The following is a 51,133-nucleotide window of genomic DNA, read 5'->3' as shown; positions in this document are numbered from 1 at the left end:
CCAACAAACAATTGGCATCGATTTTTGGCACGCTGTTGAGTTCTCAAGCATCGGACACACATCATCACTTCGACCGATTCACGATCGTCGTGGAAGAAGGTGGCTGATCTGTCGTAGATCGATCCAGGAGCCCTGCCCTGTGGGGCGTTCTCTCTGCGACCGGGTGTCTACTCTACCAGAGCCTCTCGGCCCTGTGCAACTCCCCGTTCCGACGGTTCGGTGGGAAGTCGTGGCTCACCTGTGCGGCGGGACCGGCCACCGCTTCCCTCTCGGGCCTTGGTGTCCGTTCCTCCCTGCCGGGGTGAACGTTGAGAACACTAGGACGACTTCGGGGTGAACGACAAATCGGCTGGTCAGAGGGCTCTCACCCGTGCCGGGCGCCGCGAGCGCACCGGCCGGGACGCCACAGCCCCCGTCACCGTGGTGGTGACGGGGGCTGCGTGGCGGCGACGAGCGGGCCGAGAGGGTGCTCAGGCCGAGCGCTCGACCGCGGCCATGGACTTGCGCCCACGCTTGATCAGCGCCAGGTCGCCGTTGAGGAAGTCCTCGTCGGTCCACCGGGCCTCGGGGTCGTCGACCTTGCGGTTGTTGAGCGACACCCCTCCCTCGGAGACGGTGCGACGCGCGGCCTTGCGCGACTCGGCGAGCCCGGAGGCCACGATCGCGTCGATCACCTCGTCCCCCACCGCGGCCCGGGCCCGGGGCAACTCGGCGCACGCGTCGCGGAGCGTGCCGGCATCCAGGCTCGCCGGGTCCTCCTTGCCGAACAGCACCTGCGAGGCCCGCTGCACCGCGGCGGTGGCCTCGGCCCCGTGGACCAGGGTGGTGACGTCGGCCGCGAGCGCACGCTGCGCGGCGCGACGGAACGGTTCCTCCGCCACCTGCCGCTCGAGGTCGGCGATGTCCTCGGCGGTGCGGTCGGTGAACACCTTGAGGAGCATGACCACCGAGGCGTCCTCGGTGTTGAGCCAGTACTGGTAGAACGCGTAGGGACTGGTCATCGACGGGTCCAACCAGATCGCGTTGCCGGCGGACTTGCCGAACTTCTCCCCCGAGGAGTCGGTGAGCAGCGGGGTCGTGAACGCGTGGACCGACGCCCCCTCCGCCCGGCCGATGAGATCGACGCCCGAGGTGAGGTTGCCCCACTGGTCCTGACCACCGGTCTGCAGCGTGCACCCGTACTCACGGTGCAGGTGCAGGTAGTCGAGGGCCTGCAGGATCTGGTAGCTGAACTCCGTGTAGCTGATGCCCTGGTCGGAGTCGAGGCGGGCGGCCACGGCGTCCTTCTTGATCATCTGGTTGACCCGGAAGTACTTGCCGTAGTCCCGCAGGAAGTCCAGGGCGCTGATGGGCGCCGTCCAGTCGAGGTTGTTGACGAACTCCGGTGGGTTGTCGGTGTCCACGTCGAGGATGCGCCGCACCTGCGCTGCGATCCGCTCGACGTCGGCGGCGGTCTGTTCCTTGGTCTTGAGCACCCGCTCGCTCGTCGGTCGGGGGTCGCCGATGAGGCCGGTCGAGCCCCCCACCAGACCGAGAACCCGGTGGCCGGCGCGCTGCAGATGCCGCAGGACGATGAGCTGGACGAGGTTGCCGAAGTGCAGGCTGGGCGCCGTGGGGTCGAAACCGCAATACACGGTGAGCCGCCCGCCGAGCGCTTCCCGCAGCGCGGCCTCGTCGGTGGTCTGCGCCACCAACCCGCGCCAGCTCAGCTCGTCGAACACGTTGCTCACCGGGATCTTCCCTTCGTCCGGCCCGCGGCTCCGTCGCACGGGCTACGGGCCAAGCTTGCCAGTCGTGCCGCGAGGACGACGAACCGCCGCCCGGTATGGCGAGACGGTGGGGTGATCGAGGTGGAAGCGCCACGGGAACTCCGTCCCCCCGCCCTCCCCCGAGACGCCCACTCGCACCCCCGCCCGTACGTCCGAGCGGGCGATGGACGGTCCCGGTGACGTGACGACGACGCTCGCGCCGGGCACGGTGGTGTCGAGACCATCATGGCTCCGGTCCAGGCCGAGGGCCACGGTGAGCCGCGCGGGACCCCGCGCGAGGTCGCGGTCGCTCGGGACCGGACGACCGGCCCGCGTCCGGCGATCCCGCGCCACCTCGAGCCCGTCGACGACCTCACCGGCCCGCAGCAGGACCGCGCTCGCCCTCCCGTCCGGGCCGCACACGAGGTTGGCGCAGTGGTGCATGCCGTAGGAGAAGTAGACGTACAGCCGCCCCGGGGGCCCGAACATCACCGCCGTCCGCGGGGTGCGCCCCCGGTAGGCGTGCGAGCCCGGGTCGTCCTCCCCGTCGTAGGCCTCCACCTCGGTCAGGCGGAGGGCCACCTCTCCGTGCCGGACCACACAGCCGAGCAGGTCGACCGCCACCTCCTGCACGGGCCGCGCGTAGAACTCCTCGGTGAGCGTCCCGGGCGCCTGGGGCCCGTTCACGCTCAGTCGCGCACCGAGATGCGCTTGTCGGCCCAACTGCGCTGCCACGCCGCGGTCTGCCGCACCTTGCCGAGCTGCTCGGCGACCCGGGCGGGTGCGGTCCCCCCCTTGCTGTCGCGGGAGGCGAGCGACCCCGGCACCGAGAGGACATCGCGGACCCCGGGGGTGAGGTGGTCGGAGATGGCGGCGAGGTCGTCGTCGGAGAGGTCCCACAGCTCGATCCCGCGTTCCTCGCAGGCGCGGACGCACGCCCCGGCGACCTCGTGGGCGACCCGGAAGGGCACTCCCTCGCGCACGAGCCACTCGGCGACGTCGGTCGCGAGCGAGAATCCCTGCGGGGCGAGCTCCTCCAGCCGCTCCGGGTGGAAGGTCAGGGTGGCGATCATCCCCGAGAACGCCGGCAGGAGAACCTCGAGGGAGTCGATCGCGTCGAAGACGGGCTCCTTGTCCTCTTGCAGGTCGCGGTTGTACGCGAGGGGCAGGGCCTTGAGCGTCGTCATGAGCCCTGCGAGGTCGCCGACCAACCGCCCGGCCTTGCCGCGGGCGAGCTCGGCGACGTCGGGGTTCTTCTTCTGCGGCATGATGCTCGACCCCGTCGAGTACGCGTCGGCGAGCGTGACGAACCCGAACTCCTTCGTCGCCCAGAGGATGACCTCCTCGGCGAGCCGGGAGACGTCGACGGCGGCCATCGCGGCGACGAAGCAGAACTCGGCGACGAAGTCGCGGCTCGCCGTCCCGTCGATCGAGTTCTCGACCGCGCCGTCGAAGCCCAGGTCGGCGGCGACGGCCTCCGGGTCGAGGCCGAGCGAGCTGCCCGCGAGCGCCCCCGACCCGTACGGGGAGACGGCGCAGCGCTCGTCCCAGTCGCGGAACCGCTCGACGTCGCGCAGGAGCGGCCACGCGTGGGCGAGGAGGTGATGGGAGAGGAGGACGGGCTGGGCGTGCTGCAGGTGGGTGCGACCGGGCATCGCCACCCCCTCGTGGGTCTGCGCCTGCGCGACGAGTGCGTCGACGACGTCGAGCAGGAGGCCGGCGCACATCCGTGCATGGTCGCGCAGGTACATCCGGAAGAGGGTGGCGACCTGGTCGTTGCGCGACCGTCCGGCCCGCAACCGCCCACCGACGTCCGCGCCGGCCCGCTCGACGAGGCCCCGTTCGAGGGCGGTGTGGACGTCCTCGTCGCTCTCGGCGGGCACGAAGGCCCCGCTCTCGACGTCGGCCCCGAGGCTGCGCAGGCCCGCGAGCATCGCCTCGAGCGTCGCCTCGTCGAGGATGCCGGCCGCGTGGAGGACCCGTGCGTGCGCCCGCGACCCCGCGAGGTCGTAGGGCGCGAGTCGCCAGTCGAAGTGGGTGCTCTTGGACAGGGCGGCGAGGGCCTCGTCGGGGCCGCCGGAGAACCGACCGCCCCACAATGCCGCACCGGGCGACGTCTGCTGGCTCACGAACGGGTGTCCTTCCTGTTGTCGATGTCCCCGGCGGCGAGCGCGAGGAGGCGTTCCGCCACGAGTGCTCCGCCGTCGACGTCCGCCGCGATGACGAGCACCGTGTCGTCACCCGCGACGGTACCGATGATCCCGGCCCGGCGCTGGACCTCGGTCTTGTCGATGGCGCTCGCGAGGTAGTTCGCGGCACCCGGCGGGGTCCGCAGGACCGCGAGGTTTCCCGAGGACGTCGCGGAGACGAGCAGTTCCTCGCACAGTCGCTTGAGCCGGGCGTCGTACTCGGCCGGGTCGGCGGCCGGGCGAGGGGTGGGGTCGCCGCCCTCGGCGGGGACGGCGTAGACGAGGCTCCGTCCCATCCGCACCTTGACGGCCCCGACCTCGACGAGGTCACGCGAGAGGGTCGCCTGGGTGACGTCGTACCCGTCCGCGGCGAGCAGTTCCTGCAACTCGGGCTGCGACTTCACCGCGGTGTGCTCGAGGATCTCGATGATCCGCTGCTGCCGCGCGGCGCGCGACTGGGCGATGGCCACGTTCACCCCTCCCGTGACGCAGTCGTGGTGGGGGACGGCGTCGTCGACGGACGTGGCGCCACCTGGTCCAGCAGGCCGGGCAGTGCGTCGACGAACTCGCGGAGCTGGGCGGCCCCGACGACGAGCGGAGGCGCGAGGCGGATCGTGTCCGGCCGGGCCGCGTTGACGATGAAGCCCTCGTCGAGGGCGAGGGCCGCGACTCGGTCCGCGGCCACGTCCTCGGCGAGGCCGAGCGCCAGCAGCAGTCCGGAACCGCGGACCTCGGTGATCCGGTCGTCACCCAGTGCCTCGACGAGCGAACGGAATTCGCGTTCCATCGCGCGGGTGTGGTCGAGGAGCCCGTCACGCGTGATGACGTCGAGGACGGTCAGGCCGGCCCGGGCGGCCAGGGGGTTGCCACCGAACGTCGAGCCGTGCTGGCCCACACCGAGCAGACCGGTGACCTCCGGCCCGAACGTGACGAGCGCACCGATCGGCACGCCGCCCCCGAGGCCCTTGGCGAGGGTCATCGCGTCCGGGGTGATGCCCGCCCGCTGGAATGCGAACCACGCCCCCGTGCGCGCGATCCCGGTCTGGATCTCGTCCAGCACGAGCAGGGCCCCGGCCTCGGAGGTGAGGGCCCGGGCACGCTGCAGGTACTCGGTCGTCGCAGGGACGACGCCGCCCTCACCCTGGATGGGCTCGAGGAACAGCGCGGAGATCTCGCGACCCGCGTCCCCGGACAGAGCCTGTTCGAGGGCGTCGACGTCGCCGAACGGGATTCGCCGGACGCCGGGGATGAGCGGCTCGAACGGGTCCCGGAAGGCGGGCTTGGCGGTGAGGGCCACGGCGCCCGTGCTGCGTCCGTGGAACGCCCCCTCAGCGGCGAGCAGCCCCGCGCGACCGGTGCGACGTGCGAGCTTGATCGCGGCCTCGATCGACTCGGTCCCGGAGTTGGTGAAGAACACCGCCGAGCCGGCCGGGGCCCCTGCGAGCTCCAGCAGCCGTTCGGCGAGCTCGATCTGGGGCTCGGAGGTGAAGACGTTGGAGATGTGGACGAGGTCGCCGACCTGGGCGCGGACCGCCGCGACGAGATCGGGGTGCGCGTGCCCGAGGGCGTTGACGGCGATTCCGGCGAGCAGGTCCAGGTAACGCCGCCCCTCGACGTCCCAGACCTGCGCCCCCTCCCCACGGGCGAGGACCCGCTTGGGCGGGCCGAACACCGGCAGCAGCGAGGCGTCGTACCGGTGCAGCAGTTCGGCCTGCCCGCCGGCTCGCGGTGACGTGGTCGCCTCGTCGGCGGGGCGCGAGCTGGTGCCCGAGGTCGAGGTCGTCATGACAGTCCTTCCAGGTGGACGGGGGCGCCCGTGTCGTCGACGTCGTCGTCGGCCGCGGGGAGGATCATCGTGCCGATGCCCTCCTCGGTGAACACCTCGAGGAGCAGGGAGTGGGGCGTGCGCCCGTCGATGACGTGCGCCTGCGGGACTCCCCCGCGTACGGCCCGGATGCAGGCCTCGAGCTTGGGCACCATGCCCGAGTCCACGCGGGTGAGGAGTTCCTCGGCGTCCTCGACACCGAGCTCGGAGAGCAACGAGTCGGGGTCGGGCCAGTCGGCGTAGATGCCGGGGACGTCGGTGAGCACGACGAGCTTGCGAGCCCGGAGCGCGACGGCGAGCGCCGCCGCGGCGGTGTCGGCGTTGACGTTGAGCACCTGACCGGGGTTCTCCAGGTCGGGGGCGATCGTCGAGACCACCGGGATGCGACCGGCCTCGAGGATGTCGACGACCGCCGACGGCGAGACCGTGACGACGTCGCCGACGAGCCCGACGTCGACCTGCCGCCCGTCGACCGTCGCGGCCCGCCGACGGGCACCGAACAGGTGCGCGTCCTCCCCCGACAGACCGACCGCCATCGGGCCGTGCTGGTTGAGCAGACCGACGACCTCGCGACCCACCTGGCCGACGAGCACCATCCGGACGATCTCCATCACCTCCGGTGTCGTGACCCGCAGGCCGCCGGCGAACTCGCTCGCCAGGCCCACGCGGTCGAGCATCGCCGCGATCTGCGGACCGCCGCCGTGGACGACGACCGGCCGCAGGCCCGCGTACCGCAGGAACGCGACGTCCTTGGCGAACGCCTGGGTGAGGGCGGGGTCGATCATCGCGTTGCCGCCGTACTTGACGACGACGAGCGACCCCTTGAACCGCTCCAGCCAGGGCAGGGCCTCGACGAGGGTGTGGGCCTTGCTCCGTGCCCGCTCGAGGCTCGCGCGGTCGCGCAGGTGACGCAGGTGCCGCTGCGCCGCCGCCCGGTCGGTCTGCCCCGCGTCGGTCGTGGAGACGGTCACATCGGTGCCGACGCCGTCGGGGTTGCCGTCGGGGTGACGGGAGTCGTCGAGGGTGGAGGGGGTGTCGTCGCTCATGTGCTGTAGGCCGAGTTCTCGTGGACGTAGTCGTGGGTGAGGTCGTTGGTCCAGACGGTGCCGCGCTGCGCGCCCGCGTTGAGATCGACGACGACGTGGACGTGGCGGCCCGAGAGGTCGACGAGTGATCGGTCCTCGCCGACGCCGGTGGCTCGGCAGACCTGGACGCCGTTGACGGCGACGTCGAGGGCCCTGGGGTCGAACTCCGCCGACGTCGTCCCGACGGCCGAGACGATCCGACCCCAGTTGGGGTCGCCCCCGAAGACGGCGCACTTGAACAGGGCGCTGCGGGCGATCGCACGGGCGACCTCGACGGCGTCGTCCTCGCTGACGGCGCCGACGACCTCGACCTCGATGTCGTGCTGGGCGCCCTCGGCGTCGCCGATGAGCTGGCGGGCGAGATCGGCGCACACGTCGTGGACGAGGGCGGTGAGCTCCTCGCGCGGGGCCCGCACGCCCGAGGCGCCGGAGGCGAGGAGGACGACCGTGTCGTTGGTCGACATGCAGGCGTCGGAGTCGACCCGGTCGAACGTGGCGGTGCACGCGGCGCGCAGGGCCGCGTCGAGGTCGTCGGGGGTCGTCACCGCGTCGGTCGTGAGCACGACGAGCATCGTCGCGAGGGCGGGCGCGAGCATCCCCGCACCCTTGGCCATCCCGCCGACCGACCAGCCGTCGGCACTGCTGCGGGTGGCCTCCTTGGGCCGGGTGTCGGTCGTCATGATCGCCTCGGCCGCCTGCGCCCCACCGTCGGTCGCGAGCGATCCGGCCGCCGAGTCCGCCCCGGAGAGAAGCAGATCCATGGGCAGACGCTCGCCGATGATCCCCGTCGAACACACGACGACGTCGCCCGCCGAGATCCCCAGCCGCTCGGCGACATGCTCGGCCGTGCGGTGGGTGTCGCCGAACCCCTCGGGCCCGGTGCAGGCGTTCGCGCCCCCGGAGTTGAGGATCACCGCGTCGATACGGCCGTCGGTGACGACCTGCCGGCTCCAGGTCACCGGGGCCGCCTCGACACGGTTCGTCGTGAACACCGCGGCGCCGTGGTGATCGGGGCCGTCGTTGACAAGCAGGGCCACGTCGGGACGCCCGGAGGGCTTGAGGCCCGCGGTCACGCCCGTGGCGCGGAATCCCGCGGAGGCGGTGACGCTCACGCGAGTTCCTCCGCGCCGTCGACGTCCGGGGTGTTCCGCGACCCGGGCTCGTCGACCCGCACCGCGTACCCGTGATATCGCCAGACGTTGACGGCCTGCGCGGTCTGTTCGGAGGGGACGAGGATCCAGTCGGTGCGGTAGGTCGACACGGTGGTGACGGCGATCTGCCCCGCAGCGAGGGGCGAGATGATCCCGTGCAGGACGCCGGTGAGCAGGAAGTCGATCTGCCCCTCGACCTCGAAGGCCCGCCAGGGGCCGAACTTCTCGACCCCGTCGGGGACGACGTCGCACGGGGCGAGGACGGAGGTCTCCCCCTCGTGCCACGCGATCGACGACAGCGGGCGCGCGTCCTTGGCCCATGCGGGCATGTCACTGCCCGCCGGGAGTCCCGCGAAGACGAGTTCCCCCTCGTGGAGGCGGAGCGTCCACCCCTGCCGCCCGACGGCGGTCGGGATCTGGTCGTGGGTCATCGTCACGGGGCGACTCCTGTCGTGGGCAGGCCGGCCGTCTCCGGCAGGCCGAGGGCGAGGTTGGCGCACTGCACGGCACCGCCGGCGGTGCCCTTCGTGAGGTTGTCGATCGCGGCGACGACGACGACGCGGCCGACCGCCTCGTCGATCGCGACCTGGATCTGAACGAGGTTGGAGCCGAGGACGGCCCCCGTCGAGGGCCACCGTCCCTCGGGCAGGAGGTGGACGAACGCCTCGTCGCCGTAGGCCCGCTCCCAGGCCCGACGCACCCCCGTGACGTCGACCTCGGGACGCAGCCGGGCGGTGCCGGTGGCGAGGATGCCGCGGGGCATCGGGGCCAGCGTCGGAGTGAACGAGACCGTCACCGGCGAGTCGGCCGCGCAGGTGAGGTTCTGGACGATCTCGGGGACGTGTCGGTGCACCCCGCCGACGCCGTACGGGCTCATCGCCCCCATGACCTCGGCGCCGAGCAGGTGCGGTTTGAGGGACTTGCCGGCCCCCGAGGTGCCGCTCGCCGCGACGACGACGACGTCGTCGGGCTCGAGGAGGTCGTCGGCGAATCCCGGTGCGAGTGCGAGCGACACGGCGGTGGGGTAGCACCCGGGGACGGCGATGCGCCGCGCGCCGCGCAACGCGTCGCGGGACGAGGCGCCCCGCCGGGGTAGTTCGGGCAGGCCGTAGGGCCAGCTGCCCGCGTAGGGGGTGTCGTAGAAGCGCTCCCACGCGGCGGCGTCGGTGAGGCGGAAGTCGGCGCCGCAGTCGATGACGACGACGTCGTCGGGCAGGTCGGCGACGAGCGCCGCCGAGGCACCGTGGGGCAGCGCGAGGAACACGACGTCGTGCCCGGCGAACACGTCCGGATCGGTCGGCGCGAGTTCGCGGTCGGCGAGGGGCACGAGGTGGGGGTGATGATCCCGTAGGCGCGAGCCCGCGTTTCCCGCTGCGCACAGCTCACCGATCTCGAATTCCGGATGTGCGAGCAGGAGCCGGAGGATCTCTCCACCGGCATACCCGCTGGCACCCGCCACCGCCGCGCGACTCATGTGCATGACTATACATAACACCGAGGATTCATGCAGTCACGGGTGAGCCGCGGCGGCGGGGATCACGCCAGGGGGTCGTCCTCGCCCCACGGGACCAGGAGGACCTGGCGGGCGCGCTCGTCCAGCCCCCCGGCGGCGGCGCGCAGCGAGGCGGGGGTGTCCACCCCGGCCCGCACCATGCGCCCCGACCAGGCGTCGAGCTCCCCGGAGGCCAACCCGAGGGCGAGGTCGCACACCTGCCGCGGGTCGGTCCACTCGGTGCGGCCCTCGTGGGAGCCCATCGACTCGGTCATGTCGGTGCGGACGACCCCGGGCGCGAGGTCGAACGCGCGCAGCCCCTGGTCGAATCCGGCGAGGTGGAGACCGCCGGTGATGCGCCCGAGCGCGGTCTTGCCCACGAAGTAGGCCGTCGAGACGTCGTTGCTGCGGGTGCCGGACCCGGAGTTGAGGTCGATGACGCGCCCCGAGCCCGCGGCGAGCATGTGCGGGACGACCGCGTGCGCCACGAGGAACGGCCCCCGCACGTTCACCTCGACCGTGTGCCACCACTCCTGCGGGTCGGCCTCCCACAACGGCACCTCGGCGTCGATGACCCCGGCGTTGTTGACGAGGACGTCGATGCGCCCGTGCCGCTCGACGACCGCGTCGACGTAGGCGCGGACGGCGTCCTCGTCGGTGACGTCGAGCGCGACGACCTCCGGACCCTCCGAGCCGGGTCGTCCACGGCGGGAAGACCGCTCGACGACGTAACCCGCCTCGGCGAAGGCGTTCGCGAGGTACGCACCGATCCCTCGGGAGGCACCGGTGACGACCGCGACCGGAGCCCGCCTGTCGGTGATGACCTGTTCGTCGCTCATGCCGGCGATCCTCGCAGCTCCGCGCCCGTGGCGCGCTTCGCGGCGGCGACCGCGTCGTCGCGCATCGCACTGACCTGGGCGGTCTTGAGCGTGCGGTCGGTCGCGCGGAACGTCAGCCGGTAGGCGAGCGACTTGCGTCCGGCCGGCAACTGGTCGCCCTCGTAGACGTCGAAGAGCGTGAGGCTCTCGAGGGCGTCCCCGGCACCGTCGCGCAGCGCCCGGCCGACCTCGCCCGCGGGGACCGAGGCATCGACGACGAGGGCGACGTCGGTGCGGGCGACCGGGTACGTCGAGAGCGGGGTGCCCTGGACCGGTTCCGGACCGACGGCGGCGAGGACCGCGTCGAGGTCGAGCTCGAGCGCGCACGTGCGCACCGGCACCTCGACCGCGGTACACACGTTGGGGTGGAGTTCCCCGGCGTACCCGACGATCTCACCGACCGACCCGTTGCGATCGACCGGACGGATCGCGGCACACCGACCGGGGTGCCAGGGCGCGTGAGCGGCGGCCTCGGGACGCAGTTCGATGCCGAGGACGCGTCCGAGTTCGAGCGCGAGGCTCACGGCGTCGGCGGCCTCGACGGCCCGGGCCGACCCCCACGGGCCGGCGGGAACGGAGTGTCCGGTGAGGACCGCGGCGACGTGGCGGGGCTGGTCGGGGACCGCGGCGTCGATCGCGTCGAGGACCTCCGCGGACGGCCGGACCCCCACGGGCGGCACCGGCGCCTCCGGCGTTCCCGGGCGTGGGTGGAACACGAGCCCGGTCTCGTACAGCGCCACGTCGCCCGCCCCCCGACCGACGTTGGCGCGCAGGACGGGCAGGAGGGAGTCGAGAAGGCTCGTCCGCATGATCGGCGCCTCGTCCGACAACGGGTTGGCGAGTCGCACCGCGGCGCGGCGCCGATCGTCACCCTCGTAGCCGAACCGGTCGAAGACCTGCTCGCCGACGAACGGGTAGGACCACACCTCGGTGAGGCCGAGGCCGGCGAGGGCGGCGCCGACGAGACGACGCGAGCGCTGCTCACGGGTCTGCCCGCGGCCGCCGGGGGCGGTGGGCAGGATCGAGGCGATGCGGTCGTAACCGCGTAGTCGCGCGACCTCCTCGACGAGGTCGGGGCCGTCCTCGAGGTCGGGCCGCCACGACGGCGGGGTCACCGCGACCGGGGTGAAGCCGTGGGAGTCGGCCTCGCCGTCCTCGGCCACCTCGCACCCGATCGAGCGCAGGTGTGCGATGACCGCACCGTGATCGAGCCCCTCGGGCACCGGCGCCCCGGTGGTCGACCCGGGCTCGACGAGCCGCCACGCGTCGCGGGTGTGAAAGGCGATCGGTGTCCGCGCGGTGGTGCCGTCCACATCGGAGACGCCCTCGTCGATCGTGCCGCCGCCCAGCTCGACGAGGAGGTCGACGGCCAGTTGCGCGACGATCGGCGGGAGGGCGGGGTCGACGCCCCGCTCGAACCGCCGGCTCGCCTCGGTCGAGAGCTTGTGGCGCCGCGAGCTGCGCGCGACGGTGATGGGATCGAAGTGGGCAGCCTCGACGAGGACGTTCGACGTGCTCGCGGTGACCTCGGAGGTGGCCCCACCCATGACCCCGGCGATCGCGAGGGGGACCTCGCCGCCGTCGGTGATGAGGAGGTCCTCGGGATCGAGGGTGCGCTCGACGTCGTCGAGGGTGCGCAGCCTCTCCGCCGCGCGGGCGCGACGCACCTCGATGGCCCCCGACAGGGTGTCGAGGTCGAAGGCGTGCAGCGGTTGCCCGGTGAGGAGCATGAGGTAGTTCGTGACGTCGACGGTGAGGGAGATCGGGCGCATCCCCGAGCGGACGAGACGGTCGGCCATCCACCCCGGGGTGGGTGCGGTGGGGTCGAGGCCGCGCACGACGCGGGCCACGTACCGGTCGCAGCCGGGGGTGCCGTGGATGGGCGCATCGTCGGCGATGCGGACCTCGTATCCGGCGTCGTTCGCGGCGGCGACGTGCACCGCGTCGGGTCCGGCCGGGTCGCGGAAGCCGGTGAGACCCCGCGAGAGGGCGTACTCGCGGGCGATGCCGCGCATGGAGAAGCAGTACCCGCGGTCGGGGGTGACGTTGACCTCGACGGTCTCGGCGTCGAGACCGAGCAGCGGGATCGCGTCGTCGCCGGGTTGCAGCCCGGCGAGCACCTCGGGCCGGTCGGCGAACCACTCGGACAGCACGATGATGCCGTCGTGGTCCTCCCCCAGCCCGAGCTCCAGGGAGGAGCAGATCATGCCGTTGCTCATGTGCCCGTACGTCTTGCGCGCGGAGATCGCGAAGTCACCCGGCAGGACACCACCGGGCAGGATGCACACGACGAGGTCGCCCGCGGCGAAGTTGTGGGCGCCGCAGACGATCTCCTGTGTCACCGAGGGGTCACCCCCGGCGGCGGCCCGCTGGCCGTGGTCGCCGACGTCGACGTGACAGAAGTGGATCGTCTTGCCGTTCTTCTGCGGTTCGTCGGTGACGTCGAGGACGCGACCCACCACGAGCGGGCCGGTGATGTCGCCACCGTGGAGGTCCTCCTCCTCGAGCCCGACGCGCACGAGGTCGGCCGCGACGTCCTCCCCGCGGGGCGTCGCCCCGGACCCCGCCTCACCGACGAGCTCCATGAGCCATTCGACCGGTGCCAGCATCAGATCTCCATTCCGAACTGCGCGGAGAACCGCGCGTCGCCCTCGACGATGTCGTGCATGTCGTTCACCCCGTGCCGCAGCATCACCGCACGGTCGATGCCCATGCCGAACGCGAACCCGGTGATCTCGGGGTCGGTGATGCCGGCCGCCCGCAGGACGTTGCGGTTGACCATGCCGCAGCCGCCCCATTCGATCCAGCCGGCGCCGCCCTTCTTCTGGGGGAACCACAGGTCCATCTCGGCGCTGGGTTCGGTGAAGGGGAAGTACGACGGCCGCAACCGGGTCGTCGCCTCGGGGCCGAAGAGGACGCGCGCGAAGTGGTCGAGCGTGCCCTTGAGGTGGGCCATCGTGAGGCCACGGTCCACCGCGAGGCCCTCGACCTGGTGGAAGACGGGCGTGTGGGTGGCGTCGAGTTCGTCTGTCCGGTAGACCCGCCCGGGCACCGCGACGTAGAGGGGCAGGCCGCGCTGCAACCGGGTCGTGTCCCGCTGCAGCAGCGTGCGCGCCTGGACCGGCGAGGTGTGGGTGCGCAGCACGAGCCCGGAGGTCGGCGGGTCGACGAAGAACGTGTCCTGCATCTCGCGCGCGGGGTGGTCGGGCGCGAAGTTGAGGGCGTCGAAGTTGTACCACTCGCTCTCGAGTTCGGGGCCCTCGGCGATCTCCCACCCCATGCCGACGAAGATGTCGGCGACACGCTCGGACATGAGCGAGATCGGGTGCCGTGCGCCGACCCGCCGCAACGGCGTGGTCACCGTGACGTCGATCGTCTCCTCGCGGAGGATCGCCTCGTCGCGCCTCGCCTCGAGGACCGCCTGGCGCTCACTCAGGGCGGCACCGACACGGCCGCGGGCCGCGCCGACGCGCTTGCCCGCCTCGGCCTTGGCGCTCGGCGGCAACGCCCCGATCTCGCGGTTGGCGAGGGCGAGGGGGCTCTTCTCCCCCGCATGGGCGAGGCGAGCGGCCTTCAGCTCGTCGAGGTCGGTCGCCGCCGCGATCGCGTCGAGGGCGGCGACGACGTCGGCCTCGATCTGTGCGGGGTCGAGCGCGCTGACCTCGACCGGGTCGTATGAGGTGTTGGGTCCTGACACGTCCCCGATCCTAGTTGGGGGGCCCGGCACGGGGAAAAAGGGTTTCGACCCGCGGGCGGAGGCCCGGGCGGGGATCTCCGGAGGCCCGGGTACGTCAGCGAGACCGGTCGGGAGCGGCGGGCAGCGTGAACCGGAAGAGTGCGCCGCCCTCGGGTGCGCGGTCGACCGAGACCGACCCGCCGTGCGCCTCGACGAGACCGCGGACGAGGTAGAGCCCGAGGCCGGTGCTCCCGCGGCGCGATCCGTGCCAGAACTTGGAGAACACCCGGGCGTAGTGCTCGGGGCGGACCCCCTCCCCCTCGTCGGCCACGCTCACCACCCACCGGGGTGGCGCGGTGGGGGACGTCCCGTCCTCGGCGCGGTCCGCGGCGACCCGCACGTGCACGGTGCCGGCGCCGTGCCGGACGGCGTTCTCGAGGAGGTTGGTGACGACCTGGTCGAGCCGGTCGGCGTCCGCCCACGCGTCCGCCTCGCCGTCGGGGACGTCGATGCGCACGTCGAACCGGTCCTCGTCGAGCCCGGTGGCGACGAGGCGGGCCACGCACCGTCGGACGATGGCGACGAGGTCGACTCGGCGGCGTTCCAGTCGCAGGTGGCTCGTGTCGAGGCGCGAGACGTCGAGGAGTTCGTGGATGAGACGGGCGAGGCGGTCGGCGTCCGCCTCGATCGTCTCGATCATGAGGTGCTTCTGGGCATCGGTGAACCGATCCCACCGGCGCAACAGGGTCGTCGAGAACCCCTTGACCGAGGCGAGTGGTGCCCGCAACTCGTGCGCGACGAGGGAGATGAGTTCCGAGGTCTCCGCATCCGCGCGGCGGCGGGCGTCGGTGTCGCGCAGCGCGACGACCACTCGCACGACGGCTCCGCGAGGCGCCTCGCGCACGAAGCTCATCGTGACGAGGACGCGACCGCGCCCGGGGAGCAGGAGCATCCGTTCCCGGTGACCGGTGCGGATGTCGAGACCGCCCCAGGGGTCGACGACGTCCCACCACGGGTGGCCCGCCGTGTCGAGCAGGGGCAGCGCCTCGGCGACAGGGGTGCCCACGACATCCTCCGCGCGCCGTCCGAGGAGCTGCGCAGCGCGGGGGTTGACCACCTCGACGCGGCGATCGGGACCCACGACGACGACGCCGTCGGGCAGGCTGTCGAGGACGACCGCGGCGTCGCGGCTCGCCTCCCGCGCGCGATCGCTCGTGCTCATCGCGACCCCGCTCCCGCCCGGCCGACCGGGCGTGATCGCGCCGACTCGTACAGGCACACCGTCGCGGCCATCGCGAGGTTGAGCGATTCGGCACGCCCATGGATCGGCACGCGCACGGCATCGGTGCACGCCGCTCGCACCTCGGGCGCGAGTCCCCACGCCTCGTTGCCGAACACCCAGGCATGTCGCGAGCCCAGGTCGGCCTCGCCGAGCAGCACCTCGCCCGCCCCGTCGGCCGCGTGGGTGATCATGCCCGACTCGTGGGCGGCGGCGATCACCTCCTCGACGGCCACGCCCACGACGACCGGGACGTGGAACAGCGACCCCGCCGTGGACCGCACGACCTTGGGGTTGTAGACGTCGACGCTCGCCTCGGTGAGGACCACGGCGTCGGCACCGGAGGCGTCGGCGCACCGCAGCACGGTTCCCGCGTTGCCGGGATCGCGGACGTGGGAGAGCACCGCGAGCGTGCGGGGCGCGACGGCGAGGACCTCGGCGAGAGGGACGTCCAGCGTCCGGCACACGGCGACCACGCCTTGGGAGGTCGCCGCGTCACCCATCGCCGCGAGGACCTCACGGGTCGCCTCGTGCAGGTACAGCCCGGCGGCGCGGGCCTCCTGCTCGATCTCGGGGAAGCGGTCGACGGCGTCGGGGTCGAGGTACACGTCCTGAACGAGGTCAGGGCGGTGTCGCACCGCCTCCCGCACGCCCTGTGGGCCCTCGACGAGGAACCGGCCCTCCCGGACCCGGACAGCACGACGGGCCAGGGCCGCCACCTTGCGCACCCGCTCGGCGCGCGGATTGGTGAGCGGTTCCCTGGCCCGGTCGGTCGACACGGCCGTGAGTCAGGCGGCGTCAGTCTTGGCCTCGGTCGCGGGCACGTTGGCCTTCGCGACCTCGACGAGCGCGGCGAACGCGGCCTCGTCGTTGACGGCCATCTCGGCGAGCATGCGACGGTCGACCTCGATCTCGGCGGCCTTGAGCCCCTGGATGAAGCGGTTGTACGTCATGCCGTTCGCGCGGGCCGCGGCGTTGATGCGCTGGATCCACAGACGACGGAAGTCTCCCTTGCGCGCCTTGCGGTCGCGGTAGGAGTAGCCGAGGGAGTGGGTGACCTGCTCCTTGGCCTTGCGGTAGAGGCGGGACCGCTGACCGCGGTAGCCGCTCGCGCGCTCGAGGGTAACCCGGCGCTTCTTCTGGGCGTTCACTGCCCGCTTCACGCGTGCCACGTGATGTCTCCTTGTGTGCTGCTGATGTACGGGTGGGCGGCCGGCTCACGCCGGGGGCAGAACCCCGCTGGGCGCGGCGGCGCGGGACTCACTTGCCGAGGAGTCGCTTGATCTTCTTGGCGTCCTGGGGGGCGAGCTCGAGGTCGTTCGCGATCGACCGCTTGAACTTGCTGGACTTGTGCTCGAGCAGGTGACGGCCGCCGGCCTGCTCGCGCATGACCTTGCCCTTGCCCGTGATGCGGAAACGCTTCTTGGCTCCGCTGTGCGTCTTGTTCTTCGGCATGATGCCGTCTCTCCTTGGGCGTTCGTGATGGTCGCACCGCGACTCCGGCGGGGCCGGGGCACGGTGCGGCTGTCGTGGTGGGTCGGTCAGGACCCGGCGGGGGCCGCCTGCTCGGTGGGAGCCTGCTCGGTGGTCTCGCGTGCCGAGCCCGCCGCGGCCTCGTCGCGCTTGCGGCGCTGCTGAGCCTTGGCGTCGGCCTTCTTCTTGGTGGGGCCGAGCACCATGATCATGTTGCGGCCGTCCTGCTTGGGCGCGCTCTCGACGAAACCGATCTCGGCGACGTCCTCGGCGAGACGCTGCAGCAGGCGGAACCCGAGTTCGGGACGCGACTGCTCGCGTCCACGGAACATGATCGTCACCTTGACCTTGTCGCCCGCGTTGAGGAACCGCTCGACGTGGCCCTTCTTGGTGCCGTAGTCGTGCGGGTCGATCTTGGGGCGGAGCTTGATCTCCTTGATGACCGTGTTGACCTGGTTCTTGCGCGACTCACGGGCCTTGATGTCGGCCTCGTACTTGAACTTGCCGTAGTCCATGAGCTTGCAGACCGGCGGGTTCGCCATGGGCGCGACCTCGACGAGGTCGAGGTCGAGGTCACCGGCGAGGCGGAGCGCCTCCTCGATCTTGACGATCCCGACCTGTTCCCCGTTGGGTCCGACCAGACGGACCTGCGGGACGCGGATGCGGTCGTTGATGCGGGCTTCGCTGATGTCGAGCTCCTTGTCTGAATACTGTCGTTCGGGCGTGCCACCCACCTCGGGCCGATCGCGACCTCGGAGAGGACTCCGGAGACGACGACGGCCCTCCGCGGGCTCCCCGCGAAAGGCCGAATCACCACCGCCGGTCCGGAGGGCGTCGCGGATAAGCGACTCCGCACCGGCGGACCCTCCGTGGGAGGGCCCTGGCGACCCGGTGACCTGAGGCGATCACAGGGTGGAAGCGTGGTGAGCGGCTTCTCTTGGGGCAGTCGTGCCGGTCGACCTCCCCGACCACGAGGGTCCGACCCCCGCGATGAGACGCGAGGATCACCAGGGCGATGCGTCGGCACGACACGACCGATCACGGTCAAGGATATCAGCCGGGGCCGCCGGACCCAAAAGGCGTCCGAGGTTCGCAGGGGTCGCCGCGGCCAATCGCGGAGGGCCGGCCCGCCTCGTGGACGGGAAAACCCGCGCGTGCTGCTCATCACGGGACGTTCGTCATCCTCGCACGGTCGTGAGCGGCCTAGCGTGACAGGTGGGCTGCGACGACGTCCGGGTTCGTCGGTGCCCTTCGGCGCGGAGGTGCGACATGCGGGTGGCGATCAAGTACGGATTCATCGACCACGAGACGCTCGTGGACGCCGAGGGTCGCATCCTCGGCCAGGATGCCGGGTCGACGCTCGTGCGTCGGTTGCTCGCGGCGTTCCCCGGGGCGAGCGTCGTCGGCAACGCCGCCCGGCGCTGCGACGGGTTCGACATGGTGCCGCTGGAGTTCGTCGACGCCGCGAACACGCTCGTGCTCAACATGGACTGCCTGGACTCGGTGGGCGTGTGGCAGGTCCTCCACTCCCACGGCGACGAGCCCAAGCTCATGAACTTCGTGTGGCGCAACCCCTCGATGTACCACCACCCCGTCAACTTCGCCGCGCTCGGGCTGTCGTTCGCGCTCTTCCCCACCTTCTGCAACTCCGAGCGCACGGCCGGTGAGGTGCGGGAGATCGTGCAGAGCTGGACGCGTTCCCACCTCGCCGAGAAGGCCCGGATCGCGTGGTCCAACCTCGGCGTCAACATGTCGGCGACCCAACCTCGCCGTGAGCCCGACGTCCCCGTCGTGCTGTACCCCGCCATCTACCTCTCCGCGCGCAAGGATCCCAAGACCTTCCTCCAGGTGGTCGAACGCGTCCGCAAGCGGGTCCCCCTGCGCGTCGAGGCCCGCCTCCACCAGAGCGACCTCGTCTCCGAGAGGGCGATGGACCTCTCGGCCAAACCGTGGGCCTGGGTCGGCCCGCTCACCGCCACCAAGGAGGGCTACTGGCAGGCGCTGGCCTCGTCCACGGCCTTCCTCGCCACGGCGGTCGAGGAGGCCTACGGACTGGAGTACCTCGAGGCGCTCATGGCCGGGGTCGTCGGCATCCTGCCCGACCGTCCCTGGGCTCGGGCGCTCGTCCCGCCGGGCTACCCGTTCCTCTACGACTCCCCCCGGCAGGCCGCGGACATGCTCACCCGGGCGCTCACCGAGACCGACGCGTGCCGCGCCGAGGTCGATGCGAGCGCCGGCGGCGACATCGTGGCGTGGATCCGTGAGCACCACCAGCGCGACGACTTCGTCGCGGCCCTCATCGACCGCGTGCAGGAGTGGTTCCCCGAGATCGCCACGTCCTGACGGACTCCCTCCTGAGCGAGCCCGTCGGGGGGGCTCGCTCAGGAGGGCTCCACGCCGTCGGTGACGGGCTCGCCGGATTCGGCCGTGTGCAGGACCACCGCGAGGTCGTCGATGCGGATCCGCACCTCGGGGTCGGCGGCGAGACGGTGCCCGAGGAGGGTGACGATCGTCTCGACCGCCGCCTCGTCCAGGCCGGGCCGCAGCACGAGGACGAGCCGGAGCACCCCCGGACCATGGAACGCCGTCCCGTCCTCGGCGCGCGCCCGGATGAGTCCGTCCACACCCTGCGCGGCCTCGGCGACCGCCAGCCGCACGACGGGGTCCTCATGCGGCGGGAACCACGGCCGCTCCTGGGCCAGCGCCCACAGGTGTGGCAACCCGAGCACGGCCGCATGCGAGGAGCCGAGGTCGATGAGCAGGGTGTCGCATCCCTCCTCGACCGCCGTGCGGGCCACCTCGGGCATGAGTTTGGGCGTGGGCCGCGCCTGCGGGTCCCAGGCATGGACCGCCTCCACGCCCGTGAAGACGGGGAACGCCGTGCGACCGTCGGGCGCCGTGAGGGTGACCGTCGCCATCTGTGCCGAATCCTCGAGGTCCTCCCCCACGACCCCGTGCTGTGCCGCGGCGGCCGCCGACGGCGTCGCGACGATCGGGACGAGGACCCGGGCGCGGGCCAGCCGGTCCATCACGACGCGGACGTGCTCGGGCGACCCGACGCGGGTGAGATCGGTGAGGGCGGACACGAGCTCGGGGTCCGATCGACCGTCGTCGCCCGCGAAGGCCGCCGCGTCGAGATGCCGACCCGTGAACGGGATGCCCCCGCTGTCGACGCTCGGCCGTCGTGGCGCCGCGTGATCGTGCGGATGGTTCTCGGAGCCGCGCCCGAGGCCCTCGCTCACGGCCGCCCCGCCACGTCGAGGGCCTCGGGGAGGGTGAACGCACCCTTGTAGAGGGCCGAGCCGATGATCGCCCCCTCGACACCGTTCGGGACGAGGTCGCGCAGGCGAGCGAGGTCCTCGAGGGTGGAGACGCCGCCGGAGGCGATGACCGGCCGGTCGGTGCGCTCGCAGACCTGCTCCAGCAGCGCGAGGTTGGGGCCGGCCAACATGCCGTCCTTGGCGACGTCCGTGACGACGTAGCGGCTGCACCCCTCCGCGTCGAGCCGCGCGAGGGTCTCCCACAGGTCACCGCCCTCCTTGGTCCAGCCGCGGGCGGCGAGGGTCGTGCCGCGCACGTCGAGGCCGATCGCGACACGGTCGCCGTGCTCGGCGATGATCGAGGCGGTCCACTCGGGGTGCTCGAGGGCGGCGGTGCCGATGTTGACGCGGCGGCAACCGGTCGAGAGGGCACGGTCGAGGCTCTCGGCGTCGCGGATACCGCCGGACATCTCGACGTCCATGTCGACGGACCCGACGATGCGGCCGAGGAGTTCGGCGTTGCTGCCCCGCCCGAACGCGGCGTCGAGGTCGACGAGGTGGAGCCAGCGCGCTCCGGCCTCCTGCCACGCGAGGGCCGCCTCGAGTGGGTCGCCGAACTCGCCGCCGCTGCCGGCGACGCCCTGGACGAGTTGCACCGCCCGTCCGTCGGAGACGTCGACGGCGGGGAGCAGTTCGAGCAGGGGGGCGGCGGTGTTCTCGGTGGTCATGGAAACCTCGCTGGGACGTGATGGGGACGGGGCGTGGTCGGGGTGTCGGTGTGTCGGCGGGTCCGGCCCGGGTCGCACCGGTCGTGAGCGGTCAGAGCGTGAGCAACCAGTTGCGCAGGAGCCGGGCGCCGGCCTCACCGGACTTCTCGGGGTGGAACTGGGTCGCCGAGAGCGGCCCGTTCTCGACGGCCGCGACGAAGCGGTCGCCGTGGGCGGACCACGTGACGAGCGGGGTGACGACTTCGAACGGCCCCGTGGGTCGCAGGGTCCAGTCGCGGGCGGCGTAGGAGTGCACGAAGTAGAAGTGCTCGCGTTCGACGCCCTCGAAGAGCACCGTGCCGTCGGGGACGTCGACCGTGTTCCACCCCATGTGGGGCACGACGTCGGCGGACAACCGCTCGACGACCCCCGGCCACTGGGCGAGGCCCTCCCGGCGGGAGACGGAGGGTTCGGTCGAGGTCTCGAACATCACCTGCATGCCGACGCAGATGCCGAGGACGGGACGCCCACCGGCCAGACGCGTGTCGACGATCCGGGGGCCCTCGACCGCGTTCAGCCCGTCCATGCAGGCGTGGAAGTTGCCGACGCCGGGGACGATGAGGCCGTCGGCGGCGATGGCCCGGTCTCGCACCGAGGTGAGCTCGACGTCGGCACCGAGCCGCTCCAGCATGCGCACGGCCGAACGCACGTTGCCGCTGCCGTAGTCGAGGACCGCGACGTGCGGACTCCCCTCGACCGGCGGGACGAGGTCCCCGTTCTCGCTCCTCGGCGCGTCGTCGGTGGTGGGCGAGGTCATGCCGTCTCCTCCTCGGTGGCCGGGGCGTCGGGGTCCGCGTCCTCGACGCGGGACTCCCGCACGACCTTGTCGAAGGCCCGTGCGTAGCGGTCGGGCGGGACGACGAGTCGCGCATGGGGCAGGTCGCCGACATCGACGGCGCCGGTGAGGACGTCGACGCCGGGCAGGTCGAGCACGCCGAGCACGGCCGCGAGGATCTCCTGGGCGGTGGCACCGACATCGCCGACGATCTCCTCGACGGCCGCCGCGACCTCGGGTTCGTCCCGACCCGCGGCCCTCGCGACGTCGGCCGGGGTGGCCGCGGGCAGCCCGCGGGGGTGGACGATGCCGTCGCGAGGCGTCCAGATGAGCCACCGGGTGGCGGCCCAGCGACGCGGTGGGTGCACGGTGACGACGGCTTGACGCCCGACCCGGAAGAACCCGATCGCCGGGCGCATCCGGATGGAGGCGGGCCGGCCCGCGAGGGTGCGGACCGCGTCGTCGTAGGGGTATCGGGCCTTGGGGCGTCCGGCCGGCGTGACGAGGGTCCAGGCACCGAGGCGGGCGACCAGCAGGGGTCCCAGTCCGCGGCGGGCCCAGTGGGCGACGGACTCCGGCCGCGCCGCCGTGAGGACCATGCCCTCCCCCGTGACGCCCGCGGCCGGGTGCCGCCGCGCGAGCCTAGAGCGCGCCCTTGGCACTGGGGATCCCCTCCACCCGCGGGTCACGCGCCACCGCGAACCGCAGCGCCCTCGCGAGTGCCTTGAACTGGGCCTCGACGATGTGGTGCGGATCGCGCCCGCCGAGGACCCGCACGTGGATCGCGAGCCCGGCGTGGTGCGCGAGGGTCTCCATGACGTGGCGGGTGAGGCTGCCGACGTACTGCCCCCCGATGACGACGTACTGCTGTCCCTCGGGTTCGCCCGTGTGCACGCAGTAGGGACGCCCGGCGACGTCGACGACGACCTGCGCGAGGGCTTCGTCGAGCGGCACGGTGGCCTCACCGAAGCGCGAGATCCCGCGCTTGTCGCCGAGGGCGTGGGCGATGGCGTCGCCCAGGCAGATCGCGACGTCCTCGACGGTGTGGTGGGCGTCGACGTCGATGTCGCCCCGCGCCGTGACCGTGAGGTCGACGAGGGAGTGCTTGGCGAGACTGGCGAGCATGTGGTCGTAGAACCGCACCCCGGTGTCGACCTCGCTGCGCCCCGTGCCGTCGAGGTCGATGGTGAGTTTGACGCTGCTCTCCGACGTCGCCCGCCGGATGCTCGCCGTGCGGTGGGTGGCCTCGTGCGTCACGCCTGGTCCTCCTTGCTCGTCGCGGTCGACTCGTGCGTGCTCGTCGCCGTCGGCGGGTGTTCGGTCGTCGCGGTCCCCGGGTGCCGGGCGAGTGCGGTGAGGAACGCGTCGACCTCGTCCGGGGTACCCGCCGTGACCCGAAGGTACCCGGGAACACCGACATCCCTGATGAGCACACCCTCCTCGAGCAGCTCCCGCCAGAGCGCGGGCGCGTCCTCGATGCCGCCGAAGAGGACGAAGTTGGCGTCGCTCGGCACGGGTTCGTAACCGAGGGAGGGGAGTTCGGCGACGATGCGGTCGCGCTGAGTCTTGATGGCCTCGACGGTGCCGAGCATGACGTCGGCGAAGGAGAGCACCGTGGTGGCGACGGCCTGGGTCGTGCTCGACAGGTGGTAGGGCATGCGCACGAGCCGCAACGCGTCGACGAGCGCCGGATCGGCGGCGAGGTAACCGAGGCGACCCCCCGCGAGCGCGAACGCCTTGCTCATCGTGCGGGTGACGACGAGCCGCGGTCGACCGGCGAGCAGCGTGAGCGCGCTCGGGGTGCCCGGGCGGGCGAACTCCGCGTAGGCCTCGTCGACGACGACGATCGCCTCGGGCGCCGCGTCGTAGACCGCGCGGACGACGTCGAGGTCGAGCGCCGTGCCCGTCGGGTTGTTGGGCGAGCAGAGGAACACGAGGGACGGGGCGTGCTCACGTGCCTGGGCCGCGGTGGCCTCGACGGGCAGGTCGAACCGGGCACCGGCGTCGCCCTCGGAGAGCGCTGGTCGGCCCCGCATGCCGTCGATCCAGGTCGTGCCGCTCGTGCGGGTGATGATCGGGTGCATCGAATACGACGGCGTGAACCCGAGCCCGGTGCGCCCCGGCCCGCCGAACGCCTGCACGAGGTGGAGGAGCACCTCGTTGCTGCCGTTGCCGGCCCACACCTGATCGGCGTCGATCTCGACACCGCTCGAGGCCGTGAGGTAGTCGGCGAGCGCGACGCGCAGCGTCGAGAACTCCCGGTCGGGGTATCGGTTGAGGGCGGCGGCCCCGTCGGCGACGGCGGCGGTGACCGCCTCGACGACCTCGGGCGGCACCGGGTACGAGTTCTCGTTGGTGTTGAGGGCGTGGGGGACGTCGAGTTGGGGTGCGCCGTAGGCCGTTCCGCCGCGGAGGTCCTCCCTCAGGAGCCGCTGGATCTCCTCGGCGGGGGCGACCTGCGCGCTCGTCGCCTCGCTCATGCGCCTGCCCCCGGCTGCGTGCGGGCGAGGATCGCGTCGCCGTGACCGGGAAGGTCCTCGGCGTGGGAGAGCGCGACGATGCGCGGGCCGATCTCCGCGAGCGCCTCCTGCGAGTACTCGATGACCTGCACGCCGCGCAGGAACGCGTACACCGACAGGCCGCTGCTGAAGGCGGCCGTGCCGCTCGTGGGCAGGACGTGGTTGGACCCGGCGGCGTAGTCGCCGAGGCTCACCGGGGAGTACGGGCCGACGAAGATGGCCCCCGCGTTGCGGATGCGCCGGGCGAGCTCGGGGGCGTTCGCCGTCTGGATCTCCAGGTGCTCCGCACCGTAGGCGTCGACGACGGCACGACCGGCCTCGAGGTCGTCGACGAGGACGATGGCCGACTGACGCCCGGAGAGCGCGGCGACGACACGTTCGTGGTGCTTGGTGGCGCGGACCTGACGCTCCAGCGCGGCCTCCACCCGCTCGGCGAGCCCTGCGGAGTCCGTGACCAGCACCGAGGCGGCCAGCGGGTCGTGCTCGGCCTGGCTCACGAGGTCGGCGGCGAGGTGGGCGGGATCGGCCGTGTCGTCGGCGAGGATCGCGATCTCGGTGGGACCGGCCTCGGCGTCGATCCCGACGACCCCGCGCAGCAACCGCTTGGCCGAGGCGACGTAGACGTTGCCGGGGCCGGTGACGAGGTCGACCGGGGCGCACAGGTCCGGGCGGGCACCGGCCCCGTCGTCGGACGCCTCCGCCGCCCCGCCGTCGCCCGTGTCGTCCGCGTCGCCCGCGTCGTCGCGGACGCCGTAGGCGAACATCGCGACGGCCTGGGCACCGCCGACGGCGTAGACCTCGTCGACACCGAGCAGCGCGCACGCGCCGAGCACGGTGGGGTGGGGATACCCGGCGAAGACGCCCGTGTTGTCGCGCTGGGGTGGGCTCGCGACGGCGAGGGACTCGACCCCGGCCTCCTGGGCGGGCACGACGTTCATGACGACGCTGCTCGGGTACACCGCGAGACCGCCCGGGACGTAGAGGCCGACCCGGGTGACGGGGATCCACCGGTGACCCACGGTGCCGCCGTCGACGACCCTGGTCGTGTGCTCCTGCGGCATCTGCTCGGCGTGGACGCGCCGGGCGCGCAGGATCGACTCCTCCAGCGCGGACCTGACATCGGGGTCGAGGGCGTCGAGCGCCGCCTGCAGCACCTCGGCCGGCACCCGCAGGTGTGGGGGGACCACCCCGTCGAATCGCTCGCCGTACTCGCGGAGGGCCGCCGCGCCGCGGTCACGGACCGCGTCGCAGATGGGACGAACCGCCTCGAGGGCGTCGGCCACGTCGTACTCGGCGCGCGGGAGGACGTCGCGCAGGCCGCGGGGGCCGAGGGTGGCGGGAGAGGAACCACGCAGGTCCAGACGGGAGATCACGGCCTCAGTCTAAGTGGGGCGTCCGACTGCCCTGGCGGGCCGCACTCCGCCGACCGGCCACGATCGCCGGTGGCCGCCTCCGTCGCCCGCGCCCGCCGTCCCGCCCTGCCCGGGATCTGCTGCCGCCGTGCCGGACTCGGCACCGCCCCGCGACTCCTCGGGGCAGGCGCGGTGCCGACGTCGTCGCGGGCGGCCCTGCCGAGGTCGGCCGCCCACGCTCCGGGGGATACTCATGCGGTGATCGCCCCTGCCCCCTCCCTGTCCTCGCCGTTCCTCCACGACCCCGTGACGCGGTTCGTCACGGCGGTGACCCCCGGGGACACCGCGCTCATCGACGTGAGCGACACGGCCGGGGTGATCCGGCTCGTCGCGGTCGTCCTCACGTTCGCGGTGCTCGCGGCGGTCCTGCGGTACGTCATGGGGCTGGGCGACGGCAAGGCCGAGATCCTCGCGACCGCGCGCGCCACCCTCCAGCTCGGCGTGGTCGGGCTCGTCATCGCGATGGTCCTGCAGTCGTGGTGGCTCACGGGGGCATTCGTCGCGGTCATGATCGGTGTCGCGGGGTTCACCTCGGGCGGACGCATGGGCGTCAGGGGGACACTCCGCGCCTGGCCACTGCTGCCCGTGGCGGCCGCCGCCCTCCCCGTCACCGCGGTGCTGCTGCTCGTGGGCCTGCTGCCGCTGCACCCGATCTCCGTCATCCCGACGGCGGGCATCCTCGTCGGCAACGCGATGACGGCCACGACCCTCGCGGGCCGCCGCTCTCTCGACGCCCTCCGCGAGCGCCGCGGCGAGTACGAGGCGGGCCTGTCGATCGGACTCCTCCCCCGCGACGCCGCCCTGCTCGTCACGCGCGACTCCGCCCGACTCGCCCTCGTGCCCGCGCTCGACCAGACCCGGACCGTCGGCCTCGTCACCCTGCCGGGCGCATTCGTCGGCACGCTCCTCGGTGGCGCGACGCCGCTCGAGGCCTCGGCCCTCCAGCTCGTCGTCCTCGCGGGCATCCTGCTCACCCAGTCCGTCGCCGTGCCGATCACCCTCGAGCTCGTCACCCGGGGCGTCCTCGTCCGGCCCACCACCGCGGCCTGAGGCGGGGACGGCCCCGGCTACCGCGACTCGTCCCTGCGCGGCCGTCCCCGCCGCGGCAGGGGCGCCGCATCGCGGGGCTCTCGTCCTGCGTCGGCCAAGGCCCGACGCAGGAGGATCTCGATCTGCGCGTTGACGCTCCGCAGCTCGTCGGAGGCCCAGTGGGCCACCGCCTCGTGGACGGCGGGATCGAGCCGCAGGAGCACCTGCTTCCGCTCCGGTCGGGCGGGGCGCTCCCGCCCGACCGGATCCTGGGCCTCCATGTCAGGCGTACAGGCTGCCCGTGTTGATGACCGGCGACGCCTTGGACTCACCGCAGAGCACCACGAGCAGGTTGCTGACCATCGTCGCGCGACGCTCGTCGTCGAGGGCGACGATGGACTCCTCCTCCAGCTTGGCCAGGGCCATCTCGACCATGCCGACCGCACCCTCGACGATCCGGGCGCGAGCCGCGACGATCGCCCCCGCCTGTTGCCGTTGGAGCATGGCCTGGGCGATCTCGGGCGCGTACGCGAGGTGGCTGATGCGCACCTCGACGATCTCGACACCCGCGACGGTGACGCGCTGAGCGACCTCGTGTGCGAGCTGGGCCGAGACCACGTCCGTCGACCCTCGCAGCGAGGTGCCCTCCCCCGCCGGGTCGTCGTAGGGGTGGGTCGTCGCGACGTGACGCAGTGCCGCTTCGGACTGGACCCGCACGAAGTTCTTGTAGTCCTCCACCGAGAAGCAGGCGCGTGCGGTGTCGGCGACCTGCCAGACGACGATCGCGGCGATCTCGACGGGGTTTCCGTCGGCGTCGTTGACCTTGAGTGCGCTGGTCTCGAAGTTGTTGACGCGCACCGACACCGCACGCTTGCTCGTCAACGGCGTCACCATCGAGAGCCCGGTGCGGCGGGTGGTGCCCACGTAGCGGCCGAAGAACTGCAGCACCTTGGTCTGACCGGGCTGCACGATCGTCACCGAGCTGAAGACGAGTGCGGCGAGCACGAGCAGCGCGACGACGAGGACGACGACGAGGACCCGCGGCCCCGCTCCGCCGCGCCCGAGGATCTCCATCGCGGCGAGGACGATCGCACCGACCGCGCACAGGATGCCGACGAGGAGCGCGAGGAACCCGTTGACACCCCAGGCCGGTGACTCGTCGACGTCGACCCGCGCCCCCTCGTGGCCGACGGGCGTCGTGGCCGGAGCCTGACGGTCGGGGCCCACGGCCTCCCCCTCGGCGGAACCCGAGGGCGTGGGCGACGGGGCGCCCGACGGTGCGGTGTGTGAACGCGGTTCCGAGTGCGTGGACGACATGAGGGACCTCCCCGAGTGCGGCGTCAAGCTGATACTAATACGATATCACTTTTCTCGCCGCGTGGAGGCCTGGCGGCGCCCGATCGTGCACGCCGCGGCGAGGTGACCCCGGCGCGGTCTCGACGCAGGGCGCGCGTCGTGACGTGGCGGGACGAACGCACCCGGAACCTCGTCACCGGGCCCCTCGTCACGCGGTGCGGCGCACGGCGTCCGGGACTGGCCGGAGCGGCTCCCCGGCGCCGATCCCGTCGAGGACGAAGGCCTCCTCCTCCGCCCACTGCCGCCAGGCGTCGTAGCGTCCGGAGCGGCCCCCGTGACCGGCGACCATCTCGGTGCGCATGACGATCGGGCGCTCTCGCTGGTCGGAGGTCACCGTCTCGCGCAGGCGCGTCACCCACTTGAGCGGTTCGCCGACCTCCACGCGGGTGTCGTTGAGGCTGCTCGTCGCGAGGATCGCCGGGTAGGCGGCGGCCCGGATGTTCTCGTACGGGGAGTAGGCCTTCATCACCGCGTAGATCTCGGGGTCCGCGAGCGGATTGCCCCACTCCTCCCACTCACCGACGGTGAGGGGCAGGCTCGGGTCGAGGATCGTCGTGAGCGCGTCGACGAACGGCACCGCGGCGTGGACCGCCCGGAACAGCTCGGGCGCGAGGTTGATCGCCGCACCCACGAGCAGACCGCCGGCCGACCCGCCCTCCAGGCCCAGGCGGGCAGGGTCGACGAACCGGGCCACACCGAGGTGCCGCGCACAGTCGACGAGATCGGTGAACGAGTTGACCTTGTCGGCGAATCGCCCACTCAGCCACCAGGATCGGCCCATCTCGCCCCCGCCACGGACGTGGGCGACGGCGAGGACGACGCCTCGGTCGAGGAGCGAGAGCGTCGGGATCGAGAAGAGCGGATCGCTGCTGATCTCGTAAGCGCCGTAGCCCCGCAGGATGCCCGGCGCCGTGCCGTCGAACGGCACGTCGGCCCGGCGGACCACCGACATCGGGATCGGCGTCCCGTCGGTCGCGTCCACCCACACCCGCTCCTCGACGTAGTCACCCGGGTCGTACCCTCCGCGCACCTCGCGGGTCTTGAGCACCTCGACCGCTCCCGTCGCCGGGTCGAAATCGACGACGCGTCGGGGCACGAGGAAGGACTCCTGGAGGATCTGTAGCGTGGGGGAACTCCACTCGGGGTTCTCCCCCGTCGCGATGTTCCCCAGCGCGGAGAAGGCAGGCACCTCGACGACGCCGGCCGGCGGCGCCGTGCGACCACCCTCCGCCCACGGCAGGACGCGGACGACGGGGAGGCCGCCGGTGCGCAGCGACACCGCGGCGAAGCCCTCGAAGGCCTCGACGCCCAGGACGCGTTCACCCTCCCCGGGGGTCCACCACTCCTGCCACGTGGCAGCCGAGTCAGGTTGTGCGGCAAGAACATCCGCAACCGGGACGACTGAGATGGAGAAGTCGACGCGCTCACCGTTGTGGACGACGAGCAACACGTCGCCGGCGGGTTCGACGTCGTACTCCAGGTCGGGGGTACGGGCGCGGACACAGACGAGATCGCCGGTCGGGTCCGCGAGGTCGAGGAGGTGCACCTCGGAGCTGCTGCGCGAGGACGTGACGAGCACGAGCCACCGCTCGTCCCGGGAGGCGTCGATGCCCATCCAATGGGTCTCGTCCTCCTCGTGGAAGATGCGCACGTCCTCGGAGGCGGGGCGACCGACCTCGTGCCGCCACACCTCGTGCGGACGCCAGGCGTCGTCGAGACGGGTGAAGAAGACGTACCTGCCGCAGCGGCTCCACACGAGCCCGCAGCCCACGCCGCGCACGACGTCGTCGACCGTCGCGCCCGTCGCGATCTCGCGGACGGTCACGTCGAACCGTTCGTCACCGCTCCGGTCCACCGAGAACGCGACCCGATCCCCGCCCTCGTCGACCTCCGCCGCGCCGAGCGCGAAGAACTGTCCACCCCCCGCTTCGACGTCCCCGTCGACGAGCACCTGCTCGTCCTCGGGGACGACGTCGGGGTCGACCACCGGCCGCGCGGGGTCGCGCGCGGGCACTCGGCACAGGCGTCCGTACTGGCGCCCCTCCTGGGTGCGCGAGTAGTACCACCAGCCCCGGTACCGCACGGGGACGGAGAGGTCCGTCTCCTTCGTGCGGGCCTTGATCTCCTCGAACATCGCCCCGGCCAGCGGCTCCAGGTGGGCGGTGACGGCCTCGGCGTAGGCGTTCTCCGCGTGCAGCAGGGCGACGACCTCCGGGTCGTCCGTGTCGCGCAACCAGGCGTACGGGTCGGTGACGGTGTCGCCATGGTGTGTTCGCGATGTGGGACGAGCCGTCACCTGCCGCGGTCGTGGGAACGTGTGATCCATGCGGGAACTCTAGGCCAGGACTCAGGAACGGCTCAGGAAGCAGGTCGGTCGGCCGACAGGCACCCCGGTGGCCACCCCCTCGTCACCCCCGCCGCGTCGCACCGCTCCGGTGCGGGCGGCGGTCGCCGCGATCCGACAGGAGCCGACCTTCGTGTCTCACACCTTCCGCACCCTTCCGCCCCGCCGTCGCCGCGTTCTCCTCACGGGGGTCACCGGGTTCGTCGGTCAGGCCGTTCTCGAGCGGTTCCTGCGCGAAGAGGCGGAGATTCACGTCGTCGTCCGAGGTCGCGGGGGCGAGAGCGCGGAGGACCGTCTCGACGAGGTCCTCACGCGCGCGGCGTTCGACCCGTGGCGCGAGGAGGTCGGGCCCGCCGGCGTCGCCCGCGCCCGCAGCCACGTCCACGTGGTGGAGGCCGACCTGTCCGAGGATCTGCCGCCGCTGCCCACCGACCTCGACGTCGTCGTGCACAGCGCGTCGAGCGTGTCCTTCGACGACCCGTGGGACGTCGCGATCCGCGCCAACGTCCTCGGCCCGAGGAGCCTCTACGAGGCACTGGAGCGCGCGGGCGGCCGGCCGCACGTGATCCACGTCTCGACCTCCTACGTGCAGACCGACCGCACCGACCTCGCCCTCGAGGCCTCCGTCGAGCACGACGTCGACTGGCGCGTCGAGGTCGACGCGGCCCGTGCGCGTCGGGCCGAGCTGGTCGCGGGCTCGGGGGTCACCGAGCTCACCGGAGAGCGACGTGCGGCCGCGGTCCGGGAGGCCGACGCGACGATGCGGGGCCTCGGCCGCGAGCGCGCCCGGGAGCTCGGGTGGACCGACGTCTACACGATGACGAAGTCGCTCGGCGAGCGCGTCGCCGAGGAGCTGTGGGGGGCCTGCGGGAACCGCCTCACCGTCCTGCGTCCGACGATCATCGAGAGTGCGGTCGCGCGTCCGTTCCCCGGGTGGATCGACGGGTTCAAGGTCGCCGACCCGCTCATCGCCGCCTTCGCCAAGGGCCGGCTCGTGGCGTTCCCGGGACACCCCGACGCGGTCCTGGACGTCGTGCCCGTCGACCTCGTCGTCGACGCGATCATGGCGGCGACACTCGTGCCGCTGCCCGACGCCGCCCCGCGGTACCTGCAGGTGGGCACGAGCGTGAGCAACCCCATGACCCTCGACACCCTGCGCGCCCACGTCGAGGGGTACCTGGCCACCTCACCGTGGGTCGACCGCGCAGGCGCCCCGATCCGCGTCCGGCCCTGGCGCTTCCTCTCCCCCGACGCCCTCGACGCCTGGGCGGGGCGACGCGCCGCGGTGTTGGGCGGGCTGGCCCGCACGCTGGAGATCGTTCCCGGCTCGTTCCCGCACGCTCGCAGCCGCGTCGAGGCCGCCCGCCGCGGGCTGCGCCTCGTGCGCTCCTACGCGGGCATCTACCAGCCGTACACGTGCAGCCGCACGCGCTACGACGACACCGCCACCCGGCAGCTGCTCGCGGACGCCGCGACCCTGGGTGCGCCCCCGGCGGTCGACGTGCGCGGCCTCGACTGGGCCCACTACATCCGTGAGGTCCACATGCCGAGCCTCACCCGGACCGCGACCGAGTACCGGCGCCGCTCGGCGGAACGCCGCGCCCTCGAGGGTCGACCGATCACGCGCGGACGGCAGGGTGCCGGTCGGGCCGGGCGCGCCGGTCGGGCCGTCGGCGCCGCCGCCATGGTCGTCGGCGCCTGAACCGTCTGCGCCTGAGCCGCCACGGCGCCTGAGCCCTTCTCAGGCGAGACAGGACGCGCCGAGAAGGGCCTTGAGGTCACCGAACAGGGCGGGTGAGGCCGTCACCCGGAGGGTGTCGTCGAGCTTCATCACGACGCTGCGTCCCGGTTGGGTGAGCCGCAGGTGCACCTCGGTGGCTCCTGGGTGCTCGTGGAGCACGCTCTTGAGCTCGCGGGCCAGCCCGTTCGTCGCGCGCGCGGCCGGCATCGACAGGACGACCGGGCCGCGGGGGCCCTCGGAGATGTCGGGGAGCATGAGCTCCTGGGCGTAGATCGACACCTGGTCGTCACGGCGGTTGATGCGACCCCGCACCGCGCACACGGTGTCGGTGGCGAGCATCGTGCTCACCGTCATGTACGTGCTCGGGAAGAACAGACATTCGACGGCACCCTCGAGGTCCTCGACGGTGACGATCGCCCAGAGGTCGCCCTTCTTCGTGCGCTTGAGCTGCAGGCCGGTGATGAGCCCGGCGATCGTCACCGTGGCACCGTCGGCGCGGCCACCCTCCTCGACCGAGGCCGAGACCGAGGCCACCGAGGTGTCGCTGTGCTGGGCGAGGATGTGCTCGATGCCGAACAACGGGTGGTCGGAGACGTAGAGGCCGAGCATCTCCCGCTCGTAGGTGAGCAGGGTGTGCTTGTCCCACTCCTGCGAGGGGATCGGGGGCAGCCCGTCCAGACCGCCCGTGCCGGACGCGGCGTCGTCCTCCTCGTCACCGAAGCCGAAGGCCCCGAACAGGGAGTCCTGCCCGATGGCCTCCTTGCGCTTGATGTCGACGAGGGCGTCGACGTAGCTCTCGTGGACCCGGACGAGGCCGGCGCGGGTGTGCCCGAGGGAGTCGAACGCCCCCGCCTTGACGAGCGACTCGATCGTGCGCTTGTTGCACACGACCGCGGGCACCTTGGAGAGGAAGTCGGAGAAGCTCGTGAACTCCCCCTTCTCCTCCCGGGCGGCGACGATGGCGTCGACGACGTTCTGGCCGACGTTGCGGATCGCGGCCATGCCGAAGCGGATGTCCTCCCCGACGGCGGCGAACCGGCCGATCGAGGAGTTCACGTCGGGAGGGAGGACCTGGATGCGCATGTGGCGGCACTCGTTGAGATACAGCGCCGACTTGTCCTTGTCGTCGCCGACGCTCGTGAGCAACGCCGCCATGTACTCGGCCGGGTAGTTCGCCTTGAGATAACCCGTCCAGTAGGAGACGAGACCGTAGGCCGCGGTGTGCGCCTTGTTGAACGCGTAGTCCGAGAACGGGACGAGGACATCCCACAGCGCCTTGACGCTCGCCGCGGAGAAACCAGTGTCGAGCATGCCCTTCTCGAAGTTGACGAACTCCGCCTCGAGCACCTCGCGCTTCTTCTTGCCCATCGCCCGGCGGAGCAGGTCGGCGTTGCCGAGGGTGTAGCCGGCGAGTTTCTGCGCGATCTCCATGACCTGCTCCTGGTAGATCACCAGGCCGTAGGTCGTGCCGAGGATCGGCTCGAGCGCGTCGATCATCTTCTGTTCGAGTTTGCCCTCGAGGCGCGGGTCGAGCGGGACGATCTCCTGTCGCCCGTTCTTGCGCAGGGCGAAGTTGGTGTGCGCATCGACGCCCATCGGACCGGGGCGGTAGAGCGCGAGCGCCGCGGAGATGTCCTCGAAGTTGTCGGGTCGCATGAGCCGCAGCAGGGTCCGCATGCCGCCACCGTCGAGCTGGAAGACCCCGAGCGTGTCGCCGCGCTGGAGGAGTTCGTAGGTCTTGTGGTCGGTGAGGTCCTTGGACAGCGCGTCGAGGTCGATCTCCTCGCCCCGGTTGAGCCGCACGTTGTCGATGGCGTCGTCGAGGATCGTGAGGTTGCGCAGGCCGAGGAAGTCCATCTTGACCAGCCCGAGCGTCTCGCACGTCGGGTAGTCGAACTGCGTGATGATCTGCCCGTCCTGCTCGCGACGCATGATCGGGATGACGTCGATGAGCGGCTCGCTGCTCATGATGACGCCGGCGGCGTGCACACCCCACTGCCGCTTGAGGCCCTCGAGGCCGAGCGCGGTCCTCACGATCTCCTGCGCCTGCGGGTCCTCGTCGTGCATGGCGCGGAAGTCGACCGCCTCGGCGTACCGCTTGTGCTCGGGGTCGAAGACGCCGGACAGGGGGATGCCCTTGCCCATGACGTCCGGCGGCATCGCCTTGGTGAGCTTCTCGCCCATCGCGAAGGGGAAGCCCATGACCCGGCTCGCGTCCTTGAGTGCCTGCTTGGCCTTGATCGTGCCGTACGTGACGATCTGCGCGACGCGCTCCTCGCCGTACTTCTCGGTCACGTACCTGATGACCTCACCGCGCCGACGCTCGTCGAAGTCGACGTCGAAGTCCGGCATGGACTTGCGCTCGGGGTTGAGGAACCGCTCGAAGATGAGTCCGTGCGGGATGGGATCGAGATCGGTGATCTTCATGGCGTACGCGCACATCGAGCCGGCGCCGGAGCCACGCCCGGGCCCGACCCGGATGCCCTGGGACTTGGCCCAGTTGATGAAGTCGGCGACGACGAGGAAGTACCCGGGGTAGCCCTTGCCGATGATGACGTCGGCCTCGTACGCCGCCTGCTTGCGGGCGTAGTCCGGCACGCCGTCGGGGAACCGCTGCTGGAGACCGGTCTCGACCTCCTTGAGGAACCAGCTCGTCTCGTCCTCCCCCGGCGGGCAGGGGAACCGCGGCATGAACCGGCCCTCGCCCTCGACGAACTCGACCTCGCACCGCTCGGCGATGAGGAGGGTGTTGTCGCACGCCTCGGGGAACTCGCGCCACAGGTGGCGCATCTCCTGGGGGCTCTTGAGGTAGAAGTCGTCGGCGTCGAACTTGAACCGGTTGGGGTCCATGAGCGTCGAGCCCGACTGGACGCACAGCAACGCCGCGTGTGCCTGCGCGTCCTCCTTGCGGGTGTAGTGGAGGTCGTTCGTGGCGACGAGGGGAAGCCGAAGCTGTCGGGCGAGCCGGAGCAGGTCCTTCTGCACCCGACGCTCGATGTCGAGCCCGTGGTCCATGAGTTCGCAGTAGAAGTTCTCCGGACCGAAGATGTCGCGGAAATCGCTCGCCGCCTTGATCGCCTCGTCGTACTGCCCGAGCCGCAGCCGCGTCTGGATCTCCCCCGACGGGCACCCCGTCGTGCCGATGAGCCCCGTTCCGTACGTCTCGAGCAGCTCGCGGTCCATGCGCGGCTTGAAGTAGTACCCCTCGAGCGAGGCGAGCGAGCACAGGCGGAACAGATTGTGCATCCCCGCGGTGTTCTCGGCCCACAGCGTCATGTGGGTGTAGGCCCCCGAGCCGGAGACGTCGTCACGGCCGCCGTCGCCGTACTTGACCCGCGTCTTGTCGGTGCGGTGCGTGCCCGGGGTGAGGTAACCCTCGATGCCGATGATCGGCTTGACCCCGTACTTGCGCCCCTTCTTCCAGAACTCGTACGCCCCGAAGATCGACCCGTGGTCGGTGGTGGCGACCGCGGGCATGCCCATGCGGGCGGCCTCGGAGAACAGGTCGTCGATCCGCGCCGCCCCGTCGAGCATGGAGTACTCGGTGTGGCAATGCAGGTGGGCGAAGTTCTGGCCGGGAGCGGGGGCGGCTGAGGGGGAGGCGGGGTTGTCACTCATCGTGGCCGCATCCTACGACCGCCGGCCGACAATGACCGGCCGCCCTCGGCCCCCGCTCGCACGCGTCGCGGAGGCACCTCACGTCGCCGCTGCTCGCAGCTCTCTCAGCCCTCGGCGACGACGTCGAGGGCGTGTTGGAGATCGTCCGGGTAGGTGCTCTCGAACGTCACGTACTCCCCGCTGCCGGGATGCTCGAAGCCGAGCGCCATCGCGTGGAGCCACTGCCGGTCCAGACCGAGACGGGCCGCGAGGACGGGGTCGCCGCCGTACAGCGGGTCCCCGACGCACGGATGCCGCAGCGCCGCCATGTGGACCCGGATCTGGTGGGTACGCCCGGTCTCGAGCTTGACCTCGAGCAGGCTCGCGTGCCGGAACGCCTCGACGACCTCGTAATGCGTGACGCTCGCCTTGCCGCTGCGCATCACCGCGAACTTGAACTCGTGTCCCGGATGCCGCCCGATGGGCGCGTCGACCGTGCCGACGACCGGGTCGGGCAACCCCTGGACGAGGGTGTGGTAGGTCTTGTCGACCTCCCGGTTGCGGAACGCCCGTTTGAGCATCGTGTACGCGTACTCGCTCTTGGCGACGACCATCAACCCGCTCGTGCCCACGTCGAGACGACTGACGATCCCCTGCCGCTCGCTCGCCCCCGAGGTCGAGATGCGGTACCCCGCCGCGGCGAGACCCCCCACCACCGTCGGACCGGTCCAGCCCACGCTCGGGTGGGCCGCGACGCCGACGGGTTTGTCGACGACGACGATGTCGTCGTCGTCGTGGACGATCGTCATCCCCGGCACGGGTTCGGCGACGACCTCGAGGCCGGTGGGCGCGTCCGGGTCGGGCAGCCGCACCTCGAGGATCGACCCCCCGGTGAGACGGTCGGACTTGGCCACCGCCCGGCCGTCGACCAGGACGTCACCCGCGCTCGCGAGATCCGCCGCCTTGGTGCGGGAGACCCCGAAGAGTCGCGCGAGGGCCGCGTCGACCCGCTCGCCCCCGAGGCCGTCGGGCACCGGCATCGTGCGGACGTCAGCCACGCTCGACCTCCTCGGCGGGGATGGCCTCCGCGGACGCGGCGGCCCCCCTGGCCCCGGTGAAGGGAATGTCCTTGACCGCGGCCACGAGGATGCACACCGCCGCGGCGGTGATGAAGGAGTCCGCGACGTTGAACACGGGGAAGTTCGGCAGCATGAGGAAGTCGACGACGTGGCCGTGCGCGAATCCCGGCGGCCGAAAGAGTCGGTCGGTGAGGTTGCCGAGCGCCCCGCCGAGAAGGAAGCCCGCCGACATCGCCCACCACCGCGACCCGACGCGCAGCGACGCGACCAGCAGGCCGGTCGCCACCGTGGCCATGATGACCGTGATCACCGGGGTGAAGGCCGTGCCCATGGAGAACGCCGCCCCGGGGTTGAACACGAGGGTGAACTGCAGCAGTCGGCCGAGGAACGGTTCGGCCTCACCCTGGGTGAACCGGGCGAGCGCCCACTGCTTGGTGAGCTGGTCGAGGGCCCAGACGAGCCCGGCGACACCGAGCATGGTCACGGTGAGCGCCGGGCGCCTGGGGAGACGCGACGAGGCACGCCTCGACGCGGTGGATGGGGAGGAAATCAGCGACGCTCCGTCTTCTGTTTGCACGCCACGCACAAGGTGGCACGGGGAAAGGCCTGCAGGCGCAGCTTGCCGATGGGCTGGGCGCACTGCTCGCACACACCGTAACTGCCGTCGGCGAGACGTTCGAGCGCGCGTCGGGACTGCTCGAGCAGCAGGCGCGAGTGCTGGGTGAGCGTGAGTTCCTGCTCACGCTCGAGCACCTTGCCCCCCGCGTCCGCGGAATCGTCCCCGGCGCCGACCCCCGCGTTGCGCATGAGGTCGGACAGGTCCGCCTCCGACATCTCGATCTCGGCGGCGATCCTGGCGATGTCCGAGCGCAGCTCGGCCTCGATCTCGTCGATCTCGGCCTGCGTCCACTCCCCCGATGCCTCGCCGATCACCACACCCGGGACCCTCGCCCCGACCTCGGCCGCCCCGGCCACCTCTGCGGCAGGCGGTGTCACACGTGCCATCTGCTCGTTCCGATCCACGTCTTCCGAGACGGTGGCTCGTGCCGCCGTCGTGCAGGTCAGGATAGGGCAGACGAGCGGCCCGAACGGAGGTGTCGCCCGCCCCGATCGCCGTGGCGTCAGGCCTGGTCGCCCACCGAGACCTCGTACTCGTGCGAACCGGAGTCCGCACCGGACTCCTCGTGCGCGACACCCTCTCCGACGGAGGCGTCGGGCCGCGGCCCCGGCTTGATGTCGCCCGCCTGCGTGAGGCGCTCCGCGTGGGCCTGCACGAGGGAGGTGAGCGCCGTGCGGTACTCCTCCTCGAACGAGGCGAGCTCGCCGATCTTCGCGTCGTAGGCGACGCGGCGATGCTCGAGGTCGCCGAGCACGGTGTCTCGACGGGACTCGGCGTCGCTGACCAGCTCGTCCGCCGTGGACTGTGCCGCGGTGACGAGACGGTCGTGCTCGGCCTGACCGGCACTGAGCAGCTCGTCGTGACGGGTCTGCGCCGACTCGACCAGCTCGCTCCGCCGGGCCTCGCCGGTGGCGACGAGCTCGTCGTGCCGGGCCTGACCGGTCTGGACCAGGTCGTCGTGACGCGCCTGGCCGGTCTCGAGCAACTCGGCGTGACGGGCCTCGGCCTCCGAGACCAGTTCGTCGCGCCGGGTGGTGCCCTCGGTGACGAGGCGGTCGTGTTCCTGACGGCCCTGCTCGACGTACTCGTCGTGGACGCGCTGCGCGAGCGCGATGACACCCGCCGCGTCGGCGGGCGCGTTCGCCGCGCTCGCGGTCGTGGCCTCGACGCCACCGGTGGCGTGGTCCTGCTCGGACCCCTGGGCACGCGCACGGGCGGCCTCGATGCGTTCCGCGGCCTCTCGCTCGGCGCGCTCGGCCTCGGCCACGGCGGCGGCGATGCGCTCCCGGGCCTCGACCTCGGCCCGCGCCGCACGGGCCTGCGCCTCCTCGAGGGCCTCCTGGGAGGCGGACATGTCGGCGGAAAGACCACCACCCCCACCGAAGACCGTCGTGCTCGCTCCGGCACCGACCGCGACGGAGGAACGGGCGCGCAGATCGCTGTTCTCGCCGGCGAGGCGACGCAGTTCGACGACGACCTCGTCGAGGAAGTCGTCGACCTCCTGCTCGTCGTAACCACGCCGGAACTGGGTCGCCGTGAAGTGCTTGTTCAGGACGTCCTCAGGAGTGAGAGCCATGTCGAACCCTTTTGTCGCGCCGTCATATCCGTCATCAGAGTAACCCCAACAACGGTGATCGGCCGACCCCACATCCACAGGATCGTCGCAGGTGAGAGGCCCTTTCCTTTCATCGATCGTCCAGGTCGGACGATTGTCAGAATTGTTTATCGACCCGCCGAGATCGCCATTTGCGCCGTGATATTGCTGAGGACGGAGACGACGATGAACAGCAGGACGAAGCCCAGATCGAGCGAGACGCTGCCCAGACGCAGCGGCGGGATGACACGACGCAGCGCGTTGAGCGGAGGGTCGGTGAGGCCGTAGACGACGTTGGCGATGACGAGCACGACGCCCTTGGGGCGCCATTCACGGGCGAAGACCTGGACCCAGTCGATGACCAGGCGCACGATGAGAACGAACAGATAGAGGCTGAGCAAGGACGAGACGAGCGAGAACAGCAGCTGCATGGGTTCGATTATCGCCGCTCAGCTCTGGTTGAACACGCCGCGGCGGGCGCGAGAGCCCTCGGCGCTCTCACTGGAGGTGACCTCGAGGTTCACCGGCGAGAGCAGGAAGACCTTGTTCGTCACCCGCTCGATCGTGCCCTGCAGGCCGAAGACCAGGCCTGCGGCGAAGTCGACGAGGCGCTTGGCGTCGGCGTCGTCGAGGTCGGAGAGGTTCATGATGATCGGCGTGCCCTCCCGGAAGGTCTCGCCGATCTTCTTGGCCTCGTTGTACGTCCGCGGGTGGATCGTGCAGATCCGGTGCACACCTGACACGTCCACGTCCTTCACGACCTCACTCACGGGGGTACGGCGCGGAAACGGGGTGACTTCCGCGGTACGGCGCTCCTCGACGGGGGCGAGAGCGATGCTCGCCCCGCGACGCTCACGGGCCGCGGGGATCACGGTACCGGCGTCCTCGTCGTCGTCCACCCGAACGAGCGAACGACGCTCCTCGACGTGGTCGCGGGACGCGTGGTCCCGGGACGACTCACGTCCGGCGTCACGCACCGGCTCCCGGAGCTCGCGTTCGGTGCGCTCGCCCCGCTCGACCCGGTCCGATCCCGACGGCGCGGAGACGTAGGCCTCCGCGTCGTGGTGACGATCGTCCTCCCGTCGGCGGGAGTAGGTCTCACGCTCGTCGTCGTCCTCGTAGCGCACCTCGCGGTCGTCCTCGTCGGCCAGACCGAGGTATACCCAGGCCTTGCGCAGTGCTCCCGCCATCAGTGTGCTCCCACCTACTGTTCGTGCTCGTGCCGGACCGTCGGACTCACCCCTGGCGCATCCGATCCTGCACGATACGACGGCGTGGGCAGGCTCGAGGCGACGGGGGGAAGACCGTCGGGGTCACGCTATCGGGCGACCGGCCGGGCGCCGAGGATTGCCGAGCCGACACGCACGTGGGTGGCGCCGTGGGCGAGGGCCGACTCGAGGTCCCCGCTCATGCCCGCCGAGAGCCACGAGGCCTCGGGATGGGCCTGCCGCAGGCGGGCGTGGAGGTCGGCGAGGTGGGCGAAGGCGGCCTCGGGGTCCTCCCCCAGGGGCGCGACCGCCATGAGGCCGCGTAGATCGAGGACGTCGCTCTCGGCCACCCGCTCGGCGAGAGCCGACAGTCCCGCCCGCGCCACGCCACCCCGGCCTGCGTCGTCACCGCCGAGGTCGACCTGCAGAAGGACGTCGAGCCGGCGTTCCGCCGCCCGTGCCCCCTTCTCGAGGGCGGTGACGATCTTGCCCCGGTCGACGGACTCCACGACGTCGGCGTAGCGCGCGACGTGCGCCGCCTTGTTGCTCTGCAGCTGGCCGATGAAGTGCACGCGCTGCGGACGGCGCCCGCCGGCCTCGAGCTCGGCGACCTTGGCCGCCGCCTCCTGGTCACGGTTCTCCCCGATGTCGGTGACGCCGAGGTCGACGAGGGCCGCGGCGTCGCTCGCGGGGAAGAACTTCGTGACGACGACGAGCGTCGGGTCCGTGCCCGTCGCGGAGATCCGCTCGCGCACGCGTCTCAGGGCGTCGGCCAGAGCGGCCCGACGCTCCTCGGTCGCGGCCAGGGGATCGCTCATGCGGCGTCACCGCTCGCCCCGGCCGCCATCGCGACGACGCCGGCGAAGCGGCCCGTGCGCGCGGCCCGGCGGTAGCTGTAGAGACGGGGGTCCTCGCGGGTGCACCCGGGGACCCACGTGAGCGGCACGTCCAGGGCGTGGAGGTCGGCGACGACGCCCGCGGCGACGTCGAGGGCCGGGGTGCCGCTCCACGACACGGTCGCGGACTCCGGATGCCCGGCCGCGACCTCGTCCCGCATCGCCTGCGGCACCTCGTAGCAGCGACCGCAGACGCTGGGCCCGACGGCGGCACGCAGGGATCGAGCCCCGAGATCGCGTGCCGCGACGACGGCCGCGGTGACGATACCGGCCGCGAGCCCCGGGCGTCCGGCGTGGACGGCGCCGATGACACCGGCCTCCGGGTCGGCGAGGAGGACCGGGGTGCAGTCGGCGACGAGCACGGCGAGGGCGAGACCGGGGCGGTCGGTGACGACCGCGTCGACCGCCGGGGCGTCCCCCTCCCACGGGCCGCGGGCCACGGCGACCTCGGCGCCGTGGCACTGCGCCATGAAGAGCAGATGGTCACGCTCGACCCGCAGGGCAGCGGCGAGGTGGGCGCGATTGCTCTCCACCGCCTCGGGATCGTCCCCGACGTGGCCGCCGAGGTTGAACCGCGCGAAGTCACCGGTGGAGGCCCCCTGTGCGCCGTCCGCGCGGGTGAAGCCCCAGTCGACGGCGTGTGCGGCACCGACGGGCCCGGACGCGCGTGTGGCGCGCGCCGCGGGCTCCCCCGTCACCGGGGAGGGCCCGACCTGCGCACGCCACACGAACACGGGGACAGGAGGTCTTACTTGAGGAAGTCCGGCACGTCGAGGTCGTCACCCTCGTCGAAGGTGACGGTGCGGGGCGGACGGCCGCCCTGCGGCGCACCCTGCGGGGCCTGCTGCTGCGGACGCTGCGGCGGCCCGGACTGCTGCGGCGCCTGCTGGCGGGGCGCCTGGCGCTGCGAGACCGGGTCGAGCGAGGGCTGGGTCCCTGCCGGCTGGACGTGCTGGGGCATCGGGCGACGCTCCGGCATCTGCGGCTCCTGCTGCTGGGGCACCTGACCCTGGCGCGGCATGACCGGCTGCGAGCCGCCACCGAAGCCACCCTGCGCGGGCGCCAGGCCCCCGCCCTGCTCCTGCTGGCCGCCGAGGCCCTGAGGGCGACCCTGCGGCATCTGCGGGGGGCGCTGCTGCTGGACGCCCTGACGGGCGCCCTCGTCGGTGCGACGCTGCGGGCTTCCGCCGTCGAACCCGGCTGCGATGACCGTGACGCGGACCTCGTCGCCGAGGGCGTCGTCGATGACCGCACCGAAGATGATGTTGGCCTCGGGGTGCGCGGCCTCCTGCACGAGACGCGCGGCCTCGTTGATCTCGAACAGACCGAGGTCGCTGCCACCCTGGATCGAGAGCAGGACGCCGTGGGCACCGTCGATGCTCGCCTCGAGCAGCGGGCTGCTGATCGCGAGCTCGGCGGCCTGGACCGCGCGGTCCTCGCCGCGGGCCGAGCCGATCCCCATGAGCGCCGAGCCGGCACCCTGCATGACCGACTTCACGTCGGCGAAGTCGAGGTTGATGAGGCCCGGGGTCGTGATGAGGTCGGTGATGCCCTGGACACCGGAGAGCAGGACCTGGTCGGCGCTGCGGAAGGCGTCGAGCATCGAGACCGCGCGGTCGCTGATCGACAGCAGGCGGTCGTTGGGGATGACGATGAGCGTGTCGACCTCTTCGCGCAGCGCGCCGATGCCGGACTCGGCCTGGTTGGCGCGGCGGCGCCCCTCGAAGGTGAAGGGGCGGGTGACGACGCCGATCGTGAGCGCCCCGATCGACTTCGCGATCTTGGCGACGACGGGGGCGCCACCGGTGCCGGTGCCGCCACCCTCGCCGGCGGTGACGAAGACCATGTCGGCGCCCTTGAGGGCCTCCTCGATCTCCTCGGCGTGGTCCTCGGCGGCCTTCTTGCCGACCTCGGGATCGGCGCCGGCGCCGAGGCCGCGGGTGAGTTCGCGGCCGACGTCGAGCTTGAGGTCCGCGTCGCTCATGAGCAACGCCTGGGCATCGGTGTTGATCGCGATGAACTCGACGCCCTTGAGGCCGACCTCGATCATGCGGTTGATGGCGTTGACACCGCCCCCGCCGATGCCGACGACCTTGATGACGGCCAAGTAGTTCTGCGGTGCTGCCACGACGGGGGCCTCTCCTGAAGACGATCTGTCGGTCATGCGGGTCGAGACGTTGTGTTCGGCCCCACGATATGAGGTCGGACCTCAGCCTCCCGTTCACCCCCCGATATCGGCGAGTCGCACGGGGAATCGCTGCAGTCCGCGCTCATCCTAATGGACGGACGACTGCACACCCTGCCATCTCCGAGCCTCTTTCCCAACCCTTGACCTCACATTGACGTCGAGCCGACCGGCTCGCTCGTCGCCCCGCCCGGGCCCCGGAACGACACCGGGATGGCCTGGGCCGCGGGAGGGTCAGCCCGACCGTTCCCCGGTGCCGCCGGCGCTCGGACCGGCGGTGGGACTTCCGGAGGGGCCGGGACCCGAGGCCGTCGAGCCCGGGGAGGGGGTGGCGGCCTCGCCACGGCGCTCATGCGACGTGACAGGCTCCATCGGGACCGAGACGTCGATACGGGCCACTCCGGCACGCGAGACGAGGTTGCGGACCACCGCCGCCTTGAGGGCGGGATCCTCGGCACTCCCCCACACGACCTCGACCCCGCCGATCGTCGCGGTGATGCGGCCACGGGTGTCGACGTGCAGGTCACGGGCCTCGGACAGCAGGTCGGCGTCGAGGCGGGTGACGAACGAGACGAGACCGCGCAGGGCCGCCGGATCCTCCGGGGCGTCGACCCGCGCGCGCGGGATCCCGCGCGGCGGGGAGGACACCGTCTCGTAGGCGACACCGTCGGCGGCGACCAGCCGGAGCGAGGCCCCCTCGCCACCCTCGACCGCGACGACCGGCGTCCGCGGCGTGGCCTCGACGACGAGGGTCGAGGGCCAACTGCGGTCCACCGAGGCCGAGGTGAAGACGGGATCGCGCAGGACCGCGTCGTGGACGGCATCTGTGTCAACCTCCACTAGAGGTCGACCCTTGTCGAGGGGGGCGGCCTTCCTGAGGGCCGCCATCCGGTCGGGTGCGGTGCGGTACTCGACCTGCTCGAGGCGGAGGAAGGGGGCGTACCACAGGACGGCGGCGCCGATCGCCGGCACGAGGACGAGGACGACGAGACCGAGGAGCATTCCGCGCCGCAGGCGGGGCCGGCGAGAGCTCCGCCGGGGGTGGCGTGGCGCGCTCGCCGTCGACGTCCGTGTCCTCCCGGTCGTCCCACCCCGGCGCCCGGCGCGGACGCGACGGGGCGGGCGGCCGTCCGCCGCCGTCGATCGAGCACTCACGCCCCCGCCTCCAGGGTGGCGATCAGGGCGGCGCCGACGCTCGTCACCGAGCCTGCACCGACGGTGAGGACGAGGTCACCGGGCCGGGCGATCTCAGCGAGCACCTCGACGGCGGCGTCGAGGCCGACGACGTCGTGCACCTCGCACGGGTGGACGCCGTCGGCGGCGAGGCGCCGGACCTGTCGCCCGATGAGGTCGGAGGAGACGCCCGGCATCGGGTCCTCCCGCGCGCCGTAGACGTCGAGGAGGACGAGCACATCGGCCTCGACGAGCCCGGCGGCGAAGCGGTCGGCGAAGTCACGCGTGCGGCTGTAGAGGTGGGGCTGGAAGCAGACGACGAGACGTCCCGGTGCGCAGACCTGGCGCCCGGCGGCGACGACCGCCTCGACCTTGGCGGGGTTGTGGGCGTAGTCGTCGACGACCCGCACTCCGCGGGCCTCGCCCTTCGCCTCGAACCTGCGGCGGGTGCCGCGGTAGCCGGCGAGGCCCGCGAGGACGGCGCCGGGCTCGGCCCGGAGGCCGACACACGCGGCGAGCAGGGCGGCGGCGGCGTCGAGGAGGTTGTGCAGGCCGGGCATGGCGACCTCGAGGACCGCCCCGTCGAGAGCGTCGAGGACCGAGTCGACCTCGGCGCGTGCCGCCGGGGCCTCGGTGCCACCGACGACGAGCCGCGCCCGACCCGACAGCCCCTCACCGACGACGTCGACGAGACGCAGGTCGGCGCGCGCCGAGGTGCCGAACGTGAGGACCTCCGCCCCAGCGCCGCGACGCGCCTGTGCGAGCTCCCAGGCGCCCTCGTCGTCGGCGCACGTGACGAGCAGACCGGACGGCCCCTGAGCGGCCCCCTGCGCCGCGCCGGACCCCGACTCGTCGCGCGAGGCCGTCCCGATGCTCTCGGCGAAGAGACCGTAGGCGGCGCGCACACCGTCGAACGTGCCGTAGAAGTCGAGGTGATCGGGTTGCACGTTGGTGACGACGGCGACGTCGGGGTGATAGACGAGGAAGCTGCCGTCGCTCTCGTCGGCCTCGACGACGAACGCGTCGCCACCGCCGAGGCGGGCGTTGACCCCGAGCCCGACGAGTTCGCCGCCGATGGCGAACGAGGGGTCCTCCTGCGCCGCGAGGAGCGCCGAGGTGAGCATCGCGGTCGTCGTCGTCTTGCCGTTCGCGCCCGCCACGGCGACGCGCCGCCTCCCGGCCATGAGGCTCGCGAGCGCCTGCGACCGGTGGAGCACCCGCGCACCGGCCTCCCGGGCCGCGACGAGCTCGACGTTGTCGTCGCGGACGGCCGAGGAGACGACGAGGGTGTCGGCGCCCGCGACGTGTGTCGCGTCGTGGCCGACGTGGATCGTCGCGCCCTGGGCCCGCAGGGCGTCCAGGACGGCGGAGTCGTTCGCGTCGGAGCCGCTGACCTGCAGCCCCGCGTCGAGGAACAGCCGCACGATCGCCGACATCCCGGCTCCGCCTGCGGCCAGCACGTGGACGCGGCCGAGGTCCCCGGCCGGCGGGACGACGGCGTCGACGTCGAAACGGGGCGTGAAGGGGCGTGTCGTCATCGGCGCCCCTCGCGACCGCCCGCGGCGACCGCGGCCTCGACGAGGTCGGCGAGCCGGGCATCGGCATCGCGCTCACCGCAGGAGGAGGCCGCGGCGGCCATCGCGGACAGGCGCGCCGGGTCGGTGAGGATGGGCAGCACCTGGGTGCGGACGGCGTCGGGGGTGAAGACGGCGTCGTCGACGATCTGCGCGCCACCGGCGGCGACGACGTGGGCGGCGTTGATCCGCTGCTCGCCGTTGCCGATCGGCAGCGGGACGAAGAGCGCGGGCAGCCCGACGGCCGTGAGCTCACAGACGGTGTTGGCGCCGGACCGGCACACGACGAGATCGGCCGCCGCGTAGGCGAGCTCCATGCGATCGGCGTACTCCCGGACGACGTACCTGGCCCCGGAGTCCCCCGTGGCGACGGTCCCCGGACCCCTGCCCCCGACCGCGCTCAGGTCGACGTCCTTGCCGCGTCCGCACAGATGGACGACCTGGACGCCGGCGTCGAGCAGGTCGCGTGCGCTCTCGCCGAGGACGGTGTTGAGGCGCTGGGCGCCGAGGGAGCCGCCGGTCACGAGAAGGGTCGGTCGGTCACCGTCGAGGCCGTAGTGGGCGAGGGCCTCGGCCCGGAGGGCGGCACGGTCGAGGTCGGCGATCTCGCGACGCAGGGGCATCCCGACCACGCTCGCGTGGGGCAACGGGGTATCGGGGAACGTGACCCCGACGTACCGGGTGAGGCGGGCGCCGAGCCTGTTCGCCAGCCCGGGTCGGGCGTTCTGCTCGTGGACGACGACGGGGATCCCCCGCCGCTTGGCCGCGAGGTAGGCCGGGCTCGCGACGTACCCCCCGAACCCGACGACGACGTCGGCCCCGGCGACGACCCGGTCGGCGGCACGCACGGCCCCGGCGAGCCTGCCGGGCAGCGAGAGGGCCGCCGCGTCGAGCCGGCGGGGAAAGGTGACCTTGGGCAGGGTCTCGAGCCGGTACCCGCGGGCGGGGACGAGGCGGGACTCGAGACCGGCCGCGGTCCCAAGCGCCGTGATCCGTGCCTCCGGGTGGCGGCGGCGCAGGCAGTCGGCGAGGGCGAGCAGCGGAGAGACGTGCCCCGCCGATCCTCCTCCGGCGAGCACGACCGAACGCATCACGAATTCTCTCCTTCGGAGGTGGAGGTGGCGGTGCGGGCCCCGCGGACGCCGACGGCCCCGGTGGAACCGACGGCCCCGGGACGCCGACGCCCGATCGCGGGGAGGCGCACCTTGTCCGCCCAGCGGCGCCGGAGCAGCGGGCGGGCGGCGAGTGCACGTCGACACGCGGGCTCGTGTCGGGCGAACGAGACGACCATCCCGAGCGCACCGAGGTTGGCGACGAGGGCCGACCCGCCGTAGGAGACGAGCGGCAGCGGGACGCCGATGACGGGCAGCAGGCCGATGACCGAGCCGATGTTGATCATCGCCTGGACGAGGATCCACACCATGACGCCGGTGGTCGCGAGGCGCACGAACTGGTCGTCGCTGTGCATGACGATGCGGTAGCAGGCGAGGGCGAGGAGGGCGTACAGCACGAGGACGAGCAGCGTGCCCCAGAGGCCGAGTTCCTCGCCGATGATCGCGTAGATGAAGTCGTTCTGCGGCTCGGGCAGCCACAGCCACTTCTCCGCGCTGCGGCCGAGGCCCAGTCCGAGGATGCCGCCGTCGGCGAGCGCGAACTGCCCGTGCCGGGTCTGCCAACACATGTGGACGTCGGTGCAGTTGAGCCACTGATCGATGCGGGACATGCGGTTGCCGCTGACGAGGACGAGCCCCCCGGCGAGGACGCCGAACAGTGCGCCCGCGGCGGCGAAGAGCCGCCACGACACGCCGGCGGCCCACAGCAACCCCCCGATGATGGCGAGGAGGACGAGGGCGGTGCCGAGGTCGTGACCGAGCAGGGTGAGGCCGACGATGATCGCCCCGAAGGGGACGAGGGCGGGCACGAGGACGTGCTGCCATTCGCGCAGGCGATGGCGTTTGGTCGACAGGGCGAGCGCGCAGCAGAGCACGAGGGCGAACTTGCCGATCTCCGAGGGCTGCAGCTGCATGCCGGGGAGCCTGATCCAGTTGCGGTTGCCGTTGACCTCGACGCCGAGGGGCGTGTGCACGAGCAGCATGAGGAACACCGACGCCGCGAAGACGGGGACCGCGAGCCGCTTCCATGCCGACACTGGCAGGCGGGAGGCGATGAACGCCCCCACGGTCCCGAGGATCGCGAACTGGGTCTGGCTCACGAAGAGGCTGTAGGCGGGTTTGCCGTCCTTGAGCGAGGTCACCGAGGACGCGGAGAGCACGACGACCAGACCGATGAGCGTGAGGCTCGAGATCACCGCGATGAGCAGGTAGTACGTCGACAGGGGCGACTCGAGTCGGGCCCAGAACGGGTGCGGGTCGGGCGGCCCGGGGGCGTCGGCCTGGCCGCGGGCGTAGCGGGAGGCCGCCGACGTCGCCCCCTTGCGGGTGGGTGTGCTCATCCTGGCCTCCTCGGCTGCGGTACCGCTGCGGGTGTCGCGCTCACCGTCGGTGAGCGGCCATCGGTGTCCACCGATGTCCGTCAGTGCCCGTGGTGGGCACGGACGGCGTCGGCGAACGCCTCACCCCGCACCTCGTAGTTGCGGAACATGTCCATCGAGGCCGCGGCCGGGGCGAGGAGGACGACGTCGCCGGGACGCGCGAGGGAGGCGGCCGCCTCCACGATGCGCGTCATCGCCCCAGTGTCGGTCTCGGGCACGTCGATGACGGGGACCTCCGGCGCGTGTCGGCCGAGTGCCTCCGCGAGACGCTCCCGATCGCGGCCGAGGAGGACGACCCCCCGCAGGCGCGCGGCGTGTTCCCGGACGAGGTCGTCGACGTCGGCGCCCTTGAGGAGTCCTCCGGCGATCCACACGACATCGGTGAAGGCGCGCAGCGACGCGGCGGCGGCGTGCGGGTTGGTGGCCTTCGAGTCGTCGATCCACGTGACGTCTCCCTCGCGGGCAACCTCGGCGATGCGGTGGGCCGCGGGGGTGAACGTCCGCAACCCCTCGCGCACGGCGAGGGGCGGCACGCCCGCGGCCCGCGCGAGGGACGCGGCGGCGAGGGCGTTGGCGATCACGTGCGGCGGGGGCGCGACGCTGCCCCGCTGCAGGTCGGCGATCGTCCCGAGTTCCGCAGCGGAGGTGCGTCGGTTCTCGACGAACGCCCGGTCGGCGAGCACGTCCTCGACGAGGCCGACCATCGAGACCGCGGGCGTGCCGAGGGTGAACCCGACCGCACGGGCACCCTCGACGACGTCGGCGTCCTCGACGAGTTCGCGGGTCGTCTCGTCCTCGACGTTGTAGACGCAGGCGACGTGGGTGTTCGCGTAGACCCGCCCCTTGGCGGCGCGGTACTCCTCGAGGCTGCCGTGCCAGTCGACGTGATCGGGTGCGACGTTGAGGCACACCGACGCCACGGGCGAGAGCGAGTTCTGCCAGTGGAGCTGGAAGCTCGAGAGTTCGACGGCGAGCACGTCGTAGGGCTCGGGGTCGAGGACGGCCTCCATGATCGGGGTGCCGACGTTGCCCACGGCCCGCGAGCGCAGCCCGGCCGCGGTGAAGATCGAGTGCAGCATCTGCACGGTCGTCGTCTTGCCGTTCGTGCCGGTGATGGTCACCCACGGCGCCGCACCCTCGGGGCGCATGCGCCAGGCGAGTTCGACCTCCCCCCACACGGGGATGCCACGCGCGTCCGCCTCGACGAACACCGGTGAACTCGGCCGCCAGCCCGGGGAGGTGACGACGAGGTCGATGTCGTCGAGCACGCTCGAGGCCGCGGGGTCGGCGAGCGCGGCGGCCGCCTCGTCGCCGAGGACGAGGTCCGCCCCGAGGACCCCGAGGATCTCGCACCGCTGCGACAGCGCCTCGGAGGAACCGCTGTCGAGCCCGCGCACGACGGCGCCTCGTTCGAGGAGCGCGTCGGCGGCGGCGAACCCGCTCACGCCGAGGCCGGTGACGAGGACCCGCAGCCCGGCCCAGTCCGCGCCGGGGTGGTCGAGAGGGCCGGCACGCCCGGCCGGTTCGCCACCGCAGCGCACGAAGCCGGTGGCGGCGGAGGCGTCCGAGGCCCGACCGGAACGACCGACCTGACCGGAACCACTGTCCTGAAGGCTCACACCGCACCTCCGACGACGATCCAGGGCGTGTAGAAGAGCGCGAGGGCGATCCCCACGCAGATGCCGGCGACGATCCAGAACCGGATGACGATCGTGACCTCGTTCCAACCCTTGAGCTCGAAGTGGTGTTGCAGGGGCGCCATGCGGAACACCCGTTTGCCGGTCATCTTGAACGAGGCGACCTGGATGATCACGGACATCGTGATGATGACGAACAGCCCGCCGAGGATGATCATGAGCAGCTCGGTGCGGGTCGTGATCGCCAGGCCGGCGAGCGCCCCGCCGAGGGCGAGGGAGCCGGTGTCGCCCATGAAGATCTTGGCGGGCGAGGCGTTCCACCAGAGGAACCCGACGCAGGCGCCCATGAGCGCCCCGGCGAAGATCGCGAGGTCGAGCGGGTGCGGTGTGTGGTAGCACAGCGCGGTGTTGGCGCCGAGCCGCGTGCACCGCTGGTTGAACTGCCAGATGCCGATGAGCACGAACGCGCCGCTCACGAGCACGGTGGCGCCGGTGGCGAGACCGTCGAGCCCGTCGGTGAGGTTGACCCCGTTGCTCGTGCCCGCGATGAGCAGGTTGATCCACACGACGAACAGCACGTAGCCGACGACCGGGCCCCACATGAACAGGTCGAACGGCAGGTCGTGGAGGAACGAGATGCGGCTCGAGGCCGGGGCGACCCCGTCGTCGTTGGTCAACGTGAGGCCGAGGACGGCGAACACCGTGCCCACCCCGAACTGCCCGAGGAGCTTCTGCCAGGACCGCAACCCCAGGCTGCGCGCCTTGCTGATCTTGATGAAGTCGTCGGCGAAACCGACGAGGCCGAGACCCACCATGAGCCCCATGACGAGCAGCGCGCTCGCCGAGAGCGGCGTGACCGTGACGAGGTGGGCGAGGAAGTACCCGAGCACCGTGGCGCCGATGAGGACCGCGCCGCCCATCGTCGGGGTGCCGCGTTTGGTGTGGTGGGTCGTGGGGCCGTCGTCGCGGATGAACTGGCCGTAGCCCCGGGCCACGAGGAACTTGATGTAGAGCGGGGTGCCGAGGAGTGCGACGAGGAGGGAGATGCCGCCGGCGGCGAGCACGGGTTTCATGAACGGAC

The 51,133-nt window shown here is 72.1% G+C and carries 47 protein-coding genes (1 of these 47 only partly in view); 3 read left to right on the top strand and 44 right to left on the bottom strand.

What is annotated here, in order from left to right; genetic code table 11:
* Positions 1-470: 470 nt before the first annotated feature.
* The 17 genes from tyrS to infC all read right to left on the bottom strand — a co-directional run bounded on the left by tyrS (position 471) and on the right by infC (position 17,530).
* The gene (gene tyrS, locus RT054_RS01735) at positions 471-1,730 is read right to left on the bottom strand and encodes a tyrosine--tRNA ligase (protein ID WP_313021813.1); all 1,260 of its coding nucleotides are present in this window, start codon (positions 1,728-1,730) and stop codon (positions 471-473) included.
* A 42-nt stretch (positions 1,731-1,772) separates the two neighbouring features.
* Positions 1,773-2,435: a DNA-3-methyladenine glycosylase gene (locus tag RT054_RS01730; protein WP_313021811.1), complete on the bottom strand. Its 663-nt coding sequence runs from the start codon at positions 2,433-2,435 to the stop codon at positions 1,773-1,775.
* Between the two features lie 2 nt (positions 2,436-2,437).
* Positions 2,438-3,877, bottom strand: a complete 1,440-nt coding sequence (argH, locus tag RT054_RS01725) for an argininosuccinate lyase (RefSeq protein WP_313021809.1) — start codon at positions 3,875-3,877, stop codon at positions 2,438-2,440.
* The gene (locus tag RT054_RS01720) at positions 3,874-4,407 is read right to left on the bottom strand and encodes an arginine repressor (protein ID WP_313021807.1); all 534 of its coding nucleotides are present in this window, start codon (positions 4,405-4,407) and stop codon (positions 3,874-3,876) included. Before RT054_RS01720 ends, argH begins: the two co-directional genes overlap by 4 nt.
* Positions 4,408-4,409: 2 nt before the next feature.
* Positions 4,410-5,723 carry an acetylornithine transaminase gene (locus tag RT054_RS01715; RefSeq protein ID WP_313021805.1) on the bottom strand — a complete coding sequence of 438 codons (1,314 nt, stop codon included), beginning with the start codon at positions 5,721-5,723 and terminating at the stop codon, positions 4,410-4,412.
* Entirely contained in the window at positions 5,720-6,808 is a 1,089-nt protein-coding gene (gene argB / locus RT054_RS01710; RefSeq protein WP_313021803.1) for an acetylglutamate kinase, read from the bottom strand. Before argB ends, RT054_RS01715 begins: the two co-directional genes overlap by 4 nt.
* Positions 6,805-7,959, bottom strand: a complete 1,155-nt coding sequence (gene argJ / locus RT054_RS01705) for a bifunctional glutamate N-acetyltransferase/amino-acid acetyltransferase ArgJ (RefSeq protein WP_313021802.1) — start codon at positions 7,957-7,959, stop codon at positions 6,805-6,807. Before argJ ends, argB begins: the two co-directional genes overlap by 4 nt.
* The gene (locus tag RT054_RS01700; RefSeq protein WP_312721448.1) at positions 7,956-8,429 is read right to left on the bottom strand and encodes an ACT domain-containing protein; all 474 of its coding nucleotides are present in this window, start codon (positions 8,427-8,429) and stop codon (positions 7,956-7,958) included. Before RT054_RS01700 ends, argJ begins: the two co-directional genes overlap by 4 nt.
* Positions 8,430-8,431: 2 nt before the next feature.
* Entirely contained in the window at positions 8,432-9,472 is a 1,041-nt protein-coding gene (gene argC, locus RT054_RS01695) for an N-acetyl-gamma-glutamyl-phosphate reductase (protein ID WP_313021801.1), read from the bottom strand.
* A gap of 62 nt (positions 9,473-9,534) precedes the next feature.
* Complete coding sequence (locus RT054_RS01690) at positions 9,535-10,329, bottom strand: SDR family oxidoreductase (protein ID WP_313021799.1); 795 nt, start codon at positions 10,327-10,329, stop codon at positions 9,535-9,537.
* A complete protein-coding gene (pheT, locus tag RT054_RS01685; RefSeq protein WP_313021798.1) occupies positions 10,326-12,977 on the bottom strand; it encodes a phenylalanine--tRNA ligase subunit beta in 2,652 nt (883 codons plus the stop codon). Before pheT ends, RT054_RS01690 begins: the two co-directional genes overlap by 4 nt.
* Positions 12,977-14,065, bottom strand: coding sequence for a phenylalanine--tRNA ligase subunit alpha (gene pheS / locus RT054_RS01680; protein WP_312721425.1), 1,089 nt, complete (start codon positions 14,063-14,065; stop codon positions 12,977-12,979). The genes pheT and pheS overlap by 1 nt, the downstream gene beginning before the upstream one ends.
* 94 nt (positions 14,066-14,159) lie before the next feature.
* Positions 14,160-15,266, bottom strand: a complete 1,107-nt coding sequence (locus tag RT054_RS01675) for an ATP-binding protein (RefSeq protein ID WP_313021796.1) — start codon at positions 15,264-15,266, stop codon at positions 14,160-14,162.
* On the bottom strand, positions 15,263-16,102 hold the full coding sequence (locus RT054_RS01670; RefSeq protein ID WP_313021794.1) for an RNA methyltransferase: 840 nt from the start codon (positions 16,100-16,102) through the stop codon (positions 15,263-15,265). Before RT054_RS01670 ends, RT054_RS01675 begins: the two co-directional genes overlap by 4 nt.
* Before the next feature lie 9 nt (positions 16,103-16,111).
* The gene (gene rplT, locus RT054_RS01665) at positions 16,112-16,495 is read right to left on the bottom strand and encodes a 50S ribosomal protein L20 (RefSeq protein ID WP_312721420.1); all 384 of its coding nucleotides are present in this window, start codon (positions 16,493-16,495) and stop codon (positions 16,112-16,114) included.
* Between the two features lie 88 nt (positions 16,496-16,583).
* Positions 16,584-16,778, bottom strand: a complete 195-nt coding sequence (gene rpmI / locus RT054_RS01660) for a 50S ribosomal protein L35 (RefSeq protein ID WP_312721418.1) — start codon at positions 16,776-16,778, stop codon at positions 16,584-16,586.
* Positions 16,779-16,864: 86 nt separating this feature from the next.
* Positions 16,865-17,530, bottom strand: a complete 666-nt coding sequence (gene infC / locus RT054_RS01655; RefSeq protein ID WP_312721416.1) for a translation initiation factor IF-3 — start codon at positions 17,528-17,530, stop codon at positions 16,865-16,867.
* A gap of 535 nt (positions 17,531-18,065) precedes the next feature.
* On the opposite strand from infC, the gene RT054_RS01650 reads away from it, so the two are divergent.
* A complete protein-coding gene (locus RT054_RS01650) occupies positions 18,066-19,139 on the top strand; it encodes a glycosyltransferase family 1 protein (protein WP_312721415.1) in 1,074 nt (357 codons plus the stop codon).
* Between the two features lie 38 nt (positions 19,140-19,177).
* Here the strand turns inward: RT054_RS01650 and RT054_RS01645 are convergent, their stop codons facing one another.
* The 7 genes from RT054_RS01645 to hisD form a co-directional block, all read right to left on the bottom strand.
* A complete protein-coding gene (locus RT054_RS01645; protein ID WP_313021789.1) occupies positions 19,178-20,038 on the bottom strand; it encodes an SseB family protein in 861 nt (286 codons plus the stop codon).
* Positions 20,035-20,784, bottom strand: a complete 750-nt coding sequence (gene priA, locus RT054_RS01640; protein WP_313021788.1) for a bifunctional 1-(5-phosphoribosyl)-5-((5-phosphoribosylamino)methylideneamino)imidazole-4-carboxamide isomerase/phosphoribosylanthranilate isomerase PriA — start codon at positions 20,782-20,784, stop codon at positions 20,035-20,037. The genes RT054_RS01645 and priA overlap by 4 nt, the downstream gene beginning before the upstream one ends.
* A gap of 91 nt (positions 20,785-20,875) precedes the next feature.
* Positions 20,876-21,580, bottom strand: a complete 705-nt coding sequence (hisH, locus tag RT054_RS01635) for an imidazole glycerol phosphate synthase subunit HisH (RefSeq protein WP_313021787.1) — start codon at positions 21,578-21,580, stop codon at positions 20,876-20,878.
* Positions 21,577-22,197: a hypothetical protein gene (locus RT054_RS01630; RefSeq protein ID WP_313021786.1), complete on the bottom strand. Its 621-nt coding sequence runs from the start codon at positions 22,195-22,197 to the stop codon at positions 21,577-21,579. Before RT054_RS01630 ends, hisH begins: the two co-directional genes overlap by 4 nt.
* A gap of 43 nt (positions 22,198-22,240) precedes the next feature.
* Positions 22,241-22,855: an imidazoleglycerol-phosphate dehydratase HisB gene (hisB, locus tag RT054_RS01625; RefSeq protein WP_313021784.1), complete on the bottom strand. Its 615-nt coding sequence runs from the start codon at positions 22,853-22,855 to the stop codon at positions 22,241-22,243.
* On the bottom strand, positions 22,852-24,078 hold the full coding sequence (locus RT054_RS01620) for a histidinol-phosphate transaminase (protein ID WP_312722678.1): 1,227 nt from the start codon (positions 24,076-24,078) through the stop codon (positions 22,852-22,854). The genes hisB and RT054_RS01620 overlap by 4 nt, the downstream gene beginning before the upstream one ends.
* Positions 24,075-25,490, bottom strand: coding sequence for a histidinol dehydrogenase (hisD, locus tag RT054_RS01615; protein WP_313021783.1), 1,416 nt, complete (start codon positions 25,488-25,490; stop codon positions 24,075-24,077). Before hisD ends, RT054_RS01620 begins: the two co-directional genes overlap by 4 nt.
* 237 nt (positions 25,491-25,727) lie before the next feature.
* On the opposite strand from hisD, the gene RT054_RS01610 reads away from it, so the two are divergent.
* Positions 25,728-26,579, top strand: coding sequence for an ABC transporter permease (locus RT054_RS01610; RefSeq protein WP_312722676.1), 852 nt, complete (start codon positions 25,728-25,730; stop codon positions 26,577-26,579).
* Between the two features lie 17 nt (positions 26,580-26,596).
* Here RT054_RS01610 and RT054_RS01605 read toward each other — a convergent pair whose 3' ends face one another.
* From RT054_RS01605 to RT054_RS01595, 3 genes are all read right to left on the bottom strand, one after another.
* The gene (locus RT054_RS01605) at positions 26,597-26,839 is read right to left on the bottom strand and encodes a hypothetical protein (protein WP_312722675.1); all 243 of its coding nucleotides are present in this window, start codon (positions 26,837-26,839) and stop codon (positions 26,597-26,599) included.
* Position 26,840: 1 nt separating this feature from the next.
* A complete protein-coding gene (locus RT054_RS01600) occupies positions 26,841-27,785 on the bottom strand; it encodes an SPFH domain-containing protein (RefSeq protein ID WP_313021781.1) in 945 nt (314 codons plus the stop codon).
* Between the two features lie 277 nt (positions 27,786-28,062).
* Positions 28,063-30,240 carry a S9 family peptidase gene (locus tag RT054_RS01595; protein ID WP_313021780.1) on the bottom strand — a complete coding sequence of 726 codons (2,178 nt, stop codon included), beginning with the start codon at positions 30,238-30,240 and terminating at the stop codon, positions 28,063-28,065.
* A gap of 151 nt (positions 30,241-30,391) precedes the next feature.
* Between RT054_RS01595 and RT054_RS01590 the strand changes: the two genes are divergently transcribed.
* Positions 30,392-31,960 carry an SDR family oxidoreductase gene (locus tag RT054_RS01590; protein WP_313021778.1) on the top strand — a complete coding sequence of 523 codons (1,569 nt, stop codon included), beginning with the start codon at positions 30,392-30,394 and terminating at the stop codon, positions 31,958-31,960.
* 39 nt (positions 31,961-31,999) lie between these two features.
* On the opposite strand, the gene dnaE is transcribed toward RT054_RS01590, so the two are convergent.
* The 17 genes from dnaE to murF all read right to left on the bottom strand — a co-directional run.
* Positions 32,000-35,617, bottom strand: a complete 3,618-nt coding sequence (gene dnaE, locus RT054_RS01585; protein ID WP_313021776.1) for a DNA polymerase III subunit alpha — start codon at positions 35,615-35,617, stop codon at positions 32,000-32,002.
* Positions 35,618-35,721: 104 nt separating this feature from the next.
* On the bottom strand, positions 35,722-36,654 hold the full coding sequence (locus tag RT054_RS01580) for an RluA family pseudouridine synthase (RefSeq protein WP_312719687.1): 933 nt from the start codon (positions 36,652-36,654) through the stop codon (positions 35,722-35,724).
* The gene (lspA, locus tag RT054_RS01575) at positions 36,647-37,153 is read right to left on the bottom strand and encodes a signal peptidase II (protein ID WP_312719702.1); all 507 of its coding nucleotides are present in this window, start codon (positions 37,151-37,153) and stop codon (positions 36,647-36,649) included. The genes RT054_RS01580 and lspA overlap by 8 nt, the downstream gene beginning before the upstream one ends.
* Before the next feature lie 71 nt (positions 37,154-37,224).
* Positions 37,225-37,680, bottom strand: coding sequence for a TraR/DksA C4-type zinc finger protein (locus RT054_RS01570; protein ID WP_313021772.1), 456 nt, complete (start codon positions 37,678-37,680; stop codon positions 37,225-37,227).
* A gap of 116 nt (positions 37,681-37,796) precedes the next feature.
* Complete coding sequence (locus RT054_RS01565) at positions 37,797-38,870, bottom strand: DivIVA domain-containing protein (RefSeq protein WP_313021771.1); 1,074 nt, start codon at positions 38,868-38,870, stop codon at positions 37,797-37,799.
* 146 nt (positions 38,871-39,016) lie between these two features.
* Positions 39,017-39,319, bottom strand: a complete 303-nt coding sequence (locus RT054_RS01560) for a YggT family protein (RefSeq protein WP_312719683.1) — start codon at positions 39,317-39,319, stop codon at positions 39,017-39,019.
* An 18-nt stretch (positions 39,320-39,337) separates the two neighbouring features.
* Positions 39,338-40,078, bottom strand: coding sequence for a cell division protein SepF (locus RT054_RS01555; protein ID WP_396837176.1), 741 nt, complete (start codon positions 40,076-40,078; stop codon positions 39,338-39,340).
* Between the two features lie 128 nt (positions 40,079-40,206).
* The gene (locus RT054_RS01550) at positions 40,207-40,914 is read right to left on the bottom strand and encodes a YggS family pyridoxal phosphate-dependent enzyme (RefSeq protein ID WP_313021769.1); all 708 of its coding nucleotides are present in this window, start codon (positions 40,912-40,914) and stop codon (positions 40,207-40,209) included.
* On the bottom strand, positions 40,911-41,726 hold the full coding sequence (gene pgeF, locus RT054_RS01545) for a peptidoglycan editing factor PgeF (protein WP_313021768.1): 816 nt from the start codon (positions 41,724-41,726) through the stop codon (positions 40,911-40,913). Before pgeF ends, RT054_RS01550 begins: the two co-directional genes overlap by 4 nt.
* Before the next feature lie 14 nt (positions 41,727-41,740).
* Entirely contained in the window at positions 41,741-43,120 is a 1,380-nt protein-coding gene (gene ftsZ, locus RT054_RS01540; RefSeq protein WP_312719679.1) for a cell division protein FtsZ, read from the bottom strand.
* A 291-nt stretch (positions 43,121-43,411) separates the two neighbouring features.
* Complete coding sequence (locus tag RT054_RS01535; protein WP_313021764.1) at positions 43,412-44,179, bottom strand: FtsQ-type POTRA domain-containing protein; 768 nt, start codon at positions 44,177-44,179, stop codon at positions 43,412-43,414.
* A gap of 149 nt (positions 44,180-44,328) precedes the next feature.
* A complete protein-coding gene (murC, locus tag RT054_RS01530; protein WP_313021763.1) occupies positions 44,329-45,888 on the bottom strand; it encodes a UDP-N-acetylmuramate--L-alanine ligase in 1,560 nt (519 codons plus the stop codon).
* Positions 45,885-47,015, bottom strand: a complete 1,131-nt coding sequence (gene murG, locus RT054_RS01525; RefSeq protein ID WP_313021829.1) for an undecaprenyldiphospho-muramoylpentapeptide beta-N-acetylglucosaminyltransferase — start codon at positions 47,013-47,015, stop codon at positions 45,885-45,887. The genes murC and murG overlap by 4 nt, the downstream gene beginning before the upstream one ends.
* Positions 47,015-48,376 carry a putative lipid II flippase FtsW gene (ftsW, locus tag RT054_RS01520; RefSeq protein ID WP_313021761.1) on the bottom strand — a complete coding sequence of 454 codons (1,362 nt, stop codon included), beginning with the start codon at positions 48,374-48,376 and terminating at the stop codon, positions 47,015-47,017. The genes murG and ftsW overlap by 1 nt, the downstream gene beginning before the upstream one ends.
* Positions 48,377-48,456: 80 nt before the next feature.
* On the bottom strand, positions 48,457-49,956 hold the full coding sequence (gene murD, locus RT054_RS01515; protein WP_313021827.1) for a UDP-N-acetylmuramoyl-L-alanine--D-glutamate ligase: 1,500 nt from the start codon (positions 49,954-49,956) through the stop codon (positions 48,457-48,459).
* A gap of 74 nt (positions 49,957-50,030) precedes the next feature.
* On the bottom strand, positions 50,031-51,125 hold the full coding sequence (gene mraY / locus RT054_RS01510) for a phospho-N-acetylmuramoyl-pentapeptide-transferase (RefSeq protein ID WP_312719674.1): 1,095 nt from the start codon (positions 51,123-51,125) through the stop codon (positions 50,031-50,033).
* Positions 51,122-51,133, bottom strand: partial view of a UDP-N-acetylmuramoyl-tripeptide--D-alanyl-D-alanine ligase gene (gene murF / locus RT054_RS01505; RefSeq protein WP_313021756.1) — the 3' end only. It continues 1,410 nt past the right edge of the window; 12 of the gene's 1,422 nt are visible here — the last part of the coding sequence; its start codon lies beyond the right edge, outside the window; it ends in the stop codon at positions 51,122-51,124. The genes mraY and murF overlap by 4 nt, the downstream gene beginning before the upstream one ends.

This window comes from Mobilicoccus sp. (assembly GCF_032060985.1).
Lineage (GTDB): Bacteria > Actinomycetota > Actinomycetes > Actinomycetales > Dermatophilaceae > Mobilicoccus.
The sequence above is the reverse complement of the archived record's forward strand: the minus strand, read 5'-3'. Positions and strand labels throughout refer to the sequence as shown.

Bases quoted from the DNA above. Each gene is read 5' to 3' on its own strand.
- RT054_RS01595 (WP_313021780.1), bottom strand. From the start codon at position 30,240: ATGGATCACACGTTCCCACGACCGCGGCAGGTGACGGCTCGTCCCACA.
- hisH (WP_313021787.1), bottom strand. From the start codon at position 21,580: ATGACCTCGCCCACCACCGACGACGCGCCGAGGAGCGAGAACGGGGAC.
- RT054_RS01630 (WP_313021786.1), bottom strand. From the start codon at position 22,197: ATGGTCCTCACGGCGGCGCGGCCGGAGTCCGTCGCCCACTGGGCCCGC.
- RT054_RS01605 (WP_312722675.1), bottom strand. From the start codon at position 26,839: ATGGAGGCCCAGGATCCGGTCGGGCGGGAGCGCCCCGCCCGACCGGAG.
- RT054_RS01715 (WP_313021805.1), bottom strand. From the start codon at position 5,723: ATGACGACCTCGACCTCGGGCACCAGCTCGCGCCCCGCCGACGAGGCG.
- RT054_RS01570 (WP_313021772.1), bottom strand. From the start codon at position 37,680: ATGGCACGTGTGACACCGCCTGCCGCAGAGGTGGCCGGGGCGGCCGAG.
- RT054_RS01620 (WP_312722678.1), bottom strand. From the start codon at position 24,078: ATGAGCGAGGCGACGAGCGCGCAGGTCGCCCCCGCCGAGGAGATCCAG.
- dnaE (WP_313021776.1), bottom strand. From the start codon at position 35,617: ATGAGTGACAACCCCGCCTCCCCCTCAGCCGCCCCCGCTCCCGGCCAG.
- lspA (WP_312719702.1), bottom strand. From the start codon at position 37,153: ATGCTCGGTGTCGCCGGGCTCGTCTGGGCCCTCGACCAGCTCACCAAG.
- RT054_RS01700 (WP_312721448.1), bottom strand. From the start codon at position 8,429: ATGACCCACGACCAGATCCCGACCGCCGTCGGGCGGCAGGGGTGGACG.
- murG (WP_313021829.1), bottom strand. From the start codon at position 47,015: ATGCGTTCGGTCGTGCTCGCCGGAGGAGGATCGGCGGGGCACGTCTCT.
- RT054_RS01690 (WP_313021799.1), bottom strand. From the start codon at position 10,329: ATGAGCGACGAACAGGTCATCACCGACAGGCGGGCTCCGGTCGCGGTC.
- murC (WP_313021763.1), bottom strand. From the start codon at position 45,888: ATGACGACACGCCCCTTCACGCCCCGTTTCGACGTCGACGCCGTCGTC.
- RT054_RS01565 (WP_313021771.1), bottom strand. From the start codon at position 38,870: ATGGCTCTCACTCCTGAGGACGTCCTGAACAAGCACTTCACGGCGACC.
- ftsW (WP_313021761.1), bottom strand. From the start codon at position 48,376: ATGAGCACACCCACCCGCAAGGGGGCGACGTCGGCGGCCTCCCGCTAC.
- rpmI (WP_312721418.1), bottom strand. From the start codon at position 16,778: ATGCCGAAGAACAAGACGCACAGCGGAGCCAAGAAGCGTTTCCGCATC.
- argC (WP_313021801.1), bottom strand. From the start codon at position 9,472: ATGAGTCGCGCGGCGGTGGCGGGTGCCAGCGGGTATGCCGGTGGAGAG.
- RT054_RS01675 (WP_313021796.1), bottom strand. From the start codon at position 15,266: ATGAGCACGAGCGATCGCGCGCGGGAGGCGAGCCGCGACGCCGCGGTC.
- RT054_RS01650 (WP_312721415.1), top strand. From the start codon at position 18,066: ATGCGGGTGGCGATCAAGTACGGATTCATCGACCACGAGACGCTCGTG.
- RT054_RS01555 (WP_396837176.1), bottom strand. From the start codon at position 40,078: ATGGCGGGAGCACTGCGCAAGGCCTGGGTATACCTCGGTCTGGCCGAC.
- pheT (WP_313021798.1), bottom strand. From the start codon at position 12,977: ATGCTGGCACCGGTCGAATGGCTCATGGAGCTCGTCGGTGAGGCGGGG.
- RT054_RS01550 (WP_313021769.1), bottom strand. From the start codon at position 40,914: ATGAGCGATCCCCTGGCCGCGACCGAGGAGCGTCGGGCCGCTCTGGCC.
- priA (WP_313021788.1), bottom strand. From the start codon at position 20,784: ATGACCACCGAGAACACCGCCGCCCCCCTGCTCGAACTGCTCCCCGCC.
- mraY (WP_312719674.1), bottom strand. From the start codon at position 51,125: ATGAAACCCGTGCTCGCCGCCGGCGGCATCTCCCTCCTCGTCGCACTC.
- RT054_RS01560 (WP_312719683.1), bottom strand. From the start codon at position 39,319: ATGCAGCTGCTGTTCTCGCTCGTCTCGTCCTTGCTCAGCCTCTATCTG.
- argB (WP_313021803.1), bottom strand. From the start codon at position 6,808: ATGAGCGACGACACCCCCTCCACCCTCGACGACTCCCGTCACCCCGAC.
- RT054_RS01535 (WP_313021764.1), bottom strand. From the start codon at position 44,179: ATGCTCCTCGGTCTCGTCGTCCTCGTCCTCGTGCCGGCGATCGGCGCC.